The 47,065-nt window shown below is 70.5% G+C and carries 54 protein-coding genes and 2 pseudogenes (1 of these 56 cut by a window edge); 43 read left to right on the top strand and 13 right to left on the bottom strand.

Translation table 11 applies throughout. The features are described 5' to 3' along the window. Positions 1-830: 830 nt before the first annotated feature. The 27 genes and pseudogenes from V2W30_RS41430 to V2W30_RS41300 all read left to right on the top strand — a co-directional run. Positions 831-1,187, top strand: a complete 357-nt coding sequence (locus tag V2W30_RS41430; RefSeq protein ID WP_338704388.1) for a hypothetical protein — start codon at positions 831-833, stop codon at positions 1,185-1,187. Between the two features lie 72 nt (positions 1,188-1,259). Next, the gene (locus V2W30_RS41425) at positions 1,260-1,748 is read left to right on the top strand and encodes a hypothetical protein (protein WP_338704387.1); all 489 of its coding nucleotides are present in this window, start codon (positions 1,260-1,262) and stop codon (positions 1,746-1,748) included. Between the two features lie 19 nt (positions 1,749-1,767). Then, positions 1,768-1,896: a hypothetical protein gene (locus V2W30_RS41420; RefSeq protein ID WP_338704386.1), complete on the top strand. Its 129-nt coding sequence runs from the start codon at positions 1,768-1,770 to the stop codon at positions 1,894-1,896. Positions 1,897-2,046: 150 nt separating this feature from the next. Further along, positions 2,047-3,048, top strand: a complete 1,002-nt coding sequence (locus V2W30_RS41415; RefSeq protein ID WP_338704385.1) for a DUF932 domain-containing protein — start codon at positions 2,047-2,049, stop codon at positions 3,046-3,048. Between the two features lie 324 nt (positions 3,049-3,372). After that, the gene (locus tag V2W30_RS41410) at positions 3,373-4,215 is read left to right on the top strand and encodes a hypothetical protein (protein WP_338704384.1); all 843 of its coding nucleotides are present in this window, start codon (positions 3,373-3,375) and stop codon (positions 4,213-4,215) included. A gap of 133 nt (positions 4,216-4,348) precedes the next feature. Further along, entirely contained in the window at positions 4,349-5,038 is a 690-nt protein-coding gene (locus V2W30_RS41405) for a hypothetical protein (RefSeq protein ID WP_338704383.1), read from the top strand. Between the two features lie 49 nt (positions 5,039-5,087). Continuing rightward, the gene (locus tag V2W30_RS41400; protein ID WP_338704382.1) at positions 5,088-5,768 is read left to right on the top strand and encodes a hypothetical protein; all 681 of its coding nucleotides are present in this window, start codon (positions 5,088-5,090) and stop codon (positions 5,766-5,768) included. A gap of 162 nt (positions 5,769-5,930) precedes the next feature. After that, a complete protein-coding gene (locus V2W30_RS41395) occupies positions 5,931-6,413 on the top strand; it encodes a hypothetical protein (protein WP_338704381.1) in 483 nt (160 codons plus the stop codon). A gap of 224 nt (positions 6,414-6,637) precedes the next feature. Beyond that, positions 6,638-7,240 (top strand): hypothetical protein, encoded by a 603-nt coding sequence (locus tag V2W30_RS41390; RefSeq protein ID WP_338704380.1) that lies wholly within the window; start codon positions 6,638-6,640, stop codon positions 7,238-7,240. Positions 7,241-7,383: 143 nt separating this feature from the next. Continuing rightward, positions 7,384-7,716: a hypothetical protein gene (locus V2W30_RS41385; protein ID WP_338704379.1), complete on the top strand. Its 333-nt coding sequence runs from the start codon at positions 7,384-7,386 to the stop codon at positions 7,714-7,716. Between the two features lie 118 nt (positions 7,717-7,834). Next, positions 7,835-8,689: a hypothetical protein gene (locus tag V2W30_RS41380; RefSeq protein ID WP_338704378.1), complete on the top strand. Its 855-nt coding sequence runs from the start codon at positions 7,835-7,837 to the stop codon at positions 8,687-8,689. Positions 8,690-9,252: 563 nt separating this feature from the next. Continuing rightward, complete coding sequence (locus tag V2W30_RS41375) at positions 9,253-10,746, top strand: ParB/RepB/Spo0J family partition protein (RefSeq protein WP_338704377.1); 1,494 nt, start codon at positions 9,253-9,255, stop codon at positions 10,744-10,746. A 114-nt stretch (positions 10,747-10,860) separates the two neighbouring features. After that, positions 10,861-11,298 carry a hypothetical protein gene (locus tag V2W30_RS41370; RefSeq protein ID WP_338704376.1) on the top strand — a complete coding sequence of 146 codons (438 nt, stop codon included), beginning with the start codon at positions 10,861-10,863 and terminating at the stop codon, positions 11,296-11,298. An 85-nt stretch (positions 11,299-11,383) separates the two neighbouring features. Continuing rightward, positions 11,384-11,872 carry a hypothetical protein gene (locus V2W30_RS41365; protein WP_338704375.1) on the top strand — a complete coding sequence of 163 codons (489 nt, stop codon included), beginning with the start codon at positions 11,384-11,386 and terminating at the stop codon, positions 11,870-11,872. Further along, positions 11,827-12,306: a DUF3263 domain-containing protein gene (locus V2W30_RS41360; protein WP_338704374.1), complete on the top strand. Its 480-nt coding sequence runs from the start codon at positions 11,827-11,829 to the stop codon at positions 12,304-12,306. The genes V2W30_RS41365 and V2W30_RS41360 overlap by 46 nt, the downstream gene beginning before the upstream one ends. Next, positions 12,303-12,680, top strand: coding sequence for a hypothetical protein (locus tag V2W30_RS41355; RefSeq protein ID WP_338704373.1), 378 nt, complete (start codon positions 12,303-12,305; stop codon positions 12,678-12,680). The genes V2W30_RS41360 and V2W30_RS41355 overlap by 4 nt, the downstream gene beginning before the upstream one ends. A 333-nt stretch (positions 12,681-13,013) precedes the next feature. Continuing rightward, complete coding sequence (locus V2W30_RS41350; RefSeq protein ID WP_338704372.1) at positions 13,014-13,415, top strand: single-stranded DNA-binding protein; 402 nt, start codon at positions 13,014-13,016, stop codon at positions 13,413-13,415. Between the two features lie 40 nt (positions 13,416-13,455). Then, complete coding sequence (locus V2W30_RS41345) at positions 13,456-14,028, top strand: hypothetical protein (protein WP_338704371.1); 573 nt, start codon at positions 13,456-13,458, stop codon at positions 14,026-14,028. Positions 14,029-14,075: 47 nt separating this feature from the next. Then, positions 14,076-14,783, top strand: coding sequence for a DUF3560 domain-containing protein (locus V2W30_RS41340; RefSeq protein WP_338704369.1), 708 nt, complete (start codon positions 14,076-14,078; stop codon positions 14,781-14,783). Next, a complete protein-coding gene (locus V2W30_RS41335; protein WP_338704367.1) occupies positions 14,741-15,073 on the top strand; it encodes a hypothetical protein in 333 nt (110 codons plus the stop codon). Before V2W30_RS41340 ends, V2W30_RS41335 begins: the two co-directional genes overlap by 43 nt. Positions 15,074-15,384: 311 nt before the next feature. Beyond that, entirely contained in the window at positions 15,385-15,792 is a 408-nt protein-coding gene (locus V2W30_RS41330) for a hypothetical protein (protein ID WP_338704366.1), read from the top strand. After that, positions 15,789-16,151 carry a hypothetical protein gene (locus V2W30_RS41325; protein ID WP_338704364.1) on the top strand — a complete coding sequence of 121 codons (363 nt, stop codon included), beginning with the start codon at positions 15,789-15,791 and terminating at the stop codon, positions 16,149-16,151. Before V2W30_RS41330 ends, V2W30_RS41325 begins: the two co-directional genes overlap by 4 nt. Before the next feature lie 55 nt (positions 16,152-16,206). Then, the gene (locus V2W30_RS41320) at positions 16,207-16,344 is read left to right on the top strand and encodes a hypothetical protein (protein WP_338704363.1); all 138 of its coding nucleotides are present in this window, start codon (positions 16,207-16,209) and stop codon (positions 16,342-16,344) included. A gap of 21 nt (positions 16,345-16,365) precedes the next feature. Beyond that, positions 16,366-16,812, top strand: a complete 447-nt coding sequence (locus tag V2W30_RS41315) for a DUF6248 family natural product biosynthesis protein (protein ID WP_338704362.1) — start codon at positions 16,366-16,368, stop codon at positions 16,810-16,812. Positions 16,813-16,856: 44 nt separating this feature from the next. Continuing rightward, complete coding sequence (locus V2W30_RS41310) at positions 16,857-17,027, top strand: hypothetical protein (RefSeq protein WP_338704360.1); 171 nt, start codon at positions 16,857-16,859, stop codon at positions 17,025-17,027. 203 nt (positions 17,028-17,230) lie between these two features. Continuing rightward, positions 17,231-17,587 (top strand): hypothetical protein, encoded by a 357-nt coding sequence (locus tag V2W30_RS41305; protein ID WP_338704359.1) that lies wholly within the window; start codon positions 17,231-17,233, stop codon positions 17,585-17,587. Positions 17,588-17,823: 236 nt separating this feature from the next. Beyond that, positions 17,824-18,045 (top strand): annotated as a pseudogene (locus tag V2W30_RS41300) (transposase family protein); the annotation flags it as partial. 64 nt (positions 18,046-18,109) lie between these two features. On the opposite strand, the gene V2W30_RS41295 reads toward V2W30_RS41300, so the two are convergent. The 3 genes and pseudogenes from V2W30_RS41295 to V2W30_RS41285 form a co-directional block, all read right to left on the bottom strand. Continuing rightward, on the bottom strand, positions 18,110-19,060 hold the full coding sequence (locus V2W30_RS41295; protein WP_338704358.1) for a hypothetical protein: 951 nt from the start codon (positions 19,058-19,060) through the stop codon (positions 18,110-18,112). Positions 19,061-19,326: 266 nt separating this feature from the next. Then, positions 19,327-19,887 carry a GNAT family N-acetyltransferase gene (locus tag V2W30_RS41290; RefSeq protein ID WP_338704355.1) on the bottom strand — a complete coding sequence of 187 codons (561 nt, stop codon included), beginning with the start codon at positions 19,885-19,887 and terminating at the stop codon, positions 19,327-19,329. 68 nt (positions 19,888-19,955) lie between these two features. Continuing rightward, positions 19,956-20,231: pseudogene (locus V2W30_RS41285) on the bottom strand (transposase); the annotation flags it as partial. A gap of 219 nt (positions 20,232-20,450) precedes the next feature. Here V2W30_RS41285 and V2W30_RS41280 point away from each other — a divergent pair. The 7 genes from V2W30_RS41280 (at position 20,451) to V2W30_RS41250 (ending at position 24,316) form a co-directional block, all read left to right on the top strand. Further along, positions 20,451-21,359: a hypothetical protein gene (locus V2W30_RS41280; RefSeq protein ID WP_338704354.1), complete on the top strand. Its 909-nt coding sequence runs from the start codon at positions 20,451-20,453 to the stop codon at positions 21,357-21,359. A 270-nt stretch (positions 21,360-21,629) separates the two neighbouring features. Then, a complete protein-coding gene (locus V2W30_RS41275; protein WP_338704353.1) occupies positions 21,630-22,049 on the top strand; it encodes a hypothetical protein in 420 nt (139 codons plus the stop codon). Between the two features lie 147 nt (positions 22,050-22,196). Further along, the gene (locus V2W30_RS41270; protein WP_338704352.1) at positions 22,197-22,442 is read left to right on the top strand and encodes a hypothetical protein; all 246 of its coding nucleotides are present in this window, start codon (positions 22,197-22,199) and stop codon (positions 22,440-22,442) included. Between the two features lie 184 nt (positions 22,443-22,626). Continuing rightward, the gene (locus V2W30_RS41265; RefSeq protein WP_338704351.1) at positions 22,627-22,920 is read left to right on the top strand and encodes a hypothetical protein; all 294 of its coding nucleotides are present in this window, start codon (positions 22,627-22,629) and stop codon (positions 22,918-22,920) included. Then, positions 22,917-23,108 (top strand): hypothetical protein, encoded by a 192-nt coding sequence (locus V2W30_RS41260; protein ID WP_338704350.1) that lies wholly within the window; start codon positions 22,917-22,919, stop codon positions 23,106-23,108. The genes V2W30_RS41265 and V2W30_RS41260 overlap by 4 nt, the downstream gene beginning before the upstream one ends. A 479-nt stretch (positions 23,109-23,587) precedes the next feature. Then, positions 23,588-23,815, top strand: coding sequence for a hypothetical protein (locus V2W30_RS41255; RefSeq protein ID WP_338704349.1), 228 nt, complete (start codon positions 23,588-23,590; stop codon positions 23,813-23,815). Positions 23,816-24,019: 204 nt separating this feature from the next. Continuing rightward, on the top strand, positions 24,020-24,316 hold the full coding sequence (locus V2W30_RS41250; protein WP_338704348.1) for a hypothetical protein: 297 nt from the start codon (positions 24,020-24,022) through the stop codon (positions 24,314-24,316). A 112-nt stretch (positions 24,317-24,428) separates the two neighbouring features. On the opposite strand, the gene V2W30_RS41245 is transcribed toward V2W30_RS41250, so the two are convergent. Beyond that, positions 24,429-25,094 (bottom strand): hypothetical protein, encoded by a 666-nt coding sequence (locus V2W30_RS41245; RefSeq protein ID WP_338704346.1) that lies wholly within the window; start codon positions 25,092-25,094, stop codon positions 24,429-24,431. Positions 25,095-25,278: 184 nt separating this feature from the next. After that, complete coding sequence (locus tag V2W30_RS41240) at positions 25,279-27,180, bottom strand: hypothetical protein (protein WP_338704345.1); 1,902 nt, start codon at positions 27,178-27,180, stop codon at positions 25,279-25,281. Between the two features lie 430 nt (positions 27,181-27,610). Between V2W30_RS41240 and V2W30_RS41235 the strand changes: the two genes are divergently transcribed. After that, the gene (locus V2W30_RS41235; RefSeq protein WP_338704344.1) at positions 27,611-28,780 is read left to right on the top strand and encodes a UDP-N-acetylglucosamine--N-acetylmuramyl-(pentapeptide) pyrophosphoryl-undecaprenol N-acetylglucosamine transferase; all 1,170 of its coding nucleotides are present in this window, start codon (positions 27,611-27,613) and stop codon (positions 28,778-28,780) included. Here V2W30_RS41235 and V2W30_RS41230 read toward each other — a convergent pair. From V2W30_RS41230 to V2W30_RS41210, 5 genes are all read right to left on the bottom strand, one after another. Further along, positions 28,777-29,205 carry a low molecular weight phosphotyrosine protein phosphatase gene (locus V2W30_RS41230; protein WP_338704343.1) on the bottom strand — a complete coding sequence of 143 codons (429 nt, stop codon included), beginning with the start codon at positions 29,203-29,205 and terminating at the stop codon, positions 28,777-28,779. The genes V2W30_RS41235 and V2W30_RS41230 overlap by 4 nt on opposite strands. Beyond that, complete coding sequence (locus V2W30_RS41225; RefSeq protein WP_338704342.1) at positions 29,202-30,341, bottom strand: DegT/DnrJ/EryC1/StrS aminotransferase family protein; 1,140 nt, start codon at positions 30,339-30,341, stop codon at positions 29,202-29,204. Before V2W30_RS41225 ends, V2W30_RS41230 begins: the two co-directional genes overlap by 4 nt. Then, a complete protein-coding gene (locus tag V2W30_RS41220) occupies positions 30,341-31,354 on the bottom strand; it encodes an ATP-grasp domain-containing protein (protein ID WP_338704341.1) in 1,014 nt (337 codons plus the stop codon). The genes V2W30_RS41225 and V2W30_RS41220 overlap by 1 nt, the downstream gene beginning before the upstream one ends. Beyond that, positions 31,347-32,372: a dTDP-glucose 4,6-dehydratase gene (rfbB, locus tag V2W30_RS41215; protein WP_338704340.1), complete on the bottom strand. Its 1,026-nt coding sequence runs from the start codon at positions 32,370-32,372 to the stop codon at positions 31,347-31,349. The genes V2W30_RS41220 and rfbB overlap by 8 nt, the downstream gene beginning before the upstream one ends. A 323-nt stretch (positions 32,373-32,695) precedes the next feature. Next, positions 32,696-33,163 (bottom strand): ATP-binding protein, encoded by a 468-nt coding sequence (locus tag V2W30_RS41210; protein ID WP_338704339.1) that lies wholly within the window; start codon positions 33,161-33,163, stop codon positions 32,696-32,698. A 222-nt stretch (positions 33,164-33,385) separates the two neighbouring features. Here V2W30_RS41210 and V2W30_RS41205 point away from each other — a divergent pair, with 222 nt between their 5' ends. Then, complete coding sequence (locus V2W30_RS41205) at positions 33,386-34,708, top strand: hypothetical protein (RefSeq protein WP_338704338.1); 1,323 nt, start codon at positions 33,386-33,388, stop codon at positions 34,706-34,708. Here the strand turns inward: V2W30_RS41205 and V2W30_RS41200 are convergent. Continuing rightward, positions 34,705-35,706: an NAD-dependent epimerase/dehydratase family protein gene (locus tag V2W30_RS41200; RefSeq protein WP_338704337.1), complete on the bottom strand. Its 1,002-nt coding sequence runs from the start codon at positions 35,704-35,706 to the stop codon at positions 34,705-34,707. The genes V2W30_RS41205 and V2W30_RS41200 overlap by 4 nt on opposite strands. A 535-nt stretch (positions 35,707-36,241) precedes the next feature. Here V2W30_RS41200 and V2W30_RS41195 point away from each other — a divergent pair. After that, positions 36,242-37,234 carry a hypothetical protein gene (locus V2W30_RS41195; protein ID WP_338704409.1) on the top strand — a complete coding sequence of 331 codons (993 nt, stop codon included), beginning with the start codon at positions 36,242-36,244 and terminating at the stop codon, positions 37,232-37,234. A gap of 420 nt (positions 37,235-37,654) precedes the next feature. On the opposite strand, the gene V2W30_RS41190 is transcribed toward V2W30_RS41195, so the two are convergent. Together V2W30_RS41190 and V2W30_RS41185 are read right to left on the bottom strand one after the other, a co-directional pair. Further along, positions 37,655-38,392 (bottom strand): prepilin peptidase, encoded by a 738-nt coding sequence (locus V2W30_RS41190; protein WP_338704336.1) that lies wholly within the window; start codon positions 38,390-38,392, stop codon positions 37,655-37,657. A gap of 38 nt (positions 38,393-38,430) precedes the next feature. Further along, complete coding sequence (locus V2W30_RS41185; RefSeq protein WP_338704335.1) at positions 38,431-39,495, bottom strand: hypothetical protein; 1,065 nt, start codon at positions 39,493-39,495, stop codon at positions 38,431-38,433. 1,447 nt (positions 39,496-40,942) lie between these two features. Here V2W30_RS41185 and V2W30_RS41180 point away from each other — a divergent pair. The 6 genes in view from V2W30_RS41180 to V2W30_RS41155 are tightly spaced (each overlapping or abutting the next) and all read left to right on the top strand, a layout consistent with a single transcriptional unit that may run on beyond the window. Next, entirely contained in the window at positions 40,943-41,845 is a 903-nt protein-coding gene (locus tag V2W30_RS41180; RefSeq protein ID WP_338704334.1) for a conjugal transfer protein, read from the top strand. Continuing rightward, a complete protein-coding gene (locus V2W30_RS41175; RefSeq protein ID WP_338704333.1) occupies positions 41,842-42,192 on the top strand; it encodes a hypothetical protein in 351 nt (116 codons plus the stop codon). The genes V2W30_RS41180 and V2W30_RS41175 overlap by 4 nt, the downstream gene beginning before the upstream one ends. After that, on the top strand, positions 42,189-42,830 hold the full coding sequence (locus tag V2W30_RS41170) for a hypothetical protein (protein ID WP_338704331.1): 642 nt from the start codon (positions 42,189-42,191) through the stop codon (positions 42,828-42,830). Before V2W30_RS41175 ends, V2W30_RS41170 begins: the two co-directional genes overlap by 4 nt. Further along, the gene (locus V2W30_RS41165) at positions 42,830-45,517 is read left to right on the top strand and encodes an ATP-binding protein (RefSeq protein ID WP_338704329.1); all 2,688 of its coding nucleotides are present in this window, start codon (positions 42,830-42,832) and stop codon (positions 45,515-45,517) included. The genes V2W30_RS41170 and V2W30_RS41165 overlap by 1 nt, the downstream gene beginning before the upstream one ends. Continuing rightward, positions 45,514-45,945: a hypothetical protein gene (locus V2W30_RS41160; protein ID WP_338704327.1), complete on the top strand. Its 432-nt coding sequence runs from the start codon at positions 45,514-45,516 to the stop codon at positions 45,943-45,945. Before V2W30_RS41165 ends, V2W30_RS41160 begins: the two co-directional genes overlap by 4 nt. Continuing rightward, positions 45,945-47,065, top strand: the beginning of a protein-coding gene (locus V2W30_RS41155) for a hypothetical protein (RefSeq protein WP_338704326.1). 1,657 nt of this gene lie beyond the right edge of the window; 1,121 of the gene's 2,778 nt are visible here — the first part of the coding sequence; the start codon lies at positions 45,945-45,947; the stop codon falls past the right edge of the window. The genes V2W30_RS41160 and V2W30_RS41155 overlap by 1 nt, the downstream gene beginning before the upstream one ends.

Here is a 47,065-nt window from a genome sequence, read left to right as displayed (position 1 = left end):
TGCGAATTCCGGCTCCGCCGGAATTCCGGGGAAACTCCGTTTCCCCGTGCCCGAATTCGCTCCGCGATTCGGGCGGGAAAGGAATTCGCTCCGCGAATTCCTGGGCTGGCTACAGGGTGGGGGTCTCATCGTTTCTTGGCTTTCCCCGAGCGTTTCTGACGATCCGTCAGAACTCAGTATTCCCCGCCGGGTTAGATCTCCCCGCTCCCTGCCTCACCCTGTTCTCGAATAGAGCACGAACATAAACCCGCAACAATCCCCCACGCAAGCACCGCCAAGGTTCTCGTTGCCCCTCAACTCCCCCACACCGCCCCGGTGTCGACGAGCGGCCACACCGGACCCCAACTCCGTACAGCGCGGGAGCGGGCGCCAGAGGGCGCCCAGGAGCGCAGCATGCGGCTTCCGGCCCCTTCCGGGCTCTCTGTCTCTGTGTCGGTCGCGGAGCCTGCGACGCGACCGACAGACACCGAACCGCCCGCCCCGAGCGCGCGCCGCCGGTCGTCTGCTGCCTGCTCTCCTTCTTCTTCCTGCTGCTTCAGAGGTCCGGGGCGCGTGTGAGGGGTTGTCAGAGTGCGTACCAGTCCGGGGAATAGGGGCTGACCTGCTATTTTGTGTGTCGTGGTGGGGTGTCTGGTCTGTGGGATGTTGGGGCAGATGTTTGGCCTGATGGTTGGTCAGGTGCCGGGTCGGATGGTGTGCCGGATGTTGGATTCGGCGTGTTGGGGTTGCCCCAGCCCGCATGACACGTATTATGGAACATGTCGAGGGAGAGAGGGTGGTTCCTCCCCTCCCCGGCATCGCCGAAAGTTCGTCAACAGGAAGGCATCTCCGTGGAAATCGTGATCACGGACGGAACGGTCAAGCAGGCCAAGGACATCGAGACCACCGAGGCTCTTCATGTTCGCGCTATCGCGAACCACCTCCCGCGCCCTGAACTCATCGCAGCGGCGACCATCGTTCACAACCTGGACGAGAACAGCACGGGAATTCGCTTCGAAACCAACGCGGGGCCGGTTCTACTCATGCTGCCGGTTGCTGCCGGATTCGACTTTCACCTGATCCACGAGAGCGAAACCGGTCCGGTCATTCTCCAGACCATCAAGGCCAGCGGTAATGGTCGCATTCTTCCCCCGCGTGTGATCGCGTTCCGCCTCAGTGAGGCGCTGCGGACGCGCGGTCTGAAGTAGCCGTTCCTGCCCGGGGGTCGGGCCTTCCGGCCCCCGGGCATCCCGGAGACCAACCAGAGTGAGGGAGTGATCATGAGTACGCACGTGATGCCGGCCGAGGTTCACGCCGAGCCCCCGAGCGAGGGGGAAGCGGAGCAGATTCAGGCTGCGTTCGACGAGATGTGGCGCAGTGTCGTACGGGCCGGGGGTGTGGTGTCGGCGCGGTCGATGGCTGCGGCGGCACCGGCATTCGAGGCGGGTTGGATCGCGGGGGTGCGGAGCGGTTCAACGGGTCTGGCGTTGCAGGGGGTTCCGTTGCCGTACGGGACGCTGGAGATGGCGTTCATGGCGGTTGAGCGGCCTCTGATGGTGTTCGACCATGTGCGGTACCACGGCTCCTGCGAGGACGCTCACGGGCCGTACGTGGTGTGCGGCATCGTGCAGGAGCCCGGCGAGGAGGGCGGGGTTCGTACGGCGTACGAGCTGGGCCGGTACGAGGCGGGTCAGCTGGTGGTGAAGCTGCACAACGTACGCGCGCAGTCGATCACCGGCGGGTCGGGGCTCTTCGATGTCGGTGTGTGATCCGTGCGGAGAGGGCAGGTTGCCGTGTCTGCGTGACGTGCCGCCGTCGCAGCGCGGTGGGATGTGCTGCCCCGTGCTGAGCGAGAGCGAGCAGTGGGCGCAGTACGAGGCGTACGAGGTCGAGGAGGTCTTTGACGGGTCCTGGTGACTCGCAACGGGCCGACACGGTGGGGCGGTTCGTGGAAATGGGTTGCCCCACACCGTGAATTGAGTATTATGGAACACGTCGGGAGGGGGAGGGTGGTCCCCTCCCCCTCCCGACATCGCCGAACGTTCGTCAACACGAAAGGGGCCCCCTGTGGCTCACGAGATCGAGAAGTTCGCCGACGGCACCGCCGCGTTCGCCAGCGCCCGCAAGAGCGCCTGGCACGGTCTGGGAACGGTCACCACGTCCGCGATGGACGCCGAGGAAGCCATGAGCCTTGCGTCACTGTCCGGGTGGAACGTGCGCAAGGTCGGCCTGACCGCCTCCGAGTTCACCCCGGACGGATTGACCTCCATCGAGGTACCCGAGCACTTCGCGAGCGTGCGCACGCACCCCAAGACCGGCCGCCCCGAGACGCTCGGCGTCGTCGGCAGCGACTACCACCCCGTACAGAACGAGGAGCACGCCGAGTTCCTCAACCTGCTTGCCGACGAGTCCGGCGCGCACTTCGAGACCGCCGGGTCCCTCAAGAACGGCCGTCAGGTGTTCCTGACGATGAAGATGCCCCAGGGCATGACGGTTGGGGGCACCGACCGCACGGACCTGTACATCGCGGCTTTTAACAGCCACGACGGAAGCGCAGCGTTCCGTGTCGTCGTGACCCCGATCCGGGTCGTGTGCGCGAACACCCAGCGGGCCGCGATCAACGGGGCCAAGAGCGCGTACACGGTGCGCCACACCGCCGGGGCGAAGGCCCGGATCGCGCAGGCCCGCCAGGCCCTCGGCCTCACGTTCCAGTACGCGGACGAGTTCGAGAAGGCCGCCGAGCGGATGATCCAAGCGGAGATGACGCTCGCTGAGCTGCGCACCGTGGTGGACAAGGTGTTCCCGATGAAGACCGGCGGGAAGCAGGCACTGGCCAACCGGAACGCGCGCTGGGGCAAGATCTCCCATCTCTTCCAGTACGCGGACACGCAGGCTGGCATCAGGGGCACGCGGTGGGCGGGATACAACGCCATCACCGAGTACGTGAACCACGTCGCCCCCGCGCGCGCCAGGACCGAGGCCGACAAGGCCCGCAACCGCGCCGAGCGGATCATCAACGGCAGCGCCGACGCCTACATGGAGCGGGCCTTCGCGCTCACCACGGTCTGACCGCCACCGGTTCGCAGGGCAGGCCCTGCGAACCGGAGCCGGGCGGCGGGACGTGAGCGCCCCGCCGCCCGGCGGTGCGGGGAGTGTCCCGCCCGCTCTGAGCGCGGAGCGCTCCCCCGTCCGGCCCCGAGCGCGGAGCGCTCGCTCCCCCTCTGCCGCGTAGCGGCAGCGCACCGCGTCTGCGGAGCAGACCGCGCGCAAAGAAAGATCCCGCCACCGGTGCGCACCGTCCCCGCCGGTGCCGTCACAGCAGCCGGCCCCTTGCCCGCACACCGCGCGCCCAGCGCTGCGCCGCCCCGGAACGCCTGATGAGGAGTCACAGACATGACCACCAGCCCGAGCCTGACCATCGACACCCCCACTGGTCCTGTACACGCCACCGCCCACCGTCGCGGGGACGCCGTCCTTTTCGAACTGGGCGGCGCCATGCGCGGCGCCGTGCACGTCACCGGCACCCACCACCCTCACCACTGGGACCAGTTCACCGCCGTGCGCGCCTGTCTCGGCCCCGTCAACGCCTTCCAGACCACCGTCCCCAACGAGGACCAGCCACGGCTTGCCCACAGCCGCACCGGATACCACGGCAGCCTGACCCTCCACACCCCGCAGACCGGTCTGCCCCAGACCTCGACAAGCCCCATCACGTCCGTCGCCGGGCACCCGCCGACCCCCAAGACGGAAGCAACGCTCACCGCCGTTCTGCACGCCTGTGCCGCCCACGTCGGACAGCGTGACGACCTGCCCGCGCTCCTTCAGCTTTCCCGGGAACGCGACACCCCTGCGCTGCTGCGCTTCCTCACCTGGAGCGTTTCTCACCACCGGGCCGAGGCCGCGCGCCTGGAGCGAGAGGCCCGCTCCTCCCTCCCCAAACTCCGCTCAGCCGTGGCCGCCTGGTGGACCGTCGCCCGGTGGTGCATCGCATCACCGCATCCGGTCCTGCTGCTCATGCTGGCCAACCTCCCCGATTCGCTGGCCCGCAACGTCCGTGTGAACGAGTGGTGGGGTTCGTACTGCCTCGACCGGGCTGCCGAGGAACACGACCGCGCCCGGTCCGTACGGTCCGAGGTCGATTCCCTGCGCGCCCAGCAGCAGGTACGCACACCAGCCCGCCGCCACCGCGCCGCGCAGCCCCGCTGCGCCGCAGCCGCCGAGGACTCCCCCATCTGACCAGCCCGCGCCCCCCGGGGGCGGAGCGCTGCCCACGGGGCCGGGCCGCCCCGGGGGCAGCGCGATACGTCCGCGGAGGCGGACCGCGCACCCCAAGAACCCTCCACGTCTTCCCTCTTCAGGAGCCGCACCGATGAGCAGCCACCACCGCGCCACACCGCAATGGATCATCAAAGGGGTCGTTGACGACACCGACACGTGCGAGTGCTGCGGCCGCACGAACCTCAAGCGCGTTGTCGCCCTGATGCCGCTGGACGCGGACGGGAACGAGGAAGGTGACGTGTCGTACTACGGCACCTCCTGCGCAGCCACTGCCCTGCGGTGGACCCACACCCGGGTGGCCAACACGGCGCGCGCTGCGAACGCGCGCGCGAACTCACGCGACGAGTGGGCGCGCTCCGCCATCAGCCGCTACGCCCGGTGGGAGTTCGCCACGGTGCGCGAGCAGGCCGCCGCCTGGTTCAGCTGCAACGCCCACGACTCCGGCCCGGCCAGTGAGCGCATCTACAAACTGCTCGCCGACGCGCGCGCCCAGCTTGCGGACACCACGCTTGGCCCTGCGCGCCCGCACTCCATGGGGGACTTCCGCCCCTTTCTCGTGATCTCCGGCCGTGACGAGCGGGTACTGCTCAGCCTTCCGGTTCCCGCCGACGAGGCCGAGCGGGAGGAACTGCACCGCGCCGCCCGCCGCCGCTTCGGCCGCCCCGGACACCGGCCCTCGACTCTCTACGCCTTGAGCGGCGAAGCGGCCAAGGACGTCTTTTACGCGAACCGCAACCTGGAGCGCTACCACCAGCACCGCCCGAACTTCGGCGCCTACTGACCCGGCCCCGCCGCCCGCCTGCCATTGCCCCAGGAGCCCCGCCGTGTTTATGGACCAGCCCACCGACTGTGCCGATGTCCTGTACGTCAGCGTCCGCCAGGACGCCGACGGCACCGTGACCACCGTCCATCTGCTCGCCGAGGCGCCGGACCCCGACACCTTCCACACCAGCGCCCAGTTCCGCACGACCGTGTGGAGCGCCCCCGCGCCCACCGGCCCCACGACGCGGGCGCCGGGGACCAAGGTGTTGGACCCTGCACACAGCAACGAGTACCGGGACGACGACCGGCGCACGTGGGACACATGGGCAGACCGTGCCCGTGCCTTCCGTGCTCACAGCCCCGGATGGTGCGCGCTGCGCCAGGTCGAGGCCCGGTTGGTCCGGGCTGGAGTCGTCAGCGCCCACACCGGCACGGTTGCCGTGCAGGAGCCGGGGATCACGATCACGCACGGCGGGATCGAGTTCTACGTGTTCCGCAGCTCCACCGGGTGGTGGCGGCTGGCGTGCGACGACCCGGAGGACGGGTGGTCCGTCCTGGCCGACGCGCTCGCCCCGCCCCACGCGTCAACGCGGCAGGTGGCGACCAGGGTTCTGATCCATCTGTCCCCCCACCGCATCGCCCGGGCCAGCCTGCCGCTGCTCGTCCGCCTGCGGATCAGTGCCGCCCGCACGGCCCGGTCTCTCGCCCGCCGGGGGCACCGCAGGACGCGCGCAGCCCGCTCGCGCTGATCACCACGGGACCGCGGCGCCTTCCCGCCGCCCTGCCGGGCCGCTCGACGAGCGGCCCGGTCCTTACCCGAGCGCGTCCTGATGGGCCGCGCGACCACCCGCCCCCTGGAACCTGCCCCGCCCCCGCCCCGAGCACCCTTGCCAAGGAGCCCTCCTATGTCCGTGAACACCACCAGCAGCACGCCCGCCCGGCCCCATGACCAGGCTCTGTCAGCTGCCCAGGAGCGCGCGTTCGACGCTTACGCGAAGATCCTGCGCGTGCTGGGCAACGGCACGCATCATCTGAGCTTCGCCGCGCAGACGGTCGCCGGCGACTACGTGGTGCAGAAGGTCACTGTCACTCTGCGCGTGGGTGACGGTGTCGAACTGGCCTGCCGGCCTGCCGACTTCACTGCGCTGCAGGTGGCGCTCACCGTCGCGCTGGAGGGCAGCACGGTACGCGGTGCCGTGCTGATCGCACACTCCGAGCGGGCTGGTGCCGCAGGCCGTCATCTGGTGGCGTGTGGCTGGCGGCTGCGCGACGGCTGGCTCCACGGCCTCGACATCGCCGACCTAGCGGTGTCTGTACGGCCGTGCCGAGGTGGCGATGCGCCGCCCACCGTCGTACGCCCCGCGCCCGAACTGCCCGCGCCCGCAGTGGAGTAGGCCGCCACCGGTGCTCCTACGGCGCCTGAACGAATCGGCCGCGTACCAGGTCAACGGCAGGGCGACAACTCCGCAGTCCTGAGCCCGAGTTGTTCGGACACCGCGCGCACCGTTCACGAAACAGGGTTGCCCCACACCGTTTGTTGGGTATTATGGAACATACGACATGGCAAGGGGATCCCCGCGCCGCTCCTACCGCCCATCCGCTCACTCCGGGAGACCGCATGAGGAACGCCCGCCCCGTCGCCGCCTACTCGCTCGTTCTTGCCGCTCCCGCCCGCGACGAGCAGCGCGCAGCCGCGCCGGTCGCGTCAATCGGCGAGGCCGCCGCCCGCGCCGCCGACGCACTGTGGCTCAGCGGGCAAGTGACCCGGGAGAGCGCGCAGGCGTTCGCCCGTCTGCTCACCGAGGAGCCGGTGGGCGACACTCTCAGGCACGCGCCGACCGGTTTCCGCGCGCGCATCGAATGGGCCGGACAAGCCTCCGAGCCCGCACCGGGCACGGTCTTGAGGATCACCAAGCCGCGCACGATCGCGTACGGACACCGCCCCGGGGACCGCGCGGAGTCCTGGGAAGTCCGCACCCACGGCGCAACGTCGCTGCGGACCCTCTACCTGCGGTGGCTGCACGACGGCAGCCACGACGGGCCGCGCGAAACGGTGATGTCCGCCAACGGAAGCCTCTTCTCAAGCACGGAAGTCCGCCACCACCGGGCCGGAGACGTCCACGCCCGCACGGTGTACGGCTCGATGCCGCACCTTCACACGGTGGTCGCCCTGCACCAGATCGCGCCGGACGCCCCCACGGACTGCCTCATCCTCCCCTGACCGCGCACACCGTCCCGGGATGCCCGCCTGGACAGGACGGCCCCGGGACGGGCGGACCTCACCCACCGCCAGGCCGCCACCGAACCGTCCGGCCAGCTGCGCCTGCTGACCGAGCAAACCCCCTCATCCCACCGGGAGTTGCCGTGCTGACCACCGTGCTCCGCCTGCTGCACCCCGTCACCCTCGCCATCACCCAAGCACTCACCGAGCAGCCCGAGCTGCCGCCCGAAGCCCGCACCGCAATGCCCACCGCCAGCGGCGAGGAGTGCGAGTCCTACAACCGTGCCCGCAAGGTCCAGGCCGTGACCGTGCACCTGATGCGAAACGGCGCGCACGACCGCCGGGTCGGTGACGCCGAGATCCTCGACGCGGCCTCCGCGCTGGGCTGGCCCACCAGCTCCCCCAAGATGCTGGCCGCTGTACGGGCCGCGCTCGTCGTCCTTCAGCACGACCACGGGATTCACGTCGTCCGGTGACCCCTGGCCGCCACGAGTCACGCGCGCGCCCCGGTCTGCGGCACACCCGCCGCGGACCGGAGCGGTGCCACGACGTCGCCGCAGTCGCTCGTTCCCCGCCCGGGCAGGAGGCCCCGCCATGACCGCACACACCCACACCAGCCCCACCCACTACGCTGGCCAGGCCGTCACCGTCACGGTCACCGGGCTGCCCGAGCAGGCCGCCCAGGCCGTCACCCGCTACACCGACGAACTCACCCACGCACTGGAGACCGACCGGCTCGCCCGGCAACTCGCCCGCAGCCAGGCGTGGCAGATCGCGGAGCAGCAGGCCCGGCTGCAGCTGCATGTCCCGACCGAGGAGGAGCGGTTGGAGCGGGCCCGCCGGGGCGAGCGGGCCGCGCGCCCGGCCGTCGCGGAGATCCGCATCGCCGAGCCGTCGGCCGGAGGCGGCGCGTATCTGCGGCTGTTCGATCGGAAGGGGGGCCAGCAGTTCCTTCTCAGCCTCACCGAGCGCCCGCGCGCAGGCGTGCGGGCCCCGTTCGAGCCGGTCACCGAGCCCCTTGAGCAAGGAGCGATGAGCACTGCACTGGTGGCCACCGCCGACGAGCGGATGGAGGCGGCAGGCTTTCGACGGGCGGCGGGGGCCGCCTGGCAGTCCTGGTCTCGCTCGGGCTGCTGCTCCGGCCAGCCCGCCCCGCGGCACGCCCGCGTACCGGTCGAACCGACAGCCGCCTACCTCGCCTTTGTCGACGCCGCCTACGGACCCGAACCCCAGCTGCCCACGCTGGCCCACGGCTGGAGCATCCGGCGCCGCCAGCGTGGCCGGTGGACGGTCCGTCAGGACGACGCCGAGTACTGGGATCTCACGTGGCAGCCCGTCCTCGGCGGCGCCCGGTGGCGCGTGTGGGACGAGCGCGTACGCCCTCAGCTCCTGGCCACCCACGACACCGCCCCGGACGCGCTCGCGGCGATCGGCGCCCCGCTCACCTGAGCCGCCCGGGCCGGGGTACGGCAGAGCGCCGCCCCGCCCCTCTCCGCCGCATCAGCGTCGCGCTCGCGACAGCGGCGCCGCGCACGCGAAGGCGCACAGCCGTCCCCGCTGCGGCCGGGCAACCGCCCGGCCGCCCTCTTCTCCCGCCCTGCGCGGACCCCGCCGGAAGGACCCACTCGTGAAGGTCATCAGCATCCCCGCCCGCCCGCCGGCCGCCCGATGAGGCGCGACAAGTCGCCCGGTCCCTCCCGGCCGCGCACGACCGTCTCCGCGTATCCCGTGGACCTGCGCTGTCTGGACTGCGGCACACCGAGCACCACGGTGGTGGCCGAGGTCCCACGGGTGAACGGGCCCGTCCGTCAGGTGTTCGCCTGCACGGTCCACGCGGCGCTCCGGCGCGGCGGCAGGCCCCGCACGCCGCGCTGAAGCGCCGCACCCAGGGGTGGGACGTCCCGGGAAAACCGGTGGCCCCACCCCACGAATTAGGTATTATGGAACACGTCGGGAAGGTTGGTTGCCTTCCCGCACGCCGCTGAAGTCCGTCACTCTCACAGGGAGTTCCCATGGCAACCGCCGCACCGACCGCGCCCACCAGCGAGCAGCCCGACGAGTCCGCGAACCTCACCGTCACCCTCCTGGACACCGAACTCATCGTCCGCGACCCGTGCAACGCCCGAGAGAACGACACCGAGCCCGACGAAGCGCTCATCAACTCCGTCAAGGCACTGGGCGTCGAGGAGCCGATCAGTGTCCGACCGCTGGAGGACGGCACCTACGGCGCGTTCAAGGGGTGGCGCCGGGCCCAGGCCGCGCAGATCGCGAACGCGACCGCCGAGGCCGAGCAGCGGCCCGTGCGGCAGATCCGTGCGTATGTGCGGGCCGACCTGGTCGGCCGCGACGAGTGGACCCGGTTCCTGAGCCTGGTGGAGAACGACCACCGCACGGACATGGGCGCCCGCGACCGGCTCAAGGCCGCCGAACTCGCTCTGGTCGGCATGAACGACGTCGAGCGAGCCACCGCCGCCAAGGCGCTCGGGATCGGGCGCGGCGCCGCCAAGAAGATCAGGCAGGCGCAGAAGCTCACCGATGCCGAGCTGCGCCGGGCTGCCGCCGGGGGCATGGACCTGGAGCAGACCGCCCAGTTCGCCGAGGTGGAGGCGATCCCCTCGGCCGAGCGCCGTCTGCTGGCCGCGCTGGCCCGCGACACCGAGGAAGGAGGCGGCGGGCGCGGTCACTGGGACCAGGAAATCGCCCTGCTGCACGCCGAGCTGGCCGACCAGGCCAAGCAGGAGGAGGCGGTGCAGGCCCTCAAGGACGCCGGGATCCCGCTGCTGCGCTCCCCCTCCTACGCGTACAGCGGCGGCAAGGACACCCCGCGCCCGCTCGCGGAGCTGACCACACCGCTCGGGAATCCGGTCACCGAGGAGATGCACAGGTCCTGCCCCGGACACAGTGCCCGCCTCAGCGACGAGCACGAGCCGGTGTGGCACTGCTCCGCGCCGCTGGAGCACGGCCACAAGGTGCGGCCCGAGGCGAAGAAGCCCAAGCAGTCGCTGTCGGAAGCGGAGAAGGCACAGCGGGCGAACACCGTGGCCCGCAACCGCGCGTGGAAGGCCGCGCGGGGACCGAGGCAGGCGTTCGCCGCGCAGATCGGGCGCAGCAGCAAGGCGCTGCCGGAGGCCGCGCGCGTCTTCGCTCAGCGGGCGATGGTGGCGATGCCGTACTTCTACGCCCAGTTCACCGAGAAGTGCTCGGCCAAGGACATCGCGCCCTACCTCGGTCTCAAGGCCGCCACCCACACCGAGCCGCTGGAGATGATCGCGGCCCTGCCCAAGTCCCGTACCGCACATGTGGTGTTCGCGCAGGTCGCCGCCGCGTACGAGTACGCGCTGCGCGAGCCGAAGGCGTGGCAGTCCCTGCCGCTGGACAAGGCGCAGTGGCTGCTGCTCCTCGAAGAACTCGGCCGGGATGCAGCCGGTTCCTACGCCCTGTCCGAGGTCGAGGCGCAGGCGGTCGCCGCGCACCGCCCCGACAAGTCCAAGGCGCCCACGAAGTAGACCCGTGCCCGGCGGGTGGGACCGTGCCGGGCACCGGCCCGCCCATCCGCCCCAACCCGTCGTGCGGGGTGCGGCTCACCGCCGCACCCCGGTGACGACGAGGGGAGATACGCCATGCCGTCCTTCATGTTCGTCTACGGGTGGGGTGCCGACGACGACGTCGCCGGCCTCACCGTCTTTGTCACCGCCCCCGATCCGGAAAGCGCCGAGCACGCCTCGCGCGCTGACGCCGATGCCTACGCCCAGGAGATGGGCGCGGCCTCGTGGGAGGAGTGGGGCGCCTACGCCCTGCCTCCGGCCGAACCCCCGCGCCCGCTGCGCACGTCGTACACCATCCACGAGATCACCGCCGACCCGTTCCCCGTCGGAACCCGGCTCACCGACGCGGGCGGCAACCCGTGCCAGGTCACCGCCCAGCGCGCCGACGGACTGCTGCTGACCGTCACCGGCACCGCCGAGCCGAACATCAGCTACACGCTCACCGTGCCCTACCTGCGCCAGCTCCTTTGCAGCCCCGGCCCCTGGGCTCTCGCCCCGGCCGGGAACGCCTGAGCGGACCGGCACCGGGCGGGCCGCACCCGCAGCGGCCCGCCCGGCCCAACTCCCGCCCCTCCCCGCACCTTTGGAGGAACCCCTCGTGAAGATCACTCAGTATGTGCCGCTCACCGGCGTCACCGTGCGGCAGCTGGTCGCCGCCGACCACTTCAGCGTCCCCCTGCCCACCGGTACAAGTGGTGCCACCCGCTCTCCCTGGCTCCACGTCACCGCCGTCACCCCCAACCGGGTCCTGCCCGGATACGCGACCGTGGCCACCGCCGAGGGCGAGATCACCCTGCCCTACACCGAGCCCGTCACCCCGCACAGCATGTCCCGCACGCTGCCGCTGACCTGTGCCAACTGCCGCACCCTGAGGTGGGTTCACCTCAACCTCGCACACCGCGGCGTGCCCGTCGAGGCCGTCTGCCACGAGTGCGAGGACGCGCACCCGCCCACCGATTCCGGACCGGCCGGGCCGGACAGCGCCGCCCCGTCCCGGCCCTCGGAGCCGTCGGCCACGGGCCCCGTGGACGATGCGGGCACGTGCCCGCGCATCCCGCGGCCGCGCACCACCGGCGATACGCCATGACGATGCGCCCGGACCGTACCCGTCCCGAGGGTGCGGCCATCGTGGACCTCCGGGACGAGCTGAACTGCATCGTCGAGCGCCGCGGTGAACTGCCCGGCGCCGACGTCGTCGCGGCCGTCGAAACCTGGCTGGAGCGCTTCGACTTCACCGAACCAGAGCCGCCGACCGCCCCGGCGCTCGCCGCACCGGCGGCGCTGACCGCGCTCGGCCTGCGCTACCTGCTGGCCGTCGCCGCACGCAACTACGCAACACGAGCGGCGCGCGACAGAGCCATCCGCGAGGAGCTCGGCCTCAGCCCCACCCTCTACTTCCTCCTGCTCAACGCCGCCATCGACCAGGCCGACGCGCTGCGCCTGGCCCCGGTCACCGTCAACCGGCTGCGCCGCATCCGCGAAGCGCAGCGCACCGCCCGCGAGGAAAGGCCCGCACCATGACCAGCCTGTTGCCCGTACTCGTCATCACCGGGCCGCGCGGCGCCGCCGACGCCCTCGACCTGCCGCCGCTGGGCGCCCCGCTCGCCTACGCCACCACCGACACGGTGACCGAGCAGGACTGGTCCGCCGCGCCGATGGTCGTGGTCGACGACCGGCACATCACCCAGCTGCTCGGCCGGCGTCTGCCGAGCCGGGGCGGACGCGTCGTTGCCCTCTACAGCGACCGCGACGACGCCGGCGTCTTCCGTCGCGCCGCCGTCCTTGGCGCCACCGAAGCAGCCCACGTCAGCGACGACATGCTCAAGCTGCACGCGCTCACCCTCGTCTGGACCCAGCAGGTGCAGTGGGAGCACGTCTTCGGGGCCGACGCATGAGGCCATGACGCACCGCACCGTCACCGGACCAACCGAGGTCGACGCTCTCACCCCGCGTCCGGCCGCCCCCGACACCGAGGAGCCCATGCGCGCCCCGGCCCACGTCTGCGGGACGCGGTCACGGTCGCCGACGACCAGGGCACGCCCCACACCGCGGATCTGGTCCGCGGCGCGGTCGGTTGGCCCGAGCGGTCGCCGAACGACCAGGCGCCGCAGCCGAATTCGGAAAACCGCGTGACACCACCCACTAAGTGAGTATTATGGAACATGCAGGGGTGACCGGTGGTCGCCCCTGCCCCCCCCCAACCCACCCACACCGCCAGGGAGGAAGTCATGACCGGACAGACCGCCGCCGTCTTCACCGGACGCGTGCACGGCACCGTGCAGCTGCGCCACACCGAGACCGGCACCCCCGTCGCCCGCTTCTGGCTCCACCACCTCCCCCGCGTCTACGACCACCGCGCCCGCCAGTGGACCGACGGCGCGCTCGTCCCCGTCATCTGCACCGTGCACGGGGCCGCCGCCCGCCACGCCGCCGAGACGCTCACCGACGACGTCCACGTGATGGCCACCGGAGACCTGCGGATCACGCCCAGCCCGCACGCACCCGGCCAGCAGCAGCTCTACCTCGACCACGCCCGCGTCGGCATCGACCTCACCCACCACGTCGCCTACATCGACGCCACCCTGCCCGGCGTCCTGGCCGGACAGCCGCCGGCCCGCGCCGCCGCCTGACACCCCGCCCACGCCCCGCACAACTCCCGGGGAATCCCCCATGGTTGACCCCTATCCCCTCGCCGTCCAAACCGCGGTCCTGCTCCCCGGCGGGCCGTGGGGCGCGGTGCCCGACAGCGACCGTGGCGTCTGCCTCACCCACCATGACGGCCGCCGGATCCGCATCGAGGCCGCCCGCCGCACCGGCTACGTCGTCGTGCACCCCGTCTACCCCGACACCTCCTTCACCCTGACCACCGCCCACCGGCCGGTGACCGAGTTCCGCGGCGACCGCAGCGCACAAGCGCTGGCGCGCGTGATCGTGACCAAACTGCTTCCGGCCTACGACGAGACGTATCCGAAGGTCCTCGCCCGCAACGCGCAGCGCGCCCAGGAGATCGCGGCCGACCGCGCGCGGGCCGACCGCCTCCTCGCGCTGATGCCCGACGCGGGCATCGTCCGCGACGATCCGTCGTTCATCGTCGAGCACGACGGCCCCGACCTGGTCCGCGCGCAGGCGCACCTGCTCTGCAACGGCATCGCCAACGTGACGCTGCGCTATATCGACGCGGCCACCACCGAAGCAGTCCTCGCCGCGTACGCCGCCCACGTCGCGCGCCGCCCCTCCCCCTGATCCACCGCCCGCTCCCCTTGACCGCCTTGCCCGAACGGAGGCCGACCGTGGCCGAGTTGCTGCTGACCCACACCCGCGCCGAAGGCACCCGCCTGACCGGCACCGCCCCCGGCGACGGCGCCGCGCCCGTGCTGCACGCCCTGAGCTTCCGCCTCGCCCGCCGCCGCGGCTTCTGGTTCGTCCCGCGCAGCCGCGGCACCTGCGCCGACGAACGCCTGCTGGCGCGCACCGCCGAAGCCCTGCGCGCCGACGGGCACACCGTGACCGTCACCGTCGACGACGACCAACGCCGTTCGTTCGCCGCGGCCGAGGCCGACCGCACCCAGGCCGCCGCCCGCCGCGCCGAGCGCTACACCCGCTACCGCGACAGCGCGGCCGCCTCCAGCCAGGACCATCTCGCCCAGGCGCGCCGGATGCTGAAGTCGATCCCGCCCGGCCAGCCGATCCTCATCGACCATTACAGCGCGAACCGTGAGATCCGCTTCCGCGAGCGGATGCGCCGCCACTTCGAGACCGGCCACCGGACGCCCAGCGCGCCCGCGAGTGGGCCCGGTGCGCCGAGCTCGCCGGCCACTACACCGCCCACCGCACCCACCCCGGCACCACCCTGCGCCGCATCCAGCGTCTCGAGGCCGAACTCCGCCGCACCGAGTGCCGGCAGAGCACCGAGGTGTCGCGCGCCACAGCCGGGCGGCTCACCCCCGAGGCACTGGTGGACGCGCTCGCCGAGCTCGACCGGCGCCACCACGACCTGACCGACCAGATCGGCTACTGGCAGCACGTCATCGCGGCGGCCGAAGACGGCAGCGCCAAGATCTGGCGCCCCGCCGACTTCACCGCCGGCGACTTCGCCCGCGTGGGCGGGCGCTGGGTCGAAGTCCTGCGCGTCAACACCAAATCCCTCGCCGTCTCGGTCTGCGTCGAGCGCCGCCCCATCGTCACCACCGACCACGCCACCAGCACCGGACGCGTCCCGTACGACAACGTCACCGGCCGCGCCACCCCCGATGAGATCACCCGTCTCACCGCCCCGAAGAAGGGCTGACCATGCCGTCGTTCACCATCCACCCGCACCGAACACCGCTGGATCGTCCCCGCCGGCCCGTCCGGCGCCACCAGCGACGACCTCGAAGCCGCCCTGACCGCGGCCCGGCTCGCCTGGCGCGAGGTAACCAGCCTCCGCCGCGACGCCCCCGTCCCCGGCGACGTCATCCGCGTGCACGTCCGCGACGACGCCGTCGTCCTCGCCTTCGCGGCCGAAGTCCGCCGCGCCGTGTGACCCCCGCCCCTCCCAACCACAACCACCCCCGTTCAGTCGTGGGGCCGCGCCCGCAGCCCCACCGCAAAGGAGCCCCCGTGCACACCGGAACCGAGATCGAGTTCTTCACCGTCGGCCCGCTCCGCTTCACCCCCACCGAAGACCTTCCGCCGCTGCCGGTCGACGAGGCCGCCGTCCGCATCAGCCGCGCCCGCCACATCAGCGCCGGCGACCTGATCCTGGCCGTGGCCGACCCGACCCACGCCGCCGACTACTTCCCTACCCCCGACACCGCCCGCCCCGAGCCCTTCGACCCCGCCTGCGGATGCGGCGTGTGCGACGACATCGAGCCCGCCGACGGCGAACACGTCGTGCTCTCCAACGGCGATCCGTGGAACAGCTGCGACCCCTGGCCCGTCGACCAACTCGCCCTGATCGTCCCCGCCGCTCTCCGGTCCGCGGCCCACCGCACAGACACCCAACCGCACCCGGGCGGCCGCCGATGACCGCCGCCGAGCGCGAGAAGTTCCAGTTCCTCGCCTACCAGTGGGATGTCACTGCCGCACTCGACCTGGCCGCCGCGCGGCCCGTGCGGCACACCGCCACCCAACCGCTGGCTGCGGCGCTGCCGCTGATCCGCATCGACCCCGAGCACGCCGCCCACGCCGACCTGAACCGGCCACTGCTCCTGGTCACCGTCGCCGAACTCGACCACAGCGTCCTCCTCATCGACGGCCGGCACCGCCTCCACCGCGCCCTGCGCGAGGGCCACGACCGGCTGCCCTGCCGCCTCCTCGACGAGCACCACGAGCGTCAGGTGCGCATCCGCGGCCCCCGCACAGCCCGGCCCCACCGCCCGCACTGAGTCCTTCGCCCTGCCCCACGGACAGGGCGAACCTCCCCACCGTCCGGAGAACCCGATGAACGACGCCCCCTCCCACGCCCGCCACAAGCCTGCGGCGCAACACGACCCGCCCGCGCCCTTGCGCCGCCCCCAGCGCACGCTCACCCCCGCAGAACACGAAGTCGTACGCCGCACCGCCCTGCTGAACCTGTAAGGCGCCCTGATCCTCGGGATCGTGCACCCCGTACCCAACCCCTCCCCCATGAGCGAGGCGGAAGGAGCATGGGTGCGCGAACACGTCTGGCCCCGCCACCTCCAGGACCTGGACCACAAGTACCCGTGGGGGTTCGTGCGCTGGTCGACCTGCGAACGGGGAACCTGCCGCAACTGCCTCGCGAGCCGGTGCGACCTGTGCGTGCACCGCCAAAAGGGCGGCCCACACGTCGACGACAACACCGACTGGCTGTACAACCAGCACGGCCGATACATCGCCCGCCACATACCCCGGCCCCGCGGCGAGATCTGCGCCTGGTGGTGCCGGTGCCCGTGCCCCAAAGACGGGCCGCTCACCCCCCATACGAAACCGATCACGCACGTCCCCACCAACAGCACGCGCCGCGCAACGAACAAGAACCCTGCGACACAGGCAGACCGCCCCGCACCCCAGAACACGCTGTTCTGACGCAACACCCAGACCGTCGGACTGCCAGAAGCAAGGAGGGCACCATGTGGAGCGTCTTCACCTGGACAGGCCAGGGCCTCATCGAACTCGCCGTCGCACATGACAAGACCGACGCCGAACGCACCCGCAACGACTACCAGCACCACCCCAAGATCTCCGGCCACGTCTCGATCGCCGTCAGGACAGAGCATCGCCCCCAAGTCACAAGCGGTTGAGCGGGAGAGCGGGCCGCACCGCCCGCTCCCCTGGGCGGTCGTCGCAGACCGCGAACGAACAGCGTCACCACCGCGCTTACAAGAAAGAGATGATGAGCGTGAGTTGGACCAGCAGCCAGTGCACGGCCCCGAACGCAGCCTGGGCCACGTGCCAGGCCTGCGGTACGCCCCGGCCCCCACACCGATCAAAGGGATCCCGAGCCGTGTCTGAAACGAACCCGACCGCCCTGCTGCTCGCCCTGGCCGCCCGAGCCCAAGACACCTACGTCACAGCCGAGTTGAAGCAGCTACTGCGCCGCGCACACAACGCATGGTGCGCCGGCATCGCGCAGGTACGCACCGAGGTGCACCAGCAGTGCCAATCGCTCGACGACGAGGCGCTCCGGGCGCGCTGTGCGGCCGCTGACGTACCGTGGGAGCCGGGCACAGCACGCAGCGAGGCGCTCGGGAACCTGGCGTTCGAGCTGTGGAACAACTCGCCGGCCGCCATCGCCTACACCGAACTCGAGGCCCGCGCCTCACATTTCGGCGTCAGCCTAGTCGCCGAGACCATCGAATGATCCGAGAAGGGGGTGACGACGCCACGGTCCACCCGTGCGAGAGGCACTCAGGGCCGCGGCCGTCAGTCAGCCCGGGGACCGGCCAGGTATGTCCCACGATCCTGAGGTCGAGGTGTAGCCCGTCAGCGAGAAGGTGAGCCTCAAGTACACCCTAACGAGCTCATGCATGGTTGGCGGTGGCGCGTCGAGGCCTGCGGATGCGCTGCCGAGTTCCCATCTGCGGATTGCTCGCCCACACCGGCCTGGTGATGCCGCACCGCCGCCGCAAAGGCGAAGAATTGGCCGACTGGCAGAAGACGCACAACACCTCCCACAAACAGGTCCGCGCCCGCGTCGAGCACGTCTTCGCCCGCATGAAGTGCTGGAAGATCCTGCGGGATTGCCGCCTGAAGGGTGACGGCGTCCATCACGCGATGCTCGGCATTGCCCGTCTGCACAACCTCAACCTCGCCGGATAGACGGCAGGCCCCTCAACGGACAGCCGCACTCCGACCATCACGAAGATCATTTACGGGGCAGCCCTTAGGCGTGCGCAGCGTCGCGCCAGATCAACCGTGGCTGGCGTTGGAGACCTGGGTTGGGCTTTGGTTCCCCCTTCGGCAGTACCACTGCAAGGGCTCGGAAGACCTGCTCCATGGCCGCTTCGTTGTAACCGTCGATGGCCTCGGCGGCACGCAGCCACACCGCGCCGGACTTGAGCTCGATGACCTCACTAAACGCGCTCTTTTTGCGCAGTGCCGCCGCGCCACCCAGAGAATCAGCCAGCTCTCGAGGTACCACGGTCACCCATGAGTAGCCGCGTAGGATTTCCCGCCCCAGCCTGATGGACCGACGTACCCCACGTCGCCCGCCAGCCGTGTCCCGACCGGTGTAGCGCGGATTGAGCAGGTCGTCGCAGATGTGGCCAAAAGTCGGGTCGACGCGATCGGCGACATCTCGGACAACGGCCGCCCAACGGCACGAGGAACTGGCTTCGGAGCTTTCAGGGCCGCTCTCTTCGCGAAGTGGCAGGCTGGAGGTCATTTGCAGCTGGGCAATCGTCGGACGCTCTTCGTCAACTGTGAGGCTGATCCGTATCGTGTTCTCCCCTCCTTCGTCGGGCAGCCCGAGGGAGTTGAGCACGTGCAGGGAGACCGTGGCCTCCACAGGCCTGTTGTTCAGCTCCCGTACAAGCCAGTTGAGCGATTCCGGGGAGAGCGGGCGCGTGGCCATCTTGGCCGACTCTTCAGCCAGGCCCCTCACCGGATTCCAGACGTGCACGTTGCCCCAGGGAGCGCCTGGAGCTCCGTGGGGCTCGTCCCACGTCTGCGGGTTAGTGAACGGTTGGGCCTGCTGGGCACGCATCCACAGGTGGGGGGCCACAACGGAGGCAGCTCCGATAAGCCACTCCGCAGCTGCGGCGATGAAGCGGTCGTCGTCCGCGTGATCGACGTCAAGCATGGCGTTGCGGTAGCGGGAGGTGTCTTGCTGCATGGTGTTCTGCCTTCTCGGTCATGGCGGGCGGAGTGGACCCAGCCGCTCCGCCCGCCATGGCTCGTCCTAACTCATGCCACCAGTGCCCATGCCGATTTCACCATGCCGCCGGCGGCGCCGAAGGAGATGAGGTCGTCTGCGATGCCTACGCCTCCACTACCGACGTCCTCGGCGACGGTGCCAGCCGACAGGGCGAGGGCACCCAGCCCGAGGCCGACTGCCCCGGCGGAGTAATTGTCAAGAGTTGTGGATTGAGTCGTTGATGTCTATCGAGGCTGCTCCCACTCGGTCCGGGTGAGTTCGTACTCGACTTCACCGTGCTCGGAGCCCTCGATCGCCTCCGGCCAGTCCCCGGTGAAGTTCCGGACGAAAGACAGGCCCGATTTCTCCATGACGCGACGGGAGCGGGTGTTGACGGCCATGGTGTTTGCGGTGACCCGCTCGACCCCGAGTTCCGCGAACCCCTTGTGGACCAGGGCCCGGGATCCCTCGGTCGCATAGCCGCGCCCCCATGCCGCTTGGTTCAACCGGTAGCCGAGTTCGACCACGGCGGGGCTGTGCTCCTCCAACGGCCGGAACTCGAACCAGCCCAGGAACGTGCCGGTGATCCTCTCCTGCGCGGCCCAGTAACCGCGGGTCTCCCAGCACGGGTAGTCGTGCAGGAGCCGCGGCAGGGTCCGCGTCTCGATCGACTCCCGACTTGTGGGGCGGCCACCGTTGATGAAGCGCATGACCTCGGGATCGTTGTCCAGGGCGAGCAGGTGGTCGATGTCGGCCGCCGTGAACGCGCGCAGGACGAGCCGGCCGGTCTCCAGGAAGTTGGGCATGCCGCGATCTTCACCACGGGCAGGCCGGGCCTGCCACTGATTTTCCGACCGGCGGCAGGCGGTGGTGTTCATGCCGCGCGGGCCTCGGATGGCTCGACCAGGACGCCCCGCTCGAAGCGGGCGCCGGCCCGGACCAGTGCGACGAGGTGGGGTGCGTTCACGGCCCGCCAGCGTTGCTGGGCTGACTCGATGAGTTTGAAGATCATGGCCAGGGCGGCGGCCCGGCTGCCGGCACCCTTGGTGACCTTGGTCCGCAGGCGCACAGTGGCGAAGGTCGACTCGATCGGGTTCGTGGTCCGCAGGTGGATCCAGTGCTCGGCGGGGAAGTCGAAGAACGCCAACAGGGTGAACCGCACGCTTCCGGTACACCTGACAGTGCTGTAGTGCCTCATCGCAGATGGCTGACTGCCCGGCTGCGTGGCACCGTCGGGGACGGACCGGGCCGCGCGATACTCGTGAAGTCGCCCGGCAGGCTGGACACCCCAACCCCTCCTTTGGCATTATCGAACATGTCGCGCTCGGGTCCGGGTGCGCGCCGCTCGAGGCCGCCTGAAGGGGTTGTGATGTCTGAGGCCGTACGGCTCGTGGACACCGCGCAGATCGTGGACGAGTTCGCCACGAGCAAGCCCCGCGTCAGCGCCTGGTCCAACGATCCCGACAGCGGCTTCCCGCCGGTGCACCACACCGAGGGCCGCAAGAAGTTCTGGGAGCACGACAAGGTCGCCGCGTTCTTCGCCCACCGCGCCAAGCCCGCCCGCACCCTGCCGGCCTCCGTCCTCGAGGCCGACCAGGACGAGCTCCTCACCAAGCGCGAAGTCACCCAGCTTCTCGGGTACAAGTCGACCACGGTCATCGACGGCTACCGCCGCGACCGGCCCGGCTACTTCCCCGAGCCCGACGAGGACATCGACAAGCCGCTGTGGCGGCGCGGCACCGTCGTCGACTGGGTCAAGGCACGTCCCGGCAAGGGCCGGCGCACCGACACACCGGCGCGCCCGGCCGCGCCCCTGCCGGAAGTGGACGTCGACGGCGATCCCGACGAGCTGCTGGGCACCGCACACGCCGCCGCCCTGCTCGGCTACTCCAGCCGGGCCAGCTTCTCCAGCGCTCTGCATCAAGGCCTCGTCCCCCAACTGCCCGAGCCCGACGCCCCGTTCACGCCCGGGCGCGGCGCGAAGAAGCTGTGGCGGCGCTCCACCTTGATCGCAGCCGCGCGCGAGCGCGGCACGCTGCCTCCCTCGCCGGACCAGGATCTGGTCGGCGCCGCGGAAGCAGCGCGGATCCTCGGCTACGCCAGTTCCACCAGCTTCACGAGCGCCCTGTACCACGGGCACCTGCCTGAACTCGCGGAACCCGACGCCCACGAGACCCGGCAGGGCAGCGACGGCCCGCCCCAACAGCGCCGCTGGCACCGCTCCCGCCTCGAGGAGCTCGCACGCCAGCGTGCGAAAGCCCCCGAACCGGAGGGCTAACCTGTGCCGTGACAGACGGGATGAGGGGTACGACGAACACCCCGGCGGCCCGACTGCCACACCGACGGCCGGCCGTGAGGGACTAACCACCCCTCCCCCGCAGAGCCCCGCTCCGCGGGACCGGCCGTCGGCCCTTCCCGCTCCCCTGAGCTGTTCTTGATGGGTGCCCGTCGGCAGCGACGCCTGATGAGGGCAGGGCACGCCGTCAACTCCGTTTGAAATAACAGCATTTGGCAATTATCGCGGCAATTTGCGGCTTATCGTAACGCTATGCGTCCTTTCGTTGCAGTTGAGATTGATGGAGTGCTCGCCCCGTACGGGGACCAGCTGCCCTCGGGGTATGACGTGCACGATGTGGAGTCGGCTGCGTGGCGGGAGTGGGCCGCCATGGTCTACCCCCGGCCGCGCGTCCTGCGGCTCGCTCTCAACCCGGACGTCGGCCGGGCTCTCGCGGACCTCCCGGCGGACCTTGTACTGGTCTCCAGCTACACCGCCGCCGAACTGGAGCCGCTGCTGCCCGCACTCGGCTGGGAGAAGGTGCCGCCACTGGTGCCGATGCGCCACACCGGGCGCATCCATTACATGCGCGTGGACGACCCCGGCCGGTCTCCCGACGCGGAGAACGGCCTGCACTGGCGGGCCGAGGAGGTCATCTCCTGGGCCCGTACCCACGACCGCCCAGTGGCGTGAGTACGCGGCGGAGACCGGCACCAGGCGCAGACCCGCCGCACCACCGCCTATCTGTCCCCGGTTGGACCGCTGCTCGCACACCCCGTCGACCCCGCCGTCGGAGTCACCGCGGCCGACCTGGAGACGCTGCGGATGTGGGCGCAGGAGATGGACACGCTGCCGGATCCGGAGGTGGTGGTGCCTGTGGAGTGCCGGGACTGCGGAAGCCGCGAGACCACCGTGCTCGACGGCCGCCGCGTCGACCGGGTGCACGGCCGGTGCGGATCGTGCTGCGAGTGCTTCTGCCCGGGACCGACGGACGACACGTTCCAGCCGTGCGGCGACCTGGAGAGCGAGCAGTGCACCGCGTGTCGCTGCTGCCTGGTGTGTATGGGCTGCCACTGCCTTGAGTAGGACCGCGTGGTGAGGGTCAGAGATGAGTTCTCACCGAGGTACCACAATGCCCCGGGCCACATCCGGACGCGGCGCCCCCCGGCCCCGCCTGGGCCGCGGTCTTCCTCCTTCCCGCCTCCGCCCGAGCCGGTACGCTGAGTACAGGACAGCGACGGACGTGACATAGGCCAGGAGGAGCGAGGTCATGACGAACCAGCCGCCGGAGTGGAACGTCGACCGCCTCCACGTCGCCCTGCCGCACTCGGCCAACCGCGCCCAGCTCGTCCAGGACGTGAACACCACCCCCGTTGACGAACTCCCGCACGTTCTGGGCGGGTGGGCCCGCGCCGTGGAACAACTGCAGGCCGCCCGGCCTCAGATCGAGGCGGCGCGCGCCCACTTCAAGGAGCACGGCGAGCTGCCGCCCCAGTACGCCGACGCAGCCGACCTGACCGGTGACATCGCGCGGGACGCCGGGCACCGGCGAGGCGCTGCGTGACGTTCCGTCTGCGCTTCCCGCCCGACCAGTACGACGTCTATAAGCAACTCGGTGACGACGCGCGCCGCGACATCGCCGTGTGCCTCGTCGACGCCTTGCAGGATCCGCTGGCGGCCAGCGAGCCGTACGGCGAGGACGACGGCATCGTGCGTACGGTCGCCCGCGGCCGCGCACCGTCGTCATCCTGATCGGCCAGCCGACGAGCACGGTCACTGTGCTCGCGCTCGCGTACGCGGGCTAAGCCACCGCTTTGCCGCTGTGGCTATGTGCGTGGGTCGCGACGTCGTTTCAACGCAGACACCTCACGATGCCAACGCCTCAACTTACGCGGGCGAGTTCGGTTCCGAGCTTCGTCAGGGGCGCTCCACGGATCGCACGAGCCGGAATGCGCCCACAAGGGTCATCGTCAGGCCCGCTCCACTGATAAGCCACGCCATGGTGTCGACGGTTTCGCCAGTCCCCACGACCAGTAAGCGGTCGATCGCGTACCCCAGCGCTACAACGAGCACTCCAGCAGCTACGAGACCCCATGCCTTGGGCTGACGCCCGTGGCAACGGCCGTCGTGTGATTCCGACACCTAGCCGCCTTCCTTGACGCTCTGCCCAGTCTCTACATGCATGTCCCAACGCCCAGGGTTCAAAGACAGGTTCTGACATGATCTCCGTCATGAGCGTTCCACCGGGCCGGTACCGCGTCGTCGTCGCCTTCGCCGACCGCGACGCAAAGACCGGCTGGTGGGACGAACCAGCCGTCGCCGCCAAGAAGTCCGGCGACTGGATCGGCCTGTACGGGAAGACGGACGTCCGCGTTGAGCTGTACGACACGGCGAACGAGACCGTCATCGATGCATGGCCGGACGACACATCCGTCGATGCCTCTGCTCCCGGAGAGTAGGGGCGACCCGAGGCCGCTGACCCATGGTCGGCCTCGCCGTATCCCGCGCATTCGGCGCCACCGGCAGCCGCAGGTCTCGCTCCGCTTCGTGTTCGGCCGATCCGGTCCTGCGGCATAGGGTGTGGCCGCGGTGCGGGTCCGACGAGCCACATACTTACGGCCCGCGCCGCGCACTCCCGTCGATCAGCTCACGATGAGGCAACTGTGTTCGGACCTGATCTGCCACCGGCCTCCGAGCCGATGACCTTCGAGGCGTTCCTCGCCCGCTGGCCCACGGGCGCCTGGAAGACCGAGATGATCGACGGCGTCGTGTACTTCTACGGCGAGTTCGACGAGCGGGACGTGCAGGTCGCCGAGCGCGCCTATCCGGGGCGCCGTGCGCTCATCAATCGGGCCAACGACCTTGAGCTTCATCCCGGCGGCACCGCGCGGTTGCGCTCCGTACTGGAGGTCGACAGCGCCGCGAGCACCGACAACTCGGCCGGAGGGCCGGACGTCTGAGCGGCGGGGCCTGCCCTCGTGACGGCGCGGCCACGTCAGGTCAGCGTGAGGGGCGGTCGCACACCCGGGGCCGACCCTCACCGCGCCCAGAGCATCCCGGCGCACTGCCTCTTTACGGCACGCAGCCCGCTTCCACCAGTTCCAGCAGGCCCAGGATCAAGGGGTGTGCGCGTTCGGCTCCTGGCGCCGGCTCGTCCTGGGCGGTCTCCCACACCGCGTGAGCCACGGCGTCGTGGAAAGCGGCGGAGTAGAGGGTTTCGAACGGCGTGTACACGGTCGGCAACTCGCCTTTCGCCGCCATGATCACGTCGATGTCGAGTCCGGGAACACATGCGGACAGCACCAGCACTTCGTCGCAGAACAGGAACGTGAGGCGGTGTTCGACCACCAGCAGGAGTTCGTCTGCCGAGATGCCGACGTCCTCGTGGTTGATCTCGATCAGATGCCGGTGATCGGGTTGGCTCAGCACGGGGTCGTCCGACACGGCCGAGCCCCACCGCCAGCAGGGACAGGGCACTGCGGTCACGGTGCCTTCGGGCCACCCGGGCAGCATGTCTCCGGGCAACAAGTCCGCTGCCGGCCGCTGCTCCAGGACCTCCGCGTCGTCGGCGACGTGCAGCCGCAGCATGTCTGCGACAAGCGTGCGCCACGGGGCTGCGGGCAGCTCGCCGCGCACCCGCCGCAGATCATCGACGCGCTCCACGTCAGGGACGAGGTAATAGGTGCCGGGATACCGGTCGGCCAGGCCGGCGAAGAACTCTCCCTCGGCCGTCAGCATCGAACTGCCGTCCGCGCAACGCCCGGGACCAACCGGCTTTGCCTGCAGCAGGGTTCTCGGCTTCTCACGACACCGGTGATCATCTGGAGTAGCTGCAGCAGGTCGCGCGTCTCCTCCAGCGTGAGCATCTCCAGGCGGCGGGCGAGCGCGCCCTGCGCGGGAACGAGGTGGTCGGTGTCCGTACTCATGCCCGGGCAACGAGGGCCGACGTCGGGGTGCATCCGCACGAACTGGACAAACACCCGCACGGCCGTACTGGGGAGTCTGTTCTCGTTCCCTCAGGAGCCGAGAGCGTGGCCTTCATCTCGATCGCCACGGCTCGCGCGACGTCACACAGGCTCCCATCGGCTTCCTCCGGCTCGTGGTCCAGAACCGTGCGCCCTCCTCGAACCAGGCGGGCGGGAAAGCGTCCCAGTACGGGTGTCCCCAGCCGGGCGAGAACGCGGTCGGCTTCGGCAACGAACGCGCGGTGCAGTTGGGGCTCTTCGGCCTCGTCGGCCATGAGGAGAACGCCGGTCACGGGGATCGTGTCCACCGGAACGTGGCGCAGGGTTCTCTCCCGCCACACCATGGCGGCCTCCGCCGGCGTGAGCGGGATCCCTTCTCCCGTGGCCGTCCGGTGTCGCGGATGGCTCACCGAGACATTGACCTCGAACCCCTGGTCGTTACTCAGCAGCAGATACTCGTCGGCGATGCCCTCAAGCGACCCCGGGCACAGGTGATTGTGGATCCAGTCGTCCGCAAGGAGGATCCAGTCGAAGTGCACCCGTGCCCAGGCAACGAGATCTGCCAACGCCTCGAGGGACAGGTCGCTCACGTGCTCGTACAGCGCGCCCGCACCAGACACCAGACGCGCGGGTTGCCAAAGAGTCCCTGATGTAGGTGCTTTGGGCCGCTCCGTATGAGGCCACTGCGGGACGGAGCGCCAAGGTCGTCGGGGCACTGTGCTGCGTGCGGATCCGACAAGCAGTACCCGCTCACCGTGCAGTGCCCAGGCGGCGCCCAACTGTTCGGCGAACCGCCGGGGCGTGAAGTTGTCCGAGGTCATCGGCGGCATCTCCAACTGCAGCACCCGGCCGGGGGCGTTCGGTCGGAGTGGGGGGAGGCAAGCGGGGCCGTCGGCGGTCTGTTGCTCACCAAGAACAGAGAAGGGGCGGGGGCGGCGTGTCGCCGGCACGGGGGTATCGGAGGGGACGCTGGTGGTGGTCACGGTCAGGATGCCGTCCCAGCCGTCGCCGTGGAGGCGGGGGATGAAACGCATGTGGCACGCGCTCGGCCCACACTCGTGCGTCGTGCGGTCCATCACGAGGCCGGGGCCGGCGAGCGTGTTCTCCAGCACGGCGGCAAGCCGGTCGTCGTGCGGTGGCACCTCCGGCCCCACCCTCCGGCGCACGTGCCAGTCCAGTCCGTGATCAGCTTCCTCGCTGACGACACGGACCCCTTGATGCCCGGCGAGGCGTTCCCACAGACCGGGCCGGCGCAACAGGGCGCTGGCCAGGTACATGGAAGTGCCGTGGCGCTCAGTGAGGGTCGGCGGGGTAATCGGAGCGTCGCGGCGCCGCGTACGGGGCCGCCCGCCCCGTGCGGCGCGCGGCGGCGGTGTGCTGTGGGTCCACAACGGGCGTCGGCCTAGGGCCTTTTCGGTGCTTTCGTGGTCGCTAAGCAGGGGGATCATGTCGACGCCGCGGCAGGACACATGCAACAGGGCGCTGCCTTCCTGGCCGTCGAACCAGACATCGATACCCCGCCCGGCGGGCTGTGCCCGCAGGCCGCCGACCCCGTGGATCGTCTTGTCCTGGTCCCGTGAGGGCAGCAGGTCGAAGAAGGGGAGAAATGCCTCGCCGTGCGTGAGGTGGACGTCGAGGCGCTGCTCCTGCGGGACGACCTGGGCGATACAGAAGGCCGCCAGGCCACCCGCGGGCGCTGTCAGCGCGCCGAGCAGCAGGGATTCCAGCAGGGCCTGTCGACTGCGCGCCGCGGGCACCAGCCGGGAGTAGCCGGGTAGTTCGCCCACGCGGGCGCGGACTCCTTCGAGTGACTCCTTGGTGAAGTCCGCGCGCGCGGAAGCAACGTCATGCAGCAACATCGCGTGTCCTTTCGGCACTGGCCCCCGACCGGGCTCTGAACAACGCGGTGTTGTTGGTGCAGGAAGTGCGGAAACCGAGTTGGGAAGGTGTAACGGCGAAGAAGGTTTCCCGACGACGCCCGCAGGTCGGATGAGGCGCCCGGAACTGGCCCCTCGCTCGGGCCAGGCTGGGACAAAAGTACCCTTCGGGGACCGTGCAGCCGTGGCACCGCTCCCGGAGACCACCCTGTTGGGTGAGACGTGGAGCTACTACGTCACTGTCCACACAGGCAGCCGGGTCTCCGGCCCGGAATCGACCGGATTCCGCAAAACGCCTGTGCTGCTTGCGTGGATTCGGTGTCCTGGAGTTCAGCGTGGCAGGCTCGGCGTCATCCGGGCGCGGAGACGGCCCGATCCCCAGCAAGGTTCGAGAGCGACTGGAGCCGTTCCTGTGAGCAGCGTTCACCCCCCGCTTCGCCTGATCGTGACCGGTGGCGGGACCGGCGGGCACACCTATCCGGCCCTCACCGCGGTGCGCACGCTTCAGGCCCGGTTGACGGCCGTGGGCGGTGGCCTTGACGTCCTGTGGGTGGGCAAGGCCGACAGCCTGGAGGAGCGGGTCGCCGCTGGTGAGGGCATCGCGTTCGCCTCGGTGGCGGTGGGCAAGATCCGTCGCTCGAAGAACCCGATCAAGATGGCGTCGCCTGCGAACGTCGCCGATATGAGCCGCGTGCCGCTCGGTGTCATGCAGGCCCGCAAGGCGATCAACAACTTCCGCCCGGATGTGGTGCTGGCGACCGGCGGCTATGTGGCTGTCCCGGTCGGGATCGCCGCCACCCGGCTGTGCCGCGTCCCGCTCGTTGTGCACGAGCAGACCGTGCGGCTGGGCCTGGCCAACAAGACGCTCGCCGGTGCCGCCAGTGGGATCGCTGTGTCCTCCGAGTCCAGTCTGTCGCTGCTGCCCGAAGGCGTTCGCGACCGCGCGGTGGTCACCGGCAACCCGGTGCGGCCCGAGGTGTTGTCCGGGCAGCCGGACAAGGCCGTACAGGCCCTCGGGCTGGGCGGCTTCGACCGGCGGCTGCCCACCGTGTACGTCACCGGAGGGGCCCAGGGCTCGCTCCAGATCAACACCCTCGTACGCGATCTGCTGCCCTGGCTCCTGGAGCGGGCGAACGTCATCCACCAGTGCGGCCCCGACCACGTCGACGAGCTGCGCCGCAGTGCGGCGGCGCTCGCCCCGCAGCTCGCCGCGCGCCACCATCTGACCGCGTACGTCGGGCCCGAGCTGCCCGACGTGCTTGCGCTCGCCGACGTCGTGATCTCCCGCAGTGGTGCGGGCACGATCGCCGAACTCACCGCGTTGGGCAAGGCGTCCGTGCTGGTGCCGCTGGCGACTTCGGCCGGGAACGAGCAGGCCCACAACGCCGAGCATCTGGAGAAGGTCGGCGCGGCGCTCGCGCTGACGGGCGAGGTCACCGCCGAGCGGTTGCGCGAGGCAGTCGCTCCGCTGCTCGCCGACCCGGGCCGGCGCACGCAGATGGCCGCGCAGGCCCGCACGCAGGGGCGTCCCGATGCCGCCGAGCGGCTGGTGGATCTCGTCCTGTCGGTTGCCGGCCGTTAGCGGAGGTGGCGTGCGGCTCCGGTCTCGATGATCTGCGCGCAGCGGGTGAAGGCGGCCATCGGCTGGCCGATCGGGTCGGGCACGTCCTGGCCGTCGAGATAGAGGCGGATCTTGTGCGCGTTGTCGTCTGCGATGAGGAGCAGCTTCTCCAGCACGGAATGGTCCATCGCGAGGACGAGGTCGGCCCAGTCGAGCGCGGCCCGGTCGACGGGGGCGGGCGCGTGGTCCAGGAGGTCGTAGCCGCGCACCGCTGCGGCGGCGATCATGTCCGGGTGGGCGGTGTGGCCGACCCACTTGTCGACCAGGCCCGCTGAGCGGACCTCGGCCGCGTCCCCGGCCCGGTCGGCGAGGATGCGGGCGGCCAGGGGGCTGCGGCAGTAGTTGCCCAGACACACGGTCAGGATGCGGCGCGGCCGGCCGGTCATCGTCCTGCTCCGGCGGCGGCCAGGGCCTGTTGCAGGGTGTCCACCACGCGGTGGATGTCCTCGGGGCCGAGGTGCTGGTGGAAGGGCAGCGTCATGATCTCCTCGCCGAGGCGCTCGGTGGCGGGCAGCGGCCGGTGCCAGGGCCGGAAGGCGGGCTGGGTGTGGTTGGGCGGGTAGTGCACGCCCACGCCGATGCCGCGCGCGTGCATGAACTCCCAGACCCGGTCGCGGTCTTGGACCTTCACCACGGCCAGGTGTGGTACGGAGTTGTCCACGTCCACGTCCACCAGATCGACACCCTGCATGGGCTTCAGCGCCGCCTCGTACTGCCGCCACAGGTGCTTGCGGGTGCTCTCGGCGACCGCGAAGTGGGCGAGCTGGACGGTGCCGATCGCGGCGTTGAGCGTGGACATGTGGGCGCGGAATCCGACCGTCGTCACCTCGTAGGTGGTGGCCGCCGCACGGCGGTCGGCCGAGGCGGGCACACCCAGGGAACGCAGGCCGCGTAGCCGGGCGGCCTCGGCCGGGGTGCGGGGCACGATCATGCCGCCCTGGCCGCACGTGATGTTCTTGATCGGGCCGAAGCTGAAGCAGGTCAACTCCCCCGTGGAGCCCACCCAGCGGGTGCCGCAGCGGGAGCCGAAGGCGTGCGCGGCGTCCTCCACGACCGTGATCCCCCGCCGGTCGAGCGTGCCGTGCAACGGCGTCAGGTCCACGGCCCGGCCGCCGAACAGGACGGGCACGACGGCGGCGGTGGCCGGCGTGAGGGCCGCTTCGACGATCTCGGGGGTGATGCACAGGGTGTGCGGGTGGACGTCGACGAAACGGGGCCGGGCGCCGGCGGCGAGGATCGCGTGGATCGTGGCGCAGAAGGTCAGCGACGGCACGATCACCTCGCTGTCCGGCCGCAGGTCGGCGGCGAGGAGCGCCAGGTGCAGGGCGGCGGTTCCGGAGCTGACGGCGACCGTGTCGGCGACGCCGAGGAAGCGGGCGACGCCTTCCTCGAAGTCCTCGGTGGCCCGCCCGTGCCCGTAGTGGCCGCTGGCGAGGATCTGGTCCACGGCGGCCTGCTCGCCCCCGTACAGGTAGGGGCTGGCGTTGCGGGTGGCGTCCGGCCGGGCAGTCGCACGGGTCATCAGCACACCTCCGACAGTGCGGGCAGCAGGGTCTGGTCGCCGCTCGCCAGCGTCTCGACGTACTTGGTCAGGAAGATGCCGGGCCGGTAGGCGAGGCGGGAGTGGTCGACGTGGCGGCCGAACATGGCGTTCAGACTCTGCCCGATCAGTTCGGCGCCCGCGGCCTCGGCCAGGGCGAAGCCCCCGGCGATGCGCACGTTGAGTTCGGTGATGCGCACCCGCTGGGGGTGCGCGTCGTCGACGAAGCCCTGGACGCAGCACAGGCCCATGGCTCCGGCGGCCGCGAGGGTCTGCCGCACCACCGCGTCGACCTGTTCGTCGTGGAAGGTCGTGGACACCATCGACAGCCCGGACTTGACCAGGGCGCGGTACCGCAGGACCGCCGCGGCCCGGCCGGTTCGGTCCACGAGGCAGTCGGCCGTGAACTCGTAGCCCAGCAGCCGCTCTTGGATCATCGGCTCGGGCACCAGCTCACACAGCACGCGGGCCTGTTCGTGTGTCGAGCAGATGTGGACGTGCTGCGCGCCGTGCCCGCGCCGCGGCTTGACCACCAGCGCGCCCTCGCCCTCGGGCACCTCGTCGAGCTGCTCGGGCAGCACCGTCCGGGCGGTGGGGACGCCTGCCTTGACCAGGACCTCGTGGAAGGCCGCCTTGTCCAGGCAGGCTTCGACCGAGGCCGCGTCCGGCAGCCACAGGCGCACGCCCACACGAGCCAGGTCTTCTCGGATCTCCAGCAGCGGGAGCAGGTCGTTCTCGATCCCGACCATGAGGGCGTCGGGACGCAGCTGTCGGCAGAGCTGCACCATCGCCGCCGCGTAGGCGGGGTGGTCGGCGCGCGGCGTGACGCGCGCCGTCACCCTCGGCAGGAGGAGGCCGGGCGCCAGCGGTTGCGCGTCCGTGCAGATGACATGGTGCTGGAGGCGTTGCAGATGCCGCGCGAGGTCGAAGCCGGGAGCGGCGCCGACCCCGGTGACCACGATCCGCTTGGGCGGGATGATTCCAGTCTCAGACATGGGTGATGCCCCTCTCCGCGGCCTTCGCGAGGCTGATCTCCGGCAGCGTCGATTCGGGGTCGCGCAGCGCCGGCGCCCGCCGCTCGGGGTGGTCCCGGTACCACTGCACGGTCTCGGCCAGCCCTTCTTCCATGTCCCGCCGCGGCCGGTAGCCCAGCTCGCGCACCTTGGACCAGTCCATGGCGTAGCGGACGTCGTTGGACCGCCGGTCCTCGACATAGCTGACCTGGCTCCAGTCGGCGCCGCAGGCGCTCAGGATCAGCCCGGTCAGGTCCTTGTTCGTCAGGTCGGTGCCGCCGCCGATGTTGTAGACCTCCCCGGGGGTGCCCTCGCGCAGGACGAGTTCGATGCCCTGGCAGTTGTCCTCGACATGCAGCCAGTTCCGGATGTGCTGGCCGCTGCCGTGCAACGTGCACGGCTCGCCGTTGAGGAGGTGGCTGATGAACCGTGGGATGACCTTCTCGGGGTGCTGTGCGGGCCCGTAGTTGTTGCTGGAGCGGGTGACGCAGACCGGTACGCCGAAGGTCTGGTGGTAGGAGAGCGCGATGAGGTCGCTCGCCGCCTTCGATGCCGCATACGGCACCGTGGGCCGCAGCGGGTACGCCTCGCTCGCATGCCCCTTTGGCAGCGGCCCGTACACCTCGTCGGTGGAGACGTGCACGAACCGCTCGATGCCCTTGCGGTGGGCGGCATCGAGGAGGACGTGGGTGCCCAGGACGTTGGTCGCCAGGAAGGTTCCGGCCTCGAAGAAGGACCGGTCGACGTGCGACTCCGCCGCGAAGTTGACGACATAGTCGTGGCGTTGCACGAGCTCGTCGACCAGCTGCTGGTCGAGGATGTTGCCGCGCTCAAAGTTGAGCTTCGGGGAGATGAAGGAGTCCGACAGGTTCGCCTTGTGACCGGCGTAGGTGAGCGTGTCCAGGACGGTCACCGTGGCAACGTCGTCACGCTCCAGAAGCCGCTTCACGAAGTGCGAGCCGATGAAACCGGCACCGCCGGTGACCAGGATGTTGTCCATGGGCCTGACCAATCGTTGTGGATGGTCGGAGCAGGTCTCCCGTGCGGGGCGAAGCAGGGCTTCGCCCCGCACGGGGTATCCGGCGGCCGGTCCCAAGGGTCGGGGCCGGCCGCCAGGTTGAGCGCCCGCCCGCCGCCGACAGCGGGCGGGGTGTGCAGTGGGCCGACCGCGAGCTCCCCCACGGAACGTGCGGCCGGGGCGCGGGATCAGGGCGCCATCTCCTCAATGAGCAGGTCTCGGGACACACCGCGTACGGGCGCGCCGGTCCTCACGACCAGGAGGAGACCCCACGTAAAGGGGCCCGCTCAGGCTGACGGCCTCGATCAGGGCTGCGAACGCCCCTCCGGGACCGCCGCCGTAGCAGGCAGATGGGCGCGCACGGTCTTCCCCCCGTTGGCGAGCAAAGTCAGGGAGAGTTCCCCGCCCAGCGCGCGGATCAGCGGCAAGCCTCTCCCCTGTTCGTCGTCACTGCTTGGGATGAGGTGCTCGCGGAACCCGGGGAACGCACCTACCGGATCGCTGACGTCGATGAGAAGCGCACCGCCCTCGAGCAACGCGAGCCGCACGTCAAGGAGATGCCCGGCGACCCGCGAGTAGCGGACGGCGTTGGTAACGAGTTCGGAGGCGATGACCGTCGCGTCCTCCTGATCGCCGTCCCACGCCCACATGAGCAGTCGACGGCGGACATGGACACGCATCAATGACACCGCTCGAGGCACCATCGAGTAGCTCATGGACCAGTCGTGGATGACGTTCTCCGCCACCGTGGGCGTCGTGTCCAGTGTGTTCACGGTCGCTGGTCCCCTCAGGCTGGCTTTGTTCGTCATCCATCAGCGTTGCTGGCGTGAAGGGTGCGCACCATGCGTCGGGGGTATCACCGACGTGTCACTGTCGGCGGCGGGGCATCACGTAGGTGTCATCTCGCCAACTCCCTTTGCTCGGAGCCAGGTTCTGGGGATAGTCAAAGTGCTGTCCGGCTGTCTGTGCCGGCTGCGACTCGATCTGGAGGGATCATGGCGCCGCAGCCTCGGAACCTGCTCCATGCCCTGGTTCTCGCACGATCGTGGACGTACGCAGAGGCCGCCGCCGAGTACCGGAGGGGCGGGGCCGAGCTCGGGAATGAGCTGAGCGAGGACCTGTACCGCACGGCGGACGTCTCGGAGCCGACGTGGCGGCGGTGGACGAGCGGCCGAATGCGCAGCCTGCCCAACGCTCCGGCACCACGCATCCTGGAACGGATGTTCAGCAGACCGGCACGGGAACTGTTCGGACCCCCGCCGCAGATTTCGGTGACCCTGCACCCCGTGCTCGACGAAAGCGACATTGCCATGACTGCTCGTGACGCTGCGGCCCACGCCGGGACCGCCGCCTCCGCCCACCTCCCCGACATGACCCTCGACCAGGTTGAGGACGACGTTCGGGCACTCGCCGTGGACTACGAGACGACTGACCCGGTGACCGCGTTCCGCAGGGCCGAGGTCCTACTCCTGGACGTTCAGGAAATGCTGGAACGTACTCAACGCCCGCGCCAGCAGGAGCGGTTGTACCTTGCGGCCGGACAGGCGGGAGCCCTCCTAGCCGTCGCATCGTTCGACCTGGGAATGCTGGGCCCAGCCGTGCAGTTCGCGCGGACCTCCGCCATGTACGGGCAGACCATCGAGCACGGCCCCCTGCAGGCTTACGCGCACGGCGTGCTCGGCTACCTCGCCTACTGGGACAACCGCCCCTCGAGCGCCCTGCGCAACATCCAGATCGCCAAATCGTTCGCGGGCGTCGGCGACATGGGACAGGTGCGCCTCGCCTCGATCGCGGCCCGCGCCCACGCCCACCTCGGCCAGACCCAGGAAGCCGAACGCAGCATCCAGGCCGCCCTCGAACCCCACGGCTCCGGCCTTGACGACCTTCATGACGCGGTAGGAGGGGAGTTCGGATTCCCTCCGGCGCGAGCAGCGATGAGCCACGCGACGACCTACCTCGTCCTCGGGGACTCCCACCACGCCGAAGCGGCGGCCGAACACGCACTGACGCTCCTCGAAGCCGACCCCGACGTCGACCGCCAGGTGCAGATCCAGGTGACGGTCGATTTGGCCCGCGCCCGCCTGCTGCGCGGCGAACTGGAAGGCGCTGACGAGGCATTGGTTCCCGTCTTCGCCACGCCGGTCGAGTGGCGCACGATCGGCCTCGTCGACCGGGTGACACACCTGCGCGCCCAACTCACCCGGCCGGAAGTCGCCTCCGCCACACCAGCTCGCGCGCTGGGCGAGATCATCGAAGACTTCGTGGCCCGGGCTGCGGCCCGCCCCCTTCCTGGCAGTCGGCTAGCCATAGAGGGCTAACCCAGCACGGCAAGGATCTTCTGTTCCTTCTCGGAGTCGATGCCGTGGTCGTCCCAGCGGGGGTGCTTAACCGGCTCCTGGCCGGAGACCAGCCACGCCCACGTGTCCGCCACCGTCTGCTCCAACGGCCTGCACGACAGCCCGGCGCCCACAGCGCGCCGGGAATCGACCGCCCAAGCACCATGCGCGGTACGCCACAACGGCATCTCGGTCCACTCGCGGACACCGAACTTTTTGAGGAGGCCATCCGGCGCCCACACCAGGCGACCACGACCGCCAGTTGCCTCAAGGCAGGCCGTGAGGAAGTCGCCCATCGTGGCCCTCCCTTGTGGTGCGGCAACGTTGAAGTCACCCAGGGGTGCATCGAGGGCGAACGCGGCGACGTCCCGTACGTCGACCGGCTGAATGGACTGCACGGGCCTCCCTGGCGCAAGAATGGCACCGCCGCGCTCTGACCTGCGCAGCCACCACGGCAGGCGGCCCACGTACTCGCCGGGCCCCAGGATCACGCCGGGGCGAAGAATCGTGGCGTATTCCCCGAAAGCGTCCCGTACCGCGTTCTCGCATCCAGCCTTCTGCATGCCGTAGTGGATCGTTGTGCCCTGTTCAGCTCCGAAGTCACGGCCCGAGTTGGGCGGGGCATAGTACGTGGGGCTGCTCTCGTCCAACGGCTCATGCGGCCAGCCCGTGTACGCGTTCACCGTGGACAGGTACACGTAACGGTCAGCGACACCGGCCAGCATCCGTGCTGCGGCTTGTACCTGATACGGCGCCATCTCGGACGCTGACGTGTCGACGACCACGTCCCAAGGGCCGTGGGACGCCAGCCTCCGCACATCGTCTTCATCAGTTCGGTCGCCGCGCACCACCGCGATGCCGTGCAGATCTGGCGCACTGCGGCCCCTGTTGAACGTGGTGACGTCGTGCCCACTCAGGAGTGCCCTCTGGGCGATGGCTCGGCCCAGGAACCAGGTTCCGCCGAGGAGGAGGATGCGCATGCGTCCGATCATGCCTGGCCGTCGAGCGGCCTCACCAGGGGATGCTCTGACATATCAGGGCGCGGTCCAGATCCGCGGCGGCACCGGGGGGAGATCGGCCACGACGCTGCCTCGTCCACCGTGCGCAGCGTGCCTGCCGGCTTGTCGGCGTCCCCATCACCGTGCTCTGGCTGGAGGAAGCAACTCGGTAGTGGACCCAGTTCGGGCGGTCAGTCCGTCGGCGGCACGAACGGAAGAAGAGCTGACTTCAACAGGTGAACCTCCGGGCCGATCACTGGACTTACCTGCCGCACCCACGATCTCTTTGATCGTCACTCCGGGAGAACCGCGCCGCCCCACGGCACGGCCCCGATCCTTCGCCTCGAGCCGCGTTGTCACAGCTCACGCCTAGGGTGACCGTCGTGAGCTCACCGGCGCCACGAGCCGGTGACGCGATTCTTTGGGGGTTGGTGTGTCCTGGTGGAACAGGGAGCCCGGGACGAGGCCTCAGTGGGAGCTGGAGCCGCTGGCAGCTGTGGGGCCGCTGCGGTTTGGGATGGATGCCGACCAGGTGGCAGCCGCCCTGGACGGCGCGATCGCCTACGTCTCCAGCGGATTGGGAAAGCCGCTGGGGTGGGGACAGTACACCGACTGGGGGGTGACCGCGTTCTTTGGCGAGGACGCGGACCTTGTGGCCGTCGCGGTGGAGGCCATGGGCGGCCCGCAGGTACGGCTGCGGAACGTCCAACTGATCGCCCAGACTCCTTCCGCGGTACGCGCTCAACTCCACGACCGCGCGCGGCAGGAGGGCGCGCAGGTGCGAACGAACTGGAACGGTGATCCGGAAGTTCCGGCATGGGGCCTGTCGATGGGAACGACACAGGAACTGGTGCTGTCCGCCGAGGGGTATCTGCAGCGGCTGGACACGAGCATCACCGACGCCCTCTTCGTCGCGCCCGCCCTCGCTCACGATCCTTACGCGGCTGAGCCCGTCAATCAGTACTTCGACATCGGCGCCAGGGCGACCAACCCAGGTTCCTGGCCAGTCAAGCCCGCCGCGGACCGACCGCGGTGGGACTGGACTCCCCTGCAGCAGATCGGCCCGCTCCGGTTCGGCATGACACCGCACGAAGTGGCTGCCGCGCTCGGCGAAGAGCCGGCCGACCGCCACGGCCGCTACCCCTTCGGCCAGTCCTGGGAAGGGATCGGCCAGTGGATCCTGACGGAGGACCGGTTCACCCAGGCCGGAGTGAGCGCGCACTACTCCAGCGGTTTCAGCTTCCCGCCCGTCCTCGGCGCCGTCACCGTGCACGGACGCACCGGTCCTCAGGTCGCGTACGCGGGCATCCAACTGATCGGCCGACCGGTCACCACCGTGGACAACGCCCTGATACAGCACGTCGAAAGGCACGGCATTCAGCTGGTCGTAGGCTGCGGCGGAGACCTCGGCCCCGACGGTCTCAACATGTATGTCCGGGCCACCAGAGCCGGAGACACCATGATCAGCGAAGCACGGTTCTGCCAACAGGAATGGGAAGACCACGGCTGACATCTCCCCACGTCTCAAGGCGAACCCTGAGGCAGAGACCTGAGCACAGCAGGTTCCGGCCCGATCAGCGGAGCGGCCCGCACGGGGAGATATCTGGCCGTGGTGTACGGGGCGCAGGTGCGTGAGGCCCTTCGGCGACAGCGAGAGCACCATCTCGTCGACGCCGGCCAGGCGCCGCTGCCGCTTGTGTTCAAGCAGACCAACTCCACGATCATCGACAAGGTGATGAAGGCATGGCCGAGTGGCAGTCCCGGCCGCTTGACTGCGTCTAACCGGTGGTCTTCGTGAGGGCAGCGTGAGGTGTCTGCCATCGCGCCAGCGACGCTCGCTGGGCACGGGCTGATTTGGAGCGCACCGGCACCCCGGTCCTGATCGTGTGGCCAGAAGGTGCCAGCCGTTGACGGCGGGGCTCGCGGACAATCAGTGCACGGCAGCGGCGCCTGCCGCGAGCGCGAGGAGTGCACCGAGGAGCAGAGGTGGTCCGAGCGCGATGGGCGTCTTCGCTGTGGCCTTGCCCCGGGCGATGAGCACGATGCCGTACCCGGCGGCGAGGATGTGGCCGACGAGTACGCCGTACAGCAGGGTGCTCCAGCCGTACCAGCCGAGCGTCGCGCCGATGAACAGGCCGAGCTTCACGTCGCCGAAGCCCATGGCGCGGGGGCTGATGAAGAACATCACCGAGAACACGGCGCCGAGAACCACACAGCCGAGCGCCGCGGTGGGGAGCGAGCCGGCCGAATCCGGCAACAGGCTGGCGGCGGCGAGCAGTAGGAGGACCGCGGCGGCGAGCGGCAGGGTAAGTCTGTCGAGGAGCCGGTGTACGCGGGCGTCGATGAGGCCGAGGACGAGCGCGGGCGGAGCCAGAAGCAGCCAGGCGACCAGCTCAGGGCGGGCTCCAGTGGCTGAGGCGAGGACGCCGCAGATCGCGGCCGCGGCAGCGCAGACCACGCCCACCGAGCGTCGGTCACCGTAGTGGTGCCCGCCGGCCGGGCACACGGGCAGGAGCCAGGTGCGGGCGCCGCTGGGCAGGCGATGGCCAGCGGGGCAGGTGGATTGCCAGGGGTCGCCGACCGGGACCGAGAGGCGGTAGAGCGCCGCCTGGGCGCACCAGCCGGTCACCGCTCCCCACGCGGCCGCGGCCACGATCACTGCCAGCATCTGTGTCTCCCCCGCCGCTGTGTGATTCCCATTGTGGATCAGGCAGTTGAAGAGTCCGCGGTCAGGCGGGTGCAGAGCGGGCAGAGCTCGCCGGGCGCGCCGACGGGGCGCCCGCACATCCCGTCCTGCCCCGGGCACTCGTGCCGGATCGCGACGGTGTCGAGCGCCGTCCTGCCCGTCGGTGGAGCCGCGGAGGCTGGGGGCTGGTGCGCTGGCCCCGGTTCGCGAGTCCGGTCGGCCGCGGCGAGAAGCGCGAGCTGCTTGAGGCGCGCGCCGACGAGCGCGGCCAGCGAGTGGGTCCGCTCGTGCGGTGCCGGGTAGGGACGGCCGACGAGCGTCTCGCGGATGTGCTCGCGGCTCACTCCGCTTTCCAGAAGGCGGCCGACGAGCGGGGCTTGATCGGCGAGGGTGTGGCCGGTGGCCAACGCGGCGTGCAGTTCGGGGTGGTGACGGCCGATCGACAGCAGCACCTGCTCCCCCCGTGCGGCGGCCGCGGCGTCAGATCTCGGCGACCGCGTCGGGGGCGAGCACGGCCCGGATGTCGCGGACGGAGGGATGGGGATGGTGTTCTGCTCGGTGGTCTTGTTGGAGTTGTTCTTCTTAGGGGGCAGATTCCCCTGCCCTGGGTCAGCCTGCGCAGGAAAACCCGACTCAGGTTCTGACCTGGCCGTTTGCCCTGGCTCCTCCAGCAGCGGATTTTCCGGCTCAGGTGCTGGCCTGCGACGACGCGCATCGGGCGGTGAGCCGTCGCCGTCCGGCCGCGCACTGCCGTGCGCGGCCGGCTGCCATGGGGTCTGAGCAGCGATCGCGAGCCCCTCGGGCATGTCGGTGAGGTAGTAGCGGGCCTCGCCCAGGCGGCCGCGGGCATCGCGCTCTCGCTCGCGGTGAAGGTAGCCGTGCTGCTCGAGTTCGCGGAGCGCCGCGCTCAGTGCGTCCTTCCCCTCGGGCCCGCCTCGCAGCAGCATCACCAGCGAGATGCCGAAGCCGTCGCGGTGGCTGAGCAGCTCGACCAGAAGGCCACGCGCGCGGCGGGACAGTCGGCGGTCGCGGACGGCGTGGTTGAAGACCGTCGTGTAGTGGGCGCCGATCACATCGATGGCCATCGGGCCACGCTGAATCAACCCGCCGAAGCGCCTGGGTGCTTGGCTCACCTGTTCACTCCCCCGTCCGGGATCCGTACGCCACGGCAGGCCGTAGATCGTTGTTCATGACGGAGTTGACCCGGCGGGGCGTACCGGATCGCGTACCGATTCCCCGGCGGCGCGATCACGGTTCCATCACAGTGCGTCACCAAGTGGCCGGTGCGCAGACCGGTGCGCGTCTCGACGTCGGTAGAGGACGCGTGGCGCCGGTGTGGCGTGGCGCCAGGTGCGCACCGAGCGGGCGGCGGCTGCGCAGGGGGCAGCGGAGTGCTGCGCGGCGAACGGGCGCTGCGGGTGCGCAGCGGCGCACGCGGGGTGCTGCGCAGGATGCGGTCTGAGGGTTCGCGCAGCGCACCGAGGAGGTGCGCAGTCTGTGGTGCGCAGTGGGTGCGTGGCGGATGTGCAGCGCGGGTTGTGCAGAGAGTTGGGCGCTCTGTCGCAGCTACTGCGCAAGGCCGGCCGGTGGTGCGCGTTTGTTTTCCAGACGCGCACCGGCCCCATGTCGGCGCCCTCTGGGGGGCGCCCAGATGTCCAGGACGGGTCCGGGCCGGCCGGCCGTCGCGGTGGCCGGTACGCGTTTTCCGGGGCGCTTCTAAGGGCGTACCAAAACGCGTACCAGTGGTTGCTCTGCCCAGGTCACGGCCCTGGCGAGGATGCAGATTCCCCCGCCGGGGCGGGCGTCGCACTCGCCCCATGAGGTGGGGTGGCGGTGACCGGTACGCGTTCGCGGCGGGGGGGGGCTCGGGGCGGGGGTACCGGTCGTCGCGGGCATTGCGGCACCGGTGGTCGAGTTCGGTGCGCAGCCGTCGTCCGGTGGCCGCTGGGTGGGTGCTCCGCTGAGGGCCGGAGGCTGCGCAGGTGTGTCCTCTCGCTGGGACTGCGCAGTCCCATGTCGGGGCCCGCCCGGTGCGCCGACGTCCGGGCCAGGTGCTGCGCAGGCTGAGCGTGCGCTGTCCCGGCGGCGGGTGCGCAGTACCCGATCCGGAGCCGCGCCCGCTCGTATGCGGGGCCGGGATGCCGTCCTTGCGCCCGCCCGACGTGATCGGTGCGCAGCCCGATCCGAGATGGACCACGCCCCGGTGCGCGGTAGGCGATCGCTCGGTGCGCACGCGGCCGTCCGTGACGTTCAGTGGCCACCGTCAGGTGCCGGCACAGGGATGCGCCGAGGGGCCTCACGGGTGCGCGCGGCCGTCGTCGCCTCTTCGTTGCAGCGGTGCACCGCCCGTTGTGCCGGACCGTCGCCCGGTGCGCGTTCGGCTGTGGCCCGGCGAGAGCGCGTACCGGATTGCGTACCGGCTCCATCGTGACGCTTTCGCAATCGCAGCCCCCCAAAACCGGTGCGTAAACCGGTGCGCGCTGCCGGGTTTCGTCATGGCATCAACCGCTTTTGCTGCACAGGAGAACGCCGATGCCAGCATCACCACACGAGGGTCCGCCGACCGTGGCCGGCCTCGATCTGGAGCGCACCCGACGGCGGGTGCGGATGGGGCGGGCGGGGGTGTGGGCCTGCCTGGTCGCCGGTCCCCTCGCTCTCGCCTTCACCGTGACCCAGCCGAACGTGCGGGTCGTCGCGCAAGCCACCCCGGCGCCGGTCCGCACCACGCAGGCGTCCGTCGCCGTCGATCCGGGCGGATATGCCGCCGAGTTCATCGACGCCTGGCTGCGCGCGGATGCCAGCCGGCCGGAGAGCCGCTTCGCCCTGCGTGCGCAGCAGCTCGGCCCCAACGTGCAGCTGCCCGAGCCGGTCGACGGAGCGAAGGCGCCGCAGCGGGTGAGCGCGGTGCGCAGCGTGCGGGGCGCGCACGGCCTGTGGTCGGTGACCGTCGCCGTCCAGGACACCGATGCGGTGCGCTACTTCGCCGTTCCTGTCTCCGCGTCGTCCTCGGGCTCCGCGGTGACGGTGCTCGGGACGCCGGCGCTCGTCGCGGGCCCGGGCACGGTGAAGACCGCGGCGTCGCGTTACACGGTCGACGTGCCGCAGGGGCCGCTGACCGAGACGGTCGGCGACTTCCTGTCCGCGTATCTGTCGGGCAGCGGCGAGGTCGAGCGCTACCTCGCCCCGCGCACCGAGTTGGCGGCGGTCACCCCGGCGGTCGCCGATCAGGTCGGCCTCGAGACGGTCAGCGGCCGCGAGCAGGCCACCGCCGGTCAGCAGGTGCCCGGTGACGGCACCCGCGTGCACGTCCAGGCCTCCGCGACAGCGCACAGCGCCGCGGGCCGGTGGCCGCTGTCGTACGAGCTGACCCTCGCCGCGCGCGGCGGCCGGTGGGAGATCGCCGCGCTCACCTCGGGCGGCGGTGAGGAGCAGTGAACACCCTGCACCAGGTGGTGCTGGCCGGTGAGTTGAACGATCTCGGCAACTCCTGGATCGGCATGTTCAAGGGCTGGGCCGACGGGGCGCTCAAGGTGGCGCTCGCCATCATCGTCGTCTACGTGCTGGTCACCCGGTTCAGCCTGAAGGCCGGCGTCGGCGCCCTGTTGATGATGATTCTCGCGCTCGGCCTGTACAACGCCCGCGAGCAGATGGCGGACAAGGTCGAGGACGAGGTCAACAACCCGACCAAGGGCGCTCCCGTGCTCCATGTGCCCTACGGCGAGGGCGGCCAGGAGCTGGCGCCGGGCGTTCGGGGTGCGGGCCTTGGGCGAGGTGCGGCATGAGCGCGGGGACCACGCCGGTGCGCGTCGCCCGCTTCTACACGATGGCGCGCCAACTGCCCTGGGTGATCGGGAAGTTTGGTGACTGGCGCATCCCGCTCGGCCCGTTCAACGCCGTCCAGGTTGCGCTGATGTCGCTGGGCGGGCTGGTCCTGGTCAAGAGCGCCTCGCTGTGGTGGCCGGTACTCGGCCCGGTTCCGGTGATCGCCTGGCTGGCGCTGATCTTCCTGTGCCGCAAGCACCGGATTGCGGGCCGCACCCCCGTCGGCGCGCTCCTCGGTGTCGCGGCCCGCCTCGCGCAGCCGGCCGGGGGCCGGATCGGCGGGCGCCCCGCCCGGGATCGGCGCCCCCAGAAGCTCACCGGCACCTTCACCCTGCAGTCCCTCGAGCCCCTGCCCTCCAATGGTGCGTGCACCACCACGAAGCCGTCCGCACCGTCCTCGAACCGGCGCGCGCAGCAGGCCGAGAGCCCGGTTGGTGCCGAGCGGATGCGCCCAGTGCGCCGTACGCGGCGCCCCGTCGGGCCGGGCCCGCACGCGCGGCCGGCCGGCGAGCCGACCGCCACGGCTGCGGGGCGGCGAGTGCTGTCCCCGGTGGAGGCCGCGCTGCTCGCCGCCCAGCGTATGAAGGGAGAGCGCTGATGCGCGTTCCGATGCAACACCTTGCCGGTCATCTGCTGTGGTCCACCGAGGGGCACACCTGGGCCGTCTACCGGCTCCACCCCGCTGCGGGCGAGCGCGGTCACAGCGCTGAGGCGGTCACCGGCGCCTACGTGTCCGCTGCGGTGCGCGAGGAGCAGCTGCAGCGCATCACCCAGCTGGTGCGCTCGCTGTCCGGTGAGCCGCGCCTGTTCGGGGTGTGCGCTCAGCTAGATCCGTCCGAGATCGCCTGGCGGATGCTCGAGGGCCTGCACGACGCGGACGGTGAACTGCAGCCGGGCGCGCGTCCGTGGCTCGAGCACGTCGAGGCCGCCCTGGACGAGCTGGACGGCCGGGAGATGCACACCCGCACCCTGTGGCTCGCGGTGCCGCTCAACACACAGGAGCGGGCGGCGAAGACGTCGTTGCTGACCCGCGGCATCACCTGGGGTGCATGGGGCGAGTATGTGGACGCGCTCGGCCTGACGCCGTCACCGGTCAGTGAGACCGAGGTGCGTCAGGCGCAGGAGACGGCCCATCAGGTCGAGGCGCAGATGACCGGTTCGGTGCCGTTCCGGCCCGCCACGCCGGCCGAGATCGTGTGGCTGGTGCAGCACGCGGTGCACCGCGGCCTGCGTGAACCCCTTCTGGCCGATGCGTCCGCCTCCCCCTTGTATGCGGGCCGGGTCCGTGACGGTGCGCTGCACTCGCCCAGTTACGCCGACCTCGGACAGATCCGCCTCGAGGAAGGCGGCCGCCCCCGCACGGCCGCCGTGGCGACCACGGAGGCGAAGGCCCGCGGATGGCGGGCTGGGCCCTCCCGTACGAAGCGGGCCTCATCACGGCGCACCACACGGCAGTGGTGGAAGGAGGCCACCTCCCCGATCCGGCGTCAGTGGCTGCAGGTCGAGTCCCCCGCCGGGACCGGCTATCAGGCGCACCTGGTGCTCGCCGAGGCCCCGCCGGCCGTCTCGCAGCAGGCCGCCGATCTCTTCGCGCAGCTCGAAGTCCTCGACTTTCCGGTCGACTTCACCGTGAGCCTCGGCCTGATCGACTCCGCCGAGGCCCGCCGCAAGATCCAGGCGAAGCGCAGTGAGCTCGTCGACCAGGTCGATCAGTACGCGGCGCGCCCCACCGGTGCGCCGCGCGCGATCCCCGAGGCCGAGCGGGACCTGGACGAGGAGGACACCCGCCTGGCGCGGACCTCGGCCGAGGTCGAGGTGCAGGCGGTCACCGTGCTCACTGTGTGGGCGCCGAGCCCGGAGCTGTGCGACGCGCGGGCGCGCGCTCTGGAGAAGTTGCTCGCCGGGTGTGACTACCGGATGCTGCGGCCGACCGGGCTGCAGAGTGATCTGTTCACGCTCGGGCTGCCCGGCAGCGTCCGCCCGTATGCGGTGCGGGAGTTCCGCCAGAACCAGCTCGGCGAGGACTGGGCGATGTCCGGCGCGTTCACCCGCAGCGAGGTCGGCGATCCGACCGGGATGCTGCTGGGCCGCGATCTGGACTGCGGCACCACCCGCCCCGTGCTGATCAACGTCTCCGACGCGCCCAAGCGCGACGCGTCCGCGTCGGTGGCCGCGATCGGTGATCTGGGCGGCGGGAAGAGCGCGTTCGGGAAGCTGGTCGAGAGCGCGGTCGTGGACCGCGGCGGCCGCGCGATCTGTATCGACCGTACCCCGGCCCGCGAATGGGCCCGCTTCGCCCGCGGCTCCGCCCCGGGCCGCTACCAGATCATCGACGCCGCCCGCGCCGAGCTGTCCATCGACCCGCTGCGTCTGTTCCCCGGCCCCGAGGGGCGCCGCTACGCCCTGAACTACCTGAGCCTGCAGCTGGGAATCCCGCTGATGAGCGTGCAGGGCGAGGTCCTGCACCACGCCGTGGAGCAGGCCGCATCCGTGCCCGAGCCGTCCATGTCCGGCGTCGTGGAGATCCTCGCGCAGACCGCGGCCGACGGGTCCGGGGAGCGCACCGATGCCGCCAAGACCCTGGTCGGCATGCTCCGCCTGGTCACCACCAACCCGCTCGCCGCGATGATCTTCGACCCGGAGTTGCCCGTCGCCCGGCTCGATGGGGATGCGACCGCCGACCTGCTCGTCATCACCACGACCGGGCTGGTCCTGCCACCCCGGGTGGCGTTCGAGAAGCCGGAGATCTTGCAGCACCAGCCGCTCGAAGCGCTGATCGGCCGGGCCGTGCTCTACCTGATCGCGGCCATGGCCCGGCAGGCGGCGTTCAGTGACCTGGACCGGTTCTGTGCCGTGGTCACCGACGAGATGTACTGGCTGACCAGCTCCGCCGAGGGAAGCGCGCTCGTCCACGAGATCCTGCACGACGGCCGCAAGCACAACGCGGGCCTCATCGCGGCGGCCCATGACGCAAAGGAACTGGGCGAGGACGCCAACCTGTTCGCCTACAAGCTCCTGGGGCGCACCGCCGACCGGGACTCGGCCCGCCGCGGCCTGAACTTCATCGGCCTGGACGGCAGGGACGAGGACCTGCTGCGCACCGTGACGACCGAACTCTCGCCGGTCGGGCACCGCGAGCGCGCGGGCGAGTTCCTGCTGACAGGCCCGCGGCAGAACACCGGCCGTATCAAGGTCCGCATTCCGGCGGTGCCACGGATCGACGACCACATCCGCACCACCCCCGGCGAGCACACCCCCGCCCCCGGTCAGGGAGTCTTGGCATGAACCAGCGCTTCGTCGACCTCCGCCGTCAACTCGGCTCCCTCAGCCTGCTGTTCGCCGTCATCGCCCTGCTCATCACGGCGATCGTGTTCGTGATCTGCGCCCCTGGGGTGCCGGCGGCCTGGTGGCCGCAGACCGGAGGCGCCTTCGCCGCCTCCCCCACCTCCCCCTCCGCGCGCGCCGCCGAAGCGGTCACCGCACCGCAGGGGGCGGCTCCCGGGCAGACCGAGGACAGCGCCCGGCCCGCCGCCCCCAGCGACTCGAGCGTGTGCGACACCATCGTCGGCCCGGCTCACGCCTACTGCCTGCGCGGTCAGGAAGCGAGCGCTTCAGCGCAGGGGATCACCCTCGCCCGCTCCTGGCCCGTGGGCGCCCTCGCACTCGGCCTGGGCACGCTGTACGTCCTGTCCCGTCGCCGCCGGAGGCTGTGATGCGGCGCCCGGATCGCGGAACGCTGCGTGCCGCCGGCTTCACGGCGCTGCTGATGACGGTGTTCTTGACCGTCAACACCTCGGTCGCCTACGGCGCCGATGCGGCAGGCTCGAGCGACGGGCTGCTGTCGCCGCTGGAGATCACGACCTCCGAGGGCGTCTCGATCAAGAACTATGAGCTCGGGGCGCAGAGCGGCAGCCTGATGAACTTCGCCGGCAACCTGCAGGTGATGGTGCTCAGCGGGCTGTTCACCGTGATCCGGGTGGGGATCGGTCTGGCGTGCTGGGCGATCGAGGTCGCCTACCGCTTCCCCCTGCTGAAGCTCCTGGCGGCGCCCGCCCAGCGGCTGTCCGAGCTCTACACCGACACGGTCGTCAACGAGCTCGATCTCAAATCGACGCTGCTGGCCTGGGCGTTCGTGTTCGGCCTGGTGATGGTGATGCGCGGCAAGCACGCCAAGGGCTGGGGCGAGATCGCGCTCACTTTGGTGATCGGCGCCGTCGCCGCTTCCGTGTTCGTCACGCCGAACTTCCTGCTCGGCAAGGACGGTCCGCTGCTGCAGACGCAGTCCGCGGCAGCGGAGATCGCGCAGAAGACGGTCAGCTCCTACTCGTGGGGCGGCAAGATCGCCTCCGACGATCCGTGTTCCGGGCTGGTCGGCAACGCCATGAACAAGTGCTACGGCGTGCAGGAGGCCACGACGCCGGACGCCGAGAAGATCGCGAAGCCGATTCAGGACGCCGTCACCAACGCCATGGTCGTCAAGCCGTTCATGCTCCTCGAGTACGGCCGGATCCTGGACCCGTCCAAGCCCGCGGACCGCGCCGCGTACGCCGTGCACCTCAAGTGGGTCTCCGGCGGCTACAAGGTGGCGACCCCGAAGAACACGGACAAGAACGATCCGTGCCGCAAGATCCACGGGCCTGCGCACAAGTACTGCGAACGCGGCCAGAAGCCCTTCAACCCCAACGACTACCCGAAGATCACCCTCGGCAGCGATGCGTTCAGTGCGCTCATGCCCATCGTCTCCAAGGACGACCAGGAGTTCGGCGCGTTCCTTGAGGATTTGAAGAAGTCCGGGCCGGTCGGCAAGAAGTGCGCGGCGTACGCGGCCGCGCC

The sequence above is a fragment of the Streptomyces sp. Q6 genome (genome assembly GCF_036967205.1).
GTDB lineage: Bacteria > Actinomycetota > Actinomycetes > Streptomycetales > Streptomycetaceae > Streptomyces > Streptomyces citrinus.
Note: the sequence above shows the minus strand (reverse complement) of the source record. Positions and strands in the feature narration are given on the sequence as shown.

Excerpts from the sequence above, each read along its gene's own strand:
- V2W30_RS41220 (WP_338704341.1), bottom strand. The coding sequence starts at position 31,354 with ATGTCTGAGACTGGAATCATCCCGCCCAAGCGGATCGTGGTCACCGGG.
- V2W30_RS41405 (WP_338704383.1), top strand. The coding sequence starts at position 4,349 with ATGAGCAGCCACCACCGCGCCACACCGCAATGGATCATCAAAGGGGTC.
- rfbB (WP_338704340.1), bottom strand. The coding sequence starts at position 32,372 with ATGGACAACATCCTGGTCACCGGCGGTGCCGGTTTCATCGGCTCGCAC.
- V2W30_RS41410 (WP_338704384.1), top strand. The coding sequence starts at position 3,373 with ATGACCACCAGCCCGAGCCTGACCATCGACACCCCCACTGGTCCTGTA.
- V2W30_RS41280 (WP_338704354.1), top strand. The coding sequence starts at position 20,451 with ATGTCTGAGGCCGTACGGCTCGTGGACACCGCGCAGATCGTGGACGAG.
- V2W30_RS41380 (WP_338704378.1), top strand. The coding sequence starts at position 7,835 with ATGACCGCACACACCCACACCAGCCCCACCCACTACGCTGGCCAGGCC.
- V2W30_RS41400 (WP_338704382.1), top strand. The coding sequence starts at position 5,088 with ATGGACCAGCCCACCGACTGTGCCGATGTCCTGTACGTCAGCGTCCGC.
- V2W30_RS41325 (WP_338704364.1), top strand. The coding sequence starts at position 15,789 with ATGACCGCCGCCGAGCGCGAGAAGTTCCAGTTCCTCGCCTACCAGTGG.
- V2W30_RS41165 (WP_338704329.1), top strand. The coding sequence starts at position 42,830 with ATGCGCGTTCCGATGCAACACCTTGCCGGTCATCTGCTGTGGTCCACC.
- V2W30_RS41170 (WP_338704331.1), top strand. The coding sequence starts at position 42,189 with ATGAGCGCGGGGACCACGCCGGTGCGCGTCGCCCGCTTCTACACGATG.
- V2W30_RS41200 (WP_338704337.1), bottom strand. The coding sequence starts at position 35,706 with ATGCGCATCCTCCTCCTCGGCGGAACCTGGTTCCTGGGCCGAGCCATC.
- V2W30_RS41390 (WP_338704380.1), top strand. The coding sequence starts at position 6,638 with ATGAGGAACGCCCGCCCCGTCGCCGCCTACTCGCTCGTTCTTGCCGCT.
- V2W30_RS41290 (WP_338704355.1), bottom strand. The coding sequence starts at position 19,887 with ATGCCCAACTTCCTGGAGACCGGCCGGCTCGTCCTGCGCGCGTTCACG.
- V2W30_RS41195 (WP_338704409.1), top strand. The coding sequence starts at position 36,242 with ATGGATGCCGACCAGGTGGCAGCCGCCCTGGACGGCGCGATCGCCTAC.
- V2W30_RS41205 (WP_338704338.1), top strand. The coding sequence starts at position 33,386 with ATGGCGCCGCAGCCTCGGAACCTGCTCCATGCCCTGGTTCTCGCACGA.
- V2W30_RS41160 (WP_338704327.1), top strand. The coding sequence starts at position 45,514 with ATGAACCAGCGCTTCGTCGACCTCCGCCGTCAACTCGGCTCCCTCAGC.
- V2W30_RS41230 (WP_338704343.1), bottom strand. The coding sequence starts at position 29,205 with ATGACCGGCCGGCCGCGCCGCATCCTGACCGTGTGTCTGGGCAACTAC.
- V2W30_RS41240 (WP_338704345.1), bottom strand. The coding sequence starts at position 27,180 with ATGTTGCTGCATGACGTTGCTTCCGCGCGCGCGGACTTCACCAAGGAG.
- V2W30_RS41355 (WP_338704373.1), top strand. The coding sequence starts at position 12,303 with ATGACCAGCCTGTTGCCCGTACTCGTCATCACCGGGCCGCGCGGCGCC.
- V2W30_RS41310 (WP_338704360.1), top strand. The coding sequence starts at position 16,857 with ATGTGGAGCGTCTTCACCTGGACAGGCCAGGGCCTCATCGAACTCGCC.
- V2W30_RS41375 (WP_338704377.1), top strand. The coding sequence starts at position 9,253 with ATGGCAACCGCCGCACCGACCGCGCCCACCAGCGAGCAGCCCGACGAG.
- V2W30_RS41425 (WP_338704387.1), top strand. The coding sequence starts at position 1,260 with ATGAGTACGCACGTGATGCCGGCCGAGGTTCACGCCGAGCCCCCGAGC.
- V2W30_RS41270 (WP_338704352.1), top strand. The coding sequence starts at position 22,197 with ATGGACACGCTGCCGGATCCGGAGGTGGTGGTGCCTGTGGAGTGCCGG.
- V2W30_RS41320 (WP_338704363.1), top strand. The coding sequence starts at position 16,207 with ATGAACGACGCCCCCTCCCACGCCCGCCACAAGCCTGCGGCGCAACAC.
- V2W30_RS41265 (WP_338704351.1), top strand. The coding sequence starts at position 22,627 with ATGACGAACCAGCCGCCGGAGTGGAACGTCGACCGCCTCCACGTCGCC.
- V2W30_RS41275 (WP_338704353.1), top strand. The coding sequence starts at position 21,630 with ATGCGTCCTTTCGTTGCAGTTGAGATTGATGGAGTGCTCGCCCCGTAC.
- V2W30_RS41370 (WP_338704376.1), top strand. The coding sequence starts at position 10,861 with ATGCCGTCCTTCATGTTCGTCTACGGGTGGGGTGCCGACGACGACGTC.
- V2W30_RS41295 (WP_338704358.1), bottom strand. The coding sequence starts at position 19,060 with ATGCAGCAAGACACCTCCCGCTACCGCAACGCCATGCTTGACGTCGAT.
- V2W30_RS41185 (WP_338704335.1), bottom strand. The coding sequence starts at position 39,495 with ATGGCCATCGATGTGATCGGCGCCCACTACACGACGGTCTTCAACCAC.
- V2W30_RS41190 (WP_338704336.1), bottom strand. The coding sequence starts at position 38,392 with ATGCTGGCAGTGATCGTGGCCGCGGCCGCGTGGGGAGCGGTGACCGGC.
- V2W30_RS41255 (WP_338704349.1), top strand. The coding sequence starts at position 23,588 with ATGAGCGTTCCACCGGGCCGGTACCGCGTCGTCGTCGCCTTCGCCGAC.
- V2W30_RS41345 (WP_338704371.1), top strand. The coding sequence starts at position 13,456 with ATGGTTGACCCCTATCCCCTCGCCGTCCAAACCGCGGTCCTGCTCCCC.
- V2W30_RS41245 (WP_338704346.1), bottom strand. The coding sequence starts at position 25,094 with ATGCTGACGGCCGAGGGAGAGTTCTTCGCCGGCCTGGCCGACCGGTAT.
- V2W30_RS41180 (WP_338704334.1), top strand. The coding sequence starts at position 40,943 with ATGCCAGCATCACCACACGAGGGTCCGCCGACCGTGGCCGGCCTCGAT.
- V2W30_RS41350 (WP_338704372.1), top strand. The coding sequence starts at position 13,014 with ATGACCGGACAGACCGCCGCCGTCTTCACCGGACGCGTGCACGGCACC.
- V2W30_RS41225 (WP_338704342.1), bottom strand. The coding sequence starts at position 30,341 with ATGACCCGTGCGACTGCCCGGCCGGACGCCACCCGCAACGCCAGCCCC.